This window comes from Saccharopolyspora sp. NPDC002578, from assembly GCF_053592695.1.
This window is the reverse complement of record NZ_JBSFWJ010000040.1, coordinates 1-56,749: the sequence shown is the minus strand read 5'-3', so window position 1 is coordinate 56,749 and position 56,749 is coordinate 1. Positions and strand designations below refer to the sequence as shown.

The 56,749-nt window shown below is 69.6% G+C and carries 62 protein-coding genes (1 of these 62 cut by a window edge); 57 read left to right on the top strand and 5 right to left on the bottom strand.

The window, feature by feature from the left end:
- From ACWD38_RS19400 to map, 38 genes are all read left to right on the top strand, one after another.
- Positions 1 to 1,668, top strand: the end of a protein-coding gene (locus ACWD38_RS19400) for an ADP-ribosylglycohydrolase family protein (RefSeq protein ID WP_450124604.1). Its footprint begins 1,893 nt before the window's first position; the window shows 1,668 of its 3,561 coding nt (coding positions 1,894-3,561); the start codon falls outside the window, past its left edge; the stop codon is at positions 1,666 to 1,668.
- A gap of 227 nt (positions 1,669 to 1,895) precedes the next feature.
- A complete protein-coding gene (locus ACWD38_RS19395) occupies positions 1,896 to 2,420 on the top strand; it encodes a YbaB/EbfC family nucleoid-associated protein (RefSeq protein ID WP_450124603.1) in 525 nt (174 codons plus the stop codon).
- 16 nt (positions 2,421 to 2,436) lie between these two features.
- The gene (locus tag ACWD38_RS19390; protein WP_184476309.1) at positions 2,437 to 2,745 is read left to right on the top strand and encodes a type VII secretion target; all 309 of its coding nucleotides are present in this window, start codon (positions 2,437 to 2,439) and stop codon (positions 2,743 to 2,745) included.
- On the top strand, positions 2,742 to 7,598 hold the full coding sequence (locus tag ACWD38_RS19385; protein ID WP_450124602.1) for a hypothetical protein: 4,857 nt from the start codon (positions 2,742 to 2,744) through the stop codon (positions 7,596 to 7,598). The genes ACWD38_RS19390 and ACWD38_RS19385 overlap by 4 nt, the downstream gene beginning before the upstream one ends.
- Positions 7,599 to 7,671: 73 nt before the next feature.
- Positions 7,672 to 9,042 carry an ADP-ribosylglycohydrolase family protein gene (locus tag ACWD38_RS19380; RefSeq protein WP_450124601.1) on the top strand — a complete coding sequence of 457 codons (1,371 nt, stop codon included), beginning with the start codon at positions 7,672 to 7,674 and terminating at the stop codon, positions 9,040 to 9,042.
- Between the two features lie 55 nt (positions 9,043 to 9,097).
- Positions 9,098 to 11,539, top strand: a complete 2,442-nt coding sequence (locus ACWD38_RS19375; RefSeq protein WP_450124600.1) for an ADP-ribosylglycohydrolase family protein — start codon at positions 9,098 to 9,100, stop codon at positions 11,537 to 11,539.
- 64 nt (positions 11,540 to 11,603) lie between these two features.
- Positions 11,604 to 13,247 (top strand): TNT domain-containing protein, encoded by a 1,644-nt coding sequence (locus ACWD38_RS19370; protein ID WP_450124599.1) that lies wholly within the window; start codon positions 11,604 to 11,606, stop codon positions 13,245 to 13,247.
- Positions 13,248 to 13,745: 498 nt separating this feature from the next.
- Entirely contained in the window at positions 13,746 to 14,120 is a 375-nt protein-coding gene (rpsL, locus tag ACWD38_RS19365) for a 30S ribosomal protein S12 (RefSeq protein WP_009948619.1), read from the top strand.
- Entirely contained in the window at positions 14,120 to 14,590 is a 471-nt protein-coding gene (gene rpsG / locus ACWD38_RS19360) for a 30S ribosomal protein S7 (protein ID WP_184476324.1), read from the top strand. Before rpsL ends, rpsG begins: the two co-directional genes overlap by 1 nt.
- A gap of 76 nt (positions 14,591 to 14,666) precedes the next feature.
- Entirely contained in the window at positions 14,667 to 16,769 is a 2,103-nt protein-coding gene (gene fusA / locus ACWD38_RS19355) for an elongation factor G (RefSeq protein WP_184476327.1), read from the top strand.
- Positions 16,770 to 16,929: 160 nt separating this feature from the next.
- Positions 16,930 to 18,123, top strand: a complete 1,194-nt coding sequence (gene tuf / locus ACWD38_RS19350; protein WP_184476330.1) for an elongation factor Tu — start codon at positions 16,930 to 16,932, stop codon at positions 18,121 to 18,123.
- A gap of 619 nt (positions 18,124 to 18,742) precedes the next feature.
- Positions 18,743 to 19,048 (top strand): 30S ribosomal protein S10, encoded by a 306-nt coding sequence (rpsJ, locus tag ACWD38_RS19345; protein ID WP_009948626.1) that lies wholly within the window; start codon positions 18,743 to 18,745, stop codon positions 19,046 to 19,048.
- Positions 19,049 to 19,111: 63 nt separating this feature from the next.
- Complete coding sequence (rplC, locus tag ACWD38_RS19340; RefSeq protein ID WP_184476333.1) at positions 19,112 to 19,762, top strand: 50S ribosomal protein L3; 651 nt, start codon at positions 19,112 to 19,114, stop codon at positions 19,760 to 19,762.
- Complete coding sequence (rplD, locus tag ACWD38_RS19335; protein ID WP_184476336.1) at positions 19,762 to 20,451, top strand: 50S ribosomal protein L4; 690 nt, start codon at positions 19,762 to 19,764, stop codon at positions 20,449 to 20,451. The genes rplC and rplD overlap by 1 nt, the downstream gene beginning before the upstream one ends.
- Positions 20,448 to 20,747, top strand: a complete 300-nt coding sequence (gene rplW, locus ACWD38_RS19330) for a 50S ribosomal protein L23 (RefSeq protein WP_184476339.1) — start codon at positions 20,448 to 20,450, stop codon at positions 20,745 to 20,747. Before rplD ends, rplW begins: the two co-directional genes overlap by 4 nt.
- Positions 20,748 to 20,779: 32 nt before the next feature.
- Positions 20,780 to 21,613 carry a 50S ribosomal protein L2 gene (gene rplB / locus ACWD38_RS19325; protein WP_184476342.1) on the top strand — a complete coding sequence of 278 codons (834 nt, stop codon included), beginning with the start codon at positions 20,780 to 20,782 and terminating at the stop codon, positions 21,611 to 21,613.
- An 18-nt stretch (positions 21,614 to 21,631) separates the two neighbouring features.
- Entirely contained in the window at positions 21,632 to 21,913 is a 282-nt protein-coding gene (gene rpsS, locus ACWD38_RS19320; protein WP_184476345.1) for a 30S ribosomal protein S19, read from the top strand.
- Positions 21,914 to 21,945: 32 nt separating this feature from the next.
- Positions 21,946 to 22,359, top strand: coding sequence for a 50S ribosomal protein L22 (gene rplV, locus ACWD38_RS19315; RefSeq protein WP_184476356.1), 414 nt, complete (start codon positions 21,946 to 21,948; stop codon positions 22,357 to 22,359).
- On the top strand, positions 22,359 to 23,270 hold the full coding sequence (gene rpsC / locus ACWD38_RS19310; RefSeq protein WP_184476359.1) for a 30S ribosomal protein S3: 912 nt from the start codon (positions 22,359 to 22,361) through the stop codon (positions 23,268 to 23,270). The genes rplV and rpsC overlap by 1 nt, the downstream gene beginning before the upstream one ends.
- 3 nt (positions 23,271 to 23,273) lie before the next feature.
- Positions 23,274 to 23,693, top strand: coding sequence for a 50S ribosomal protein L16 (gene rplP, locus ACWD38_RS19305; protein ID WP_184476363.1), 420 nt, complete (start codon positions 23,274 to 23,276; stop codon positions 23,691 to 23,693).
- Positions 23,693 to 23,935 carry a 50S ribosomal protein L29 gene (gene rpmC, locus ACWD38_RS19300; RefSeq protein ID WP_184476366.1) on the top strand — a complete coding sequence of 81 codons (243 nt, stop codon included), beginning with the start codon at positions 23,693 to 23,695 and terminating at the stop codon, positions 23,933 to 23,935. The genes rplP and rpmC overlap by 1 nt, the downstream gene beginning before the upstream one ends.
- Complete coding sequence (gene rpsQ, locus ACWD38_RS19295) at positions 23,932 to 24,213, top strand: 30S ribosomal protein S17 (protein WP_184476369.1); 282 nt, start codon at positions 23,932 to 23,934, stop codon at positions 24,211 to 24,213. Before rpmC ends, rpsQ begins: the two co-directional genes overlap by 4 nt.
- Positions 24,214 to 24,352: 139 nt before the next feature.
- Positions 24,353 to 24,721: a 50S ribosomal protein L14 gene (gene rplN / locus ACWD38_RS19290; protein WP_184476372.1), complete on the top strand. Its 369-nt coding sequence runs from the start codon at positions 24,353 to 24,355 to the stop codon at positions 24,719 to 24,721.
- Positions 24,721 to 25,035, top strand: a complete 315-nt coding sequence (gene rplX, locus ACWD38_RS19285; protein ID WP_184476375.1) for a 50S ribosomal protein L24 — start codon at positions 24,721 to 24,723, stop codon at positions 25,033 to 25,035. Before rplN ends, rplX begins: the two co-directional genes overlap by 1 nt.
- Positions 25,036 to 25,037: 2 nt before the next feature.
- Positions 25,038 to 25,601, top strand: coding sequence for a 50S ribosomal protein L5 (rplE, locus tag ACWD38_RS19280; protein WP_184476378.1), 564 nt, complete (start codon positions 25,038 to 25,040; stop codon positions 25,599 to 25,601).
- Between the two features lie 42 nt (positions 25,602 to 25,643).
- Positions 25,644 to 25,829: a type Z 30S ribosomal protein S14 gene (locus tag ACWD38_RS19275; protein WP_184476381.1), complete on the top strand. Its 186-nt coding sequence runs from the start codon at positions 25,644 to 25,646 to the stop codon at positions 25,827 to 25,829.
- A 216-nt stretch (positions 25,830 to 26,045) separates the two neighbouring features.
- Positions 26,046 to 26,444, top strand: coding sequence for a 30S ribosomal protein S8 (rpsH, locus tag ACWD38_RS19270; protein ID WP_184476384.1), 399 nt, complete (start codon positions 26,046 to 26,048; stop codon positions 26,442 to 26,444).
- Positions 26,445 to 26,456: 12 nt separating this feature from the next.
- Positions 26,457 to 26,996 (top strand): 50S ribosomal protein L6, encoded by a 540-nt coding sequence (rplF, locus tag ACWD38_RS19265; RefSeq protein ID WP_184476387.1) that lies wholly within the window; start codon positions 26,457 to 26,459, stop codon positions 26,994 to 26,996.
- Positions 26,997 to 26,998: 2 nt separating this feature from the next.
- Positions 26,999 to 27,403 carry a 50S ribosomal protein L18 gene (gene rplR / locus ACWD38_RS19260; protein WP_184476390.1) on the top strand — a complete coding sequence of 135 codons (405 nt, stop codon included), beginning with the start codon at positions 26,999 to 27,001 and terminating at the stop codon, positions 27,401 to 27,403.
- A gap of 42 nt (positions 27,404 to 27,445) precedes the next feature.
- A complete protein-coding gene (gene rpsE, locus ACWD38_RS19255; RefSeq protein ID WP_184476393.1) occupies positions 27,446 to 28,057 on the top strand; it encodes a 30S ribosomal protein S5 in 612 nt (203 codons plus the stop codon).
- Position 28,058: 1 nt separating this feature from the next.
- Entirely contained in the window at positions 28,059 to 28,241 is a 183-nt protein-coding gene (gene rpmD, locus ACWD38_RS19250; RefSeq protein ID WP_184476396.1) for a 50S ribosomal protein L30, read from the top strand.
- A gap of 2 nt (positions 28,242 to 28,243) precedes the next feature.
- Positions 28,244 to 28,693 (top strand): 50S ribosomal protein L15, encoded by a 450-nt coding sequence (gene rplO / locus ACWD38_RS19245; protein WP_184476399.1) that lies wholly within the window; start codon positions 28,244 to 28,246, stop codon positions 28,691 to 28,693.
- A gap of 615 nt (positions 28,694 to 29,308) precedes the next feature.
- Positions 29,309 to 29,806, top strand: a complete 498-nt coding sequence (locus tag ACWD38_RS19240) for a hypothetical protein (RefSeq protein WP_184476401.1) — start codon at positions 29,309 to 29,311, stop codon at positions 29,804 to 29,806.
- Positions 29,807 to 29,861: 55 nt separating this feature from the next.
- Positions 29,862 to 30,467, top strand: coding sequence for a hypothetical protein (locus tag ACWD38_RS19235; protein ID WP_184476403.1), 606 nt, complete (start codon positions 29,862 to 29,864; stop codon positions 30,465 to 30,467).
- Positions 30,468 to 30,606: 139 nt separating this feature from the next.
- The gene (locus ACWD38_RS19230) at positions 30,607 to 31,203 is read left to right on the top strand and encodes a hypothetical protein (RefSeq protein WP_184476405.1); all 597 of its coding nucleotides are present in this window, start codon (positions 30,607 to 30,609) and stop codon (positions 31,201 to 31,203) included.
- Positions 31,204 to 31,527: 324 nt separating this feature from the next.
- The gene (gene secY, locus ACWD38_RS19225) at positions 31,528 to 32,832 is read left to right on the top strand and encodes a preprotein translocase subunit SecY (RefSeq protein WP_184476407.1); all 1,305 of its coding nucleotides are present in this window, start codon (positions 31,528 to 31,530) and stop codon (positions 32,830 to 32,832) included.
- A 258-nt stretch (positions 32,833 to 33,090) separates the two neighbouring features.
- Positions 33,091 to 33,648, top strand: a complete 558-nt coding sequence (locus ACWD38_RS19220) for an adenylate kinase (RefSeq protein ID WP_184476409.1) — start codon at positions 33,091 to 33,093, stop codon at positions 33,646 to 33,648.
- Positions 33,649 to 33,687: 39 nt separating this feature from the next.
- Positions 33,688 to 34,479 (top strand): type I methionyl aminopeptidase, encoded by a 792-nt coding sequence (map, locus tag ACWD38_RS19215; protein WP_184476411.1) that lies wholly within the window; start codon positions 33,688 to 33,690, stop codon positions 34,477 to 34,479.
- 93 nt (positions 34,480 to 34,572) lie between these two features.
- Here map and ACWD38_RS19210 read toward each other — a convergent pair whose 3' ends face one another.
- Together ACWD38_RS19210 and ACWD38_RS19205 are read right to left on the bottom strand one after the other, a co-directional pair.
- Complete coding sequence (locus tag ACWD38_RS19210; RefSeq protein ID WP_184476413.1) at positions 34,573 to 35,178, bottom strand: methyltransferase domain-containing protein; 606 nt, start codon at positions 35,176 to 35,178, stop codon at positions 34,573 to 34,575.
- 313 nt (positions 35,179 to 35,491) lie between these two features.
- Positions 35,492 to 36,139, bottom strand: a complete 648-nt coding sequence (locus tag ACWD38_RS19205; RefSeq protein ID WP_343071163.1) for a class I SAM-dependent methyltransferase — start codon at positions 36,137 to 36,139, stop codon at positions 35,492 to 35,494.
- 657 nt (positions 36,140 to 36,796) lie between these two features.
- On the opposite strand from ACWD38_RS19205, the gene infA reads away from it, so the two are divergent.
- The 10 genes from infA (at position 36,797) to ACWD38_RS19155 (ending at position 44,644) form a co-directional block, all read left to right on the top strand.
- Positions 36,797 to 37,018, top strand: coding sequence for a translation initiation factor IF-1 (gene infA / locus ACWD38_RS19200; RefSeq protein WP_009948665.1), 222 nt, complete (start codon positions 36,797 to 36,799; stop codon positions 37,016 to 37,018).
- 52 nt (positions 37,019 to 37,070) lie between these two features.
- Entirely contained in the window at positions 37,071 to 37,184 is a 114-nt protein-coding gene (rpmJ, locus tag ACWD38_RS19195; RefSeq protein WP_184476415.1) for a 50S ribosomal protein L36, read from the top strand.
- Between the two features lie 173 nt (positions 37,185 to 37,357).
- Complete coding sequence (gene rpsM, locus ACWD38_RS19190; RefSeq protein ID WP_184476417.1) at positions 37,358 to 37,738, top strand: 30S ribosomal protein S13; 381 nt, start codon at positions 37,358 to 37,360, stop codon at positions 37,736 to 37,738.
- Between the two features lie 25 nt (positions 37,739 to 37,763).
- On the top strand, positions 37,764 to 38,168 hold the full coding sequence (rpsK, locus tag ACWD38_RS19185) for a 30S ribosomal protein S11 (RefSeq protein WP_184476418.1): 405 nt from the start codon (positions 37,764 to 37,766) through the stop codon (positions 38,166 to 38,168).
- A 23-nt stretch (positions 38,169 to 38,191) separates the two neighbouring features.
- Positions 38,192 to 38,797 carry a 30S ribosomal protein S4 gene (gene rpsD, locus ACWD38_RS19180; protein ID WP_184476420.1) on the top strand — a complete coding sequence of 202 codons (606 nt, stop codon included), beginning with the start codon at positions 38,192 to 38,194 and terminating at the stop codon, positions 38,795 to 38,797.
- 145 nt (positions 38,798 to 38,942) lie between these two features.
- The gene (locus ACWD38_RS19175) at positions 38,943 to 40,025 is read left to right on the top strand and encodes a DNA-directed RNA polymerase subunit alpha (protein ID WP_184476422.1); all 1,083 of its coding nucleotides are present in this window, start codon (positions 38,943 to 38,945) and stop codon (positions 40,023 to 40,025) included.
- Between the two features lie 51 nt (positions 40,026 to 40,076).
- On the top strand, positions 40,077 to 40,616 hold the full coding sequence (gene rplQ, locus ACWD38_RS19170; protein WP_184476424.1) for a 50S ribosomal protein L17: 540 nt from the start codon (positions 40,077 to 40,079) through the stop codon (positions 40,614 to 40,616).
- Between the two features lie 68 nt (positions 40,617 to 40,684).
- A complete protein-coding gene (gene truA, locus ACWD38_RS19165) occupies positions 40,685 to 41,515 on the top strand; it encodes a tRNA pseudouridine(38-40) synthase TruA (RefSeq protein ID WP_450124598.1) in 831 nt (276 codons plus the stop codon).
- Between the two features lie 675 nt (positions 41,516 to 42,190).
- On the top strand, positions 42,191 to 43,243 hold the full coding sequence (locus ACWD38_RS19160) for a C40 family peptidase (RefSeq protein ID WP_184477899.1): 1,053 nt from the start codon (positions 42,191 to 42,193) through the stop codon (positions 43,241 to 43,243).
- 144 nt (positions 43,244 to 43,387) lie between these two features.
- Entirely contained in the window at positions 43,388 to 44,644 is a 1,257-nt protein-coding gene (locus ACWD38_RS19155) for a basic secretory protein-like protein (protein ID WP_450124597.1), read from the top strand.
- Positions 44,645 to 44,802: 158 nt separating this feature from the next.
- Here ACWD38_RS19155 and ACWD38_RS19150 read toward each other — a convergent pair whose 3' ends face one another.
- Positions 44,803 to 46,605: an AMP-binding protein gene (locus tag ACWD38_RS19150; RefSeq protein ID WP_184477900.1), complete on the bottom strand. Its 1,803-nt coding sequence runs from the start codon at positions 46,603 to 46,605 to the stop codon at positions 44,803 to 44,805.
- 234 nt (positions 46,606 to 46,839) lie between these two features.
- Between ACWD38_RS19150 and ACWD38_RS19145 the strand changes: the two genes are divergently transcribed.
- From ACWD38_RS19145 to ACWD38_RS19125, 5 genes are all read left to right on the top strand, one after another.
- Complete coding sequence (locus tag ACWD38_RS19145; RefSeq protein WP_184477901.1) at positions 46,840 to 47,628, top strand: metallophosphoesterase; 789 nt, start codon at positions 46,840 to 46,842, stop codon at positions 47,626 to 47,628.
- 75 nt (positions 47,629 to 47,703) lie between these two features.
- A complete protein-coding gene (locus tag ACWD38_RS19140; RefSeq protein WP_184477902.1) occupies positions 47,704 to 48,144 on the top strand; it encodes an SRPBCC family protein in 441 nt (146 codons plus the stop codon).
- Positions 48,145 to 48,326: 182 nt separating this feature from the next.
- Complete coding sequence (locus ACWD38_RS19135; protein ID WP_450124596.1) at positions 48,327 to 49,562, top strand: ArsA family ATPase; 1,236 nt, start codon at positions 48,327 to 48,329, stop codon at positions 49,560 to 49,562.
- A gap of 30 nt (positions 49,563 to 49,592) precedes the next feature.
- Positions 49,593 to 50,132, top strand: a complete 540-nt coding sequence (locus ACWD38_RS19130; RefSeq protein WP_246456692.1) for a hypothetical protein — start codon at positions 49,593 to 49,595, stop codon at positions 50,130 to 50,132.
- A complete protein-coding gene (locus ACWD38_RS19125; RefSeq protein WP_184477904.1) occupies positions 50,126 to 51,088 on the top strand; it encodes an ROK family protein in 963 nt (320 codons plus the stop codon). The genes ACWD38_RS19130 and ACWD38_RS19125 overlap by 7 nt, the downstream gene beginning before the upstream one ends.
- Before the next feature lie 9 nt (positions 51,089 to 51,097).
- Here ACWD38_RS19125 and ACWD38_RS19120 read toward each other — a convergent pair whose 3' ends face one another.
- On the bottom strand, positions 51,098 to 51,541 hold the full coding sequence (locus ACWD38_RS19120) for a DUF308 domain-containing protein (RefSeq protein WP_184477905.1): 444 nt from the start codon (positions 51,539 to 51,541) through the stop codon (positions 51,098 to 51,100).
- A complete protein-coding gene (locus ACWD38_RS19115; protein WP_450124595.1) occupies positions 51,538 to 52,305 on the bottom strand; it encodes an alpha/beta hydrolase in 768 nt (255 codons plus the stop codon). Before ACWD38_RS19115 ends, ACWD38_RS19120 begins: the two co-directional genes overlap by 4 nt.
- A 176-nt stretch (positions 52,306 to 52,481) precedes the next feature.
- Between ACWD38_RS19115 and ACWD38_RS19110 the strand changes: the two genes are divergently transcribed.
- From ACWD38_RS19110 to ACWD38_RS19095, 4 genes are all read left to right on the top strand, one after another.
- Complete coding sequence (locus ACWD38_RS19110; RefSeq protein ID WP_450124594.1) at positions 52,482 to 53,249, top strand: lysophospholipid acyltransferase family protein; 768 nt, start codon at positions 52,482 to 52,484, stop codon at positions 53,247 to 53,249.
- A 110-nt stretch (positions 53,250 to 53,359) separates the two neighbouring features.
- A complete protein-coding gene (locus ACWD38_RS19105) occupies positions 53,360 to 53,860 on the top strand; it encodes a polyadenylate-specific 3'-exoribonuclease AS (RefSeq protein WP_184477908.1) in 501 nt (166 codons plus the stop codon).
- A 149-nt stretch (positions 53,861 to 54,009) separates the two neighbouring features.
- Complete coding sequence (locus ACWD38_RS19100) at positions 54,010 to 55,047, top strand: 6-phosphofructokinase (protein ID WP_184477909.1); 1,038 nt, start codon at positions 54,010 to 54,012, stop codon at positions 55,045 to 55,047.
- A 190-nt stretch (positions 55,048 to 55,237) separates the two neighbouring features.
- Positions 55,238 to 56,623, top strand: coding sequence for a class II 3-deoxy-7-phosphoheptulonate synthase (locus ACWD38_RS19095; protein ID WP_450124593.1), 1,386 nt, complete (start codon positions 55,238 to 55,240; stop codon positions 56,621 to 56,623).
- Positions 56,624 to 56,749: the final 126 nt, after the last annotated feature.

Below are 56,749 nucleotides of genomic sequence, written 5' to 3'. Positions count from 1 at the left end.
GCGGAACCGGACCAGCGCGGCGCGGACGTCGCACCGGAACCGCGGGAACAGCAGGTCCAGCCGCCGCAAGTGCCGGAACCGGAGGCGCCGCAGCCCACCGAGCAGGAAGCGCCGGTGCACCGCGCTGCCGAGCCGGAGGCGCCGGTGAGCGACGCGCGCGCCACCAAGGCCGCCTCCGGCGGGCACGCGAAGTCGGAGACGACCGACGAGGTCGCGCCGTCGCTGACCGAGCGGGTGCTCGGCTGCTTCCTCGGTGGCGCGCTCGGCGACGCGCTCGGGTCGGATCTGGAGTTCGTCACCGCCGAGCAGATCACCGAGAAGTTCGGCTCCGCGGGCCCGCAGGGCCTGCGGGAGGCCTACGGCGTGCAGGGCGCGATCACCGACGACACGCAGATGACGCTGTTCAGCGCCGAAGGGCTGATCCGCGGCGGCATCGCGCGGCGCACCCTCGGCAGCACCGACCCGCTGCCGGAGATCCAACTGGCGTACCAGCGCTGGCTGCACACCCAAGGCGTCGAGTGGGAGGCCGCCGCGGGAGCGTTCCGCGCGGTGTACCCGGAACCGGACGGTTGGCTGGTGGAGGTCCCCGGCCTGTTCGCCGCCCGCGCCCCCGGCAAGACCATCTTCCGGGCGCTGACGCGGTTCGGCGACGGGCAGGCCGCGGGGTCGCTCACCGAGCCCATCAACGATTCGAAGGGCTGCGGCGGCGTGATGCGTTCGGCGCCGATGGCGATGTACTCGCCGGATCCGCCGGTGGCGTTCGAACTGGCCGCGCGGGCCGCTGCGCTCACCCACAGCCACCCCTCCGGCTACTTGTCGGCGGGAGCGCTCGCGGTGATCGTGCAGCAGGCGCTGCTGGGCCAGACCCTCGACGACGGCGTGTGGCTGGCGCTGCAGGTGCTGGAGACCTGGGACGGCCACGAGGAGACGAGCGCGCTGCTCAAGCAGGCCGTGGAGCTGGCCGAACGGGGTGAGCCCGGTCCGCAGGACATCGCGGAGACGCTCGGCGGCGGCTGGGTCGGGGAGCAGGCCCTGGCCATCGCGGTGTGCGGTGCGCTCGCCGGCGGTGACGACGTGGCGAAGGCGCTGCGCATCGCGGTGCACCACGACGGCGACAGCGACTCCACCGGTGCGATCTGCGGCAACATCGTCGGCGCGCTGATCGGGGTCAGCGGGTTGCCGGTGAGCTGGCTCGCCGACCTGGAGCTGCGCGACGTCGTCGAGCAGATCGCGTTGGACTGCGTCGCCGAGTTCGGCGACTCGCTGGCCCACGACCCGGACGACCCGGAACCGCCCGCGAGCGAACGCCCGGCCGACGAGGAGTGGGACGAGCGCTACCCGATCCGGCGGCTGCCGGTGCAGGACGATCGGCGCGGCTTGAGCGAAGCGGCCGACGAGGGCGCCCCATGGGGCGGTGAGCAGCAGGACCGGAACGACCGGCGGGATTCCGGGGAGGACCGGCCCGACCCGGGTGATCCGCCGACGGCGCTGCTGCCCGCGGTCGGCTCGGTGGAGGACCCGGGAGTGCCGGAGCAGCCGTCGGAGGCCGACGCCGCGGCGCCGCGGGCGCAGGACACCGAACCGGAGCCGCTCGCGGCGTTCCCGGCGCCGAAACCGTCTCCGCGTCGCATCCACAGCCCGCAGCCCGCGTACGACGGCGAGAGCTGAGCCGTTCGTCCCGAGCCGCCCGCGGCGATCGCGTCGCGGGCGGGCACCGCACCCGGACTCCGGTGTGGACGGCGGCGCCCGGGGAGATCCGGGACACAGCGGCGAACGCGGTGATCCGCACCGCCGTCCGCGTCGGCGTTGGTACCGTTCCCGCCGCACGAGAAGATCGGTTGCGGTGCGTGGGCGTCGGCCACGGGTGGCGACCGCGAGCATTGCGGGAGACGGCGTTGCCCGAAGACATCAGCGCGACTGAGCGAATGGTCCGCGAGTGGCAGGAGCGGGCGACGGAGAAGGCCGAGAAGTTCGGCCGCATGCAGGCGCAGATCGAGCAGCTCTCCGTCACCGAGCGCTCGCGCGACGGTGCGGTCCAGGTGACCGTCGGGTCCAGCGGCATGCTCGAGGACCTGGTGCTCGCCGAGAACGCGGGCAACCGTCCGATGACCAAGCTCTCGGCGGAGATCATGCGGGTCGTGCAGCTCGCGCAGTCCCGGCTCCCCGAGCGGATGCGGCAGGCCGCGGCGGACACCGTCGGCGAGGACGACGAGGCCGTGCGGCACATGCTGGGCCAGGCGACCCGGTTCTTCCCGGAGGCGCCCGAGGAACCGGAGGAACCGCCGAAGCGGCCCGGTGTCCAGGAGATGCGCATCGGCACCGACGAGGACCGGCCGCAGCGTCCTGCGCGCAAGCCGAACCGTCGCGCGCCGGACGACTTCGACGACGACGACTTCAGCCGCGGCTCGTTCCTGCGCTGACCGGGGGAGAACCGACATGCCCGAGCAGATGAACGTCGTCATCGAGAGCCTGCGCGCGCACGCGTCCAAAGTGGACGGAGTAGCGGACGAGCTGGACGGCGCGGTGCGGACCTCCGAGCAGGTGTCGATGGACAACGACGCCTACGGAATCCTGTGCCGGCCGTTCGCGTGGATGGTCGACCAGGCCGAGCAGCAGGGGATCGACACGATCAAGGAAGCCGCGAAGGCCATCCGGGACACCGCGCAGGAGGTCCGCGCCGCGGCCGAGGACTACCAGTCCGCCGACGACGGCAACCGGGACGTGCTCGGCGGTATGCAGGCGTGACCAACCCGCTCAGCAACGCGCAGAACGCCGCCGACCCCGCCGAACCACCCGAGAGCATCAAGGGCATCGGCATCGCCGAGTCCTGGCACGACGTCACCAGCCTCAACGACGGTTCCAGCTGGATCGAGTCCGGCCTCGCCTACGGCGGCCTGGCGATGGAAGCGGTCAGCGTCGTCGTCGACCCCATCGGCACGCTGCTGTCCTACGGCCTGTCGTGGCTGATCGAGCACGTGCAGCCGTTGCAGGACGCCCTGGACTGGTTCGCGGGCGACCCCCAGGGCGTCGAGGCGTACGCGCAGCAGTGGCAGCAGGTCGCGGTCTCGATCAACACGGCGGCGACCGGGTACTCCGAGGCCGTCCGGGCCGACACCGCGCAGTGGACCGGTGCCGCGGGCGACGCCTACCGGCGGCACGCCGCGGAGAAGGGCGAGGCGCTGACCGGCGCGGGGAAGCTCGCGGAGACCATCGGCACGGTCGTCGAGGCGATGGGCATGGTCGTGTCGTTCGTGCGCGACTTCGTGCGGGACCTGATCGCCGACTGCATCTCCCGGCTCATCACCTACGCGCTGGAGGCGTGCGCGCCGCCGGTCGTCTCGCTGGCGTGGGTGGTGCCGCAGGCGGTGGCGTTCATCGCCAAGACCGTCACCAAGGTCTCCGACGTCGTGCAGAAGTTGCTGAAGACCATCAGCAACGTCTCGCCGAAGATGGCGAAGATGGTCGAGGCCTTCGGCGACATCATGCGGCTGCTCGGCAAGGGCGGGAAGCAGGCCGGCGAGAAGGCGGCCCAGGCCGGGCGGTTCGCCGCGAAGGCCGCCGACAAGCTCGACGTCTCCGGCAAGATCGCGGACAAGGCGGCGGAGAAGGCGTGGCGGAGGGTCGACGACGTCTTCGGCACCGACGTCGCCGGCAAGCACCAGGCCAAGTTCGGGCCGGACATGCCCGGCGGTTCCGGTGGTGGGGCAGGGGATTCCGGCGGCGATCTGTCGGCGCCGGGTGGTTCCGCGCCGGGCGCCCCGCCGCGGTCGACGGATTCGGACTTCTCGCCGGTTTCCGGTGGTGAGGCGGGGAGTTCCTCGCGCGCGGCGTCCGGTGGTGCTGACGTGTCCGGCTCGGCGCGGGCCGACGAGGGTGCCGCCGCGCATCCGGGGTCGCCGAGCGCCGGTGCGCCCGCGCAGGGCGGGCACGGTCCGGCGGGCGGCGGTGCGCACGGTCCGGCGGCGGGCGGCGGTGCCCCGGAGAGTTCGCCGCGAGCGGACGCTCCGGCGCCTGGCGGACACAGTGGACAGCCGTCGGCCGTCGGTGGTTCCGCGGCGGGCGACCCGGCCGGTGGTTCGCGGGCAGGTGACCCGACCTCCGGTGGTGGGCATGCGGCGGGCGGATCGCCGGGTTCGTCCGCGGAGGCACCGAGCCGTCCGGCCTCCACCACGGCCTCCGGAGTGGAGGCGCCCGCACGTCCCCAGCCGTCCGGGCCGGAGGCGCCGGCCGCGCCGAACACGCCGCGCCAGGACCCGCAGGCCGCACCCGGGGGTGGCGGCCCGGCCGCCGCAGGAGGCCCTGGCGGCGCGGCACCCCCCGCCGGGGGAGCACGCCCAGGCTCCGGTGGCTGGACCGGCACACCCGGCAGCCCCGGCGCCGCTCGTCAAGCGGGCGGGAACTCGGGACCGCGCGGCCCGGAGGCGCCGGGCAGGCCAGGCGCCGCTCATCAGAGCACCCCGCGCGGCCCTGACTTCCCGCGCGGCCCCGGCGGTGCGCCGCACGGCGGCTCGCGCCCGGACGCTCCGCCTCGGATGCGGCAGGACGGTCCTCCGCCACAGCCGCGTCCCGACGCCCTCCCACCCGGCAGCGGCCCGCGCGCCGCCGGTCCGCAACACCCGTTCCGCGCAGGCGAAGCACCGGTGCGCGGTCCGCACCCGGCTGCGGCCGCTCCCCGGGGGCCGCGCTCGGACGGCGCCCCTGCTCCCGGCGGACGCCCCGACATGCCACGCGTCGCGCATGCCGATTCCGGTGCACGCGCGCCGACTCCGCGGGGTGTCGGGAGCCCGCAGGTGCCGCACGGCGGTCCGGCACCTCGACCGAACGGCGCGGACGGGCCGCAGTGGGGATCGGTCCGACCCGAGCACTACGGCGGCGTCCGAGGCGCGGCGACCCCGGCGTGGGGACCCGGTCGGCCGCGCCTGGAGGCGCAATCCGCGCCGCTCGAACCGACGCGCGCCCCGCAACGACCACAACCGGCCGCACCCGAGCAGCCGAAGCACTCGACCAGCGAGTCGATGGCCGCCGAGGAGCCGATCCCCCACGAGAAGCGGTTCGACCACCGCTGGAACGTCGACGGGAGGCGCTTCCGCAGGCTCGACATCTCCGAGGACCTGCACGCGAAGCTCGGCACCGACGTCCAGCACATCCGCGCGACCACGGCCGGAATCTCGATGGTCCGGCACTCCGGACCGGTGTTCAACAAGGCGGAGTTCCAGCAGAAGCTGCCGCGACCGGCCGTGGACCCGAAGCGCTTCACGGTCGAAGTCCACGGCGGCCCGCACGGGGTGCGACTCGGCGGCACGGACCTGGACGCGAAGGAATTGGCCGAGGTCATCAAGGCCGCACCCGGTTACAAGCCGGGCGAACCGGTCCGCCTGCTGGCCTGCCGCACCGGCGCCGACACCGGCGACGGCACGCCGAACTTCGCGCAGGAACTCGCGAAGGAACTCGGCGTCGAGGTCGTCGCCCCGAAAACCGACGCCTGGGTCGACAACTTCGGCAACATCTACGCCAGCAACGACCGCGCGTCCTTCACCCCCGACGCGTCCGGTGCCCCGCAACCGCGCTTCGACGAACCCGGCCAGTGGACCGCCTTCCGCCCCGACGGCACCACGGCCGTCCACGACAGCCCCTACCCGCCGGGCCACGAACCGGAATGGGTCCGCTTCGGCGACCAAGCCGAAGCAGCGGAACGCCGCAGCATCTGGCCGTTCAGGAGGAAGAAGGACGACGAGCTCGATCCGCATGAGCAGTGGGCCAGGCGACATCAGCCACCGCCACCTGCGGCCCAGAAATCTCCGCAGCCCCATCAGTGGCCTGGTCAAGCGCCACCGCACTTGAACCGGCAGTTCCCACCGCAGCAGTTCCGTGCCCAGCCGGCACAACCGCGGCCGGGCGAGTACCCCACGCAGTTCGGCCAGGGGCACGGCACTCCGCCGAGTGCTCCGCGCTCGCCAGGGCAGGGCTTCCAGAACGGGCCTCCGCACGCTCCGGGCGGTGACGGCCGACACGGGGGACACGAGCAAGGCCCTTCGGCGCTTCCGTCAAGACCACCGTCGCACCCGCAGCACCGCGCGATGCAGCCACCGCCGCAAGCACCACCGGCGCCCCGTTCCCACCCGTCGTCCCGTCCTGCACCGCACGCCGCAGGACCTGGTGGGCAGGCGGCGCCGAGGCCACCGCAATCCGCTCCCCAACAGTGGTCACCGCTCGCACCGCATGCCCTTCCACGGGCTCAAGGGCCGTACCAGCCGGCGCCGCGGCCGCCGATGGCATCGAGCGCCCCGTCGCACGCGCCGCAGACAGGCCAGGGCGGGGCGTTCCCCGAACACGGACGGCCGCACACGTCCGGTGGGGACCGCCCACCGAGGCCGAACGTGACGTCCGGTCCGCAGGGGACGCCCCCGGCGCCGCACCGAAGCGCATTCCCGCAAGCAGGCTCCGCGAACGGTGCGCATCTTTCAGGCGGCGGTCCGCAGCATCGCTCATTCGATTCGACTCCGCGCCCGGGAAGTTCGCCTGAGGCCGCGACGACCGCCGATTTTCCGCCGCCGCGTCACGATGCTGGGGACGGAGAACCGGACGGTTCCTCACAGCTCGGTGGGGCCACGTCGGAAGAGAGCCACTTCTCGGGTTCCGAGGCGACGGCGGAGCAGGAATCCGCTCCCTACATCGGATTCGAACTCGACAAGTCCGAGCCGTCCATCGACCCGGCCCCTGATGTGCCGGAGCCGCCGTCCGGGAACTCGAAGATCGCGGACGCCCTCGGCGTCACACCGGACACGGACGAGGAGCTCGCTGCGCGAGCTCTGGCTCGGGAGGAGCGGGCACGAGAGATCGCGGAGGCTGAATTCGCGACGCCGACGGGTAGTGGAACGGCAGGGTTCATCGCCCGTGACCAGGATATTGATCGGTTCGGCGACATCCTGGAGCGCTACGGAGATGGCCGTCCTTATCGGAGGCTCGATTCTGAAGAGCTGGTCATGGCGCGCTTGAAGAATCCGGTCGCGTTGCGAGGTGTCACCGATGTCGAGCTGACGGCGATGCGCAGCTACACCATGGATGGTGCGAACAGTCCGACGGGTGGTTCTTGCTACCAGCTCAACGAACGTCTGCGCAATGGTGATCCTCCGGTGGAGGAGGGGCATCCGGACTACGAGAAGCTCCCGGGGCAGGAAGAATACCGACGAGTTCTCACCTCGGGGTTGAACAAGATGCGGGCCAACCTGATCGAATCCGGGGAAGTGTCGGCCGCGCCGGTGTCCTTGGGTCGGAACATCGGTGTTCCGCTGACGTCGCTCGATGATTTCGCCAAGCGCTATGCGCCCGGGAACGCGGTGACGGAGAACGCGTTCGTCAGTTGCAGCCCGGAGCGGAGCGACTTCCAGCCCAAGGGCTATCATCCGGAAACGCATGCCTTCGTCCAGTTCACGATCAAGACTCCCGATGGGGTCTCGGTCCAACATCTTTCCGGATTCGAGTTCGAGAGGGAGACGCTCGTGGTTGCAGGGCGGAATTTCCGCGTCACTCACTTCGCCGATGACGATTCGGGTCCTGAGCGCAGGATCGAGGTCGTGCTCGAGGCCATCGAAGAATGAGTCGTGGAGTGCGGATCGTGGCGGTGCGTCGAGATTTTCCCCGTGCTTTCTCTGGGATGCTGAGGAGCCGATGATGGCAGCGGACAGCAGTGCGGCGGGCCAGGGGCCCGCTATGCAGGTGGCGTTGAACGCCGATGAAGTCGAGTTCATCTCGGCGTGGCGAATGTATCGCGCGGGCGATGCGGCGTTGTCGCAGTCGGCCCGAGATTTCCTGGATCAGATTTCGAATCGGGCAGGAATCAGCGGTGGGGGCGACTCCTCGGCCGCGTCGGCCCCTCGTATTCGTGATCTTCCGGTTTACGACGCGGACGCCGCAGAGCGGATCAAGGCCGCTCTTCCTGGGGTCGTTCTCGGTGGCGCCGTGGGGGACTCGATCGGTGCGCCGGTCGAATTCGATGACCTTGCGATCATTCAGCAGAAGTGCGGTCCTGCTGGTGTTTCGGGGCCGCTTCCGGTGTTCGGGAAGCCGAGTGCGTTCACCGATGACACGCAGTTGCTCGCCTTCACGCTGGAAGCCCTCATCATCGGCCGATCCCAACTTCGGGCAGGGGGTTTTCGCACGCACTCGCACCCGCGCAACGCTCTCCAGATGTCCTACGCGCGTTGGCTGCACACACAAGGGTTGGAATGGCGTGCAACGTTGCCCGGCACCTTGCGCAAGGCGATTCCTGAGCCGGGCGGCTGGCTGGTCGGCCAAGAAGAACTCCGGGCGCAACGATCGCCGGATCGAGTCAGCCTGGACGCACTCGCCGCGTTCGCACGGGCGACCGACGACAACGCCGCTCAAGGGATCAGCAACTTCGACACCCCGCTGAACCAGGACAAGAGCCCAGGCGCCCTGCTCCGGGCCGCGCCGTGCTTCCTGTGGTCCGACGTGCCGGAACGGGTGTTCAACCTGGGCGCCAACGTCGGCGTGATCACCCACGGGCACCCGACCGGTTACCTGCCGTCCGGAACCTTCGCGACGGTGTGCGGCGGACTTGCGCAGGGAGCGTCGCTGCGGGCCGCGATCGACGGCGCGCTGGAGCAGCTCCGCCGGTGGGAAGGCAATGACGAGACGCGGTCGTCGTTGGAGCGAGCACTGGAACTGGCGGAGTCCGGGCGGATGGATGCGGATGCCCTCGAGGCTCGCATCGGTCCGGGCTGGCGCGCTGACGAGGCTCTGGCCATCGGCTTGGCCGCCGCCGTCGCGTCCCCCGACGACTTCCGGCGAGCGGTCGGTGTGGCGGTCAACCGGTCCGGGAACAGCACGACACCGGCCGCGGTGTGCGGTGCCGTGCTGGGGGCCTTGCACGGCGTTGCGATCGTTCCACCGGACTGGCTGTCGACCCTGGAATGGCGTGCAGGGTTCGAAGAACTGATCAGCGACTCGCTCGCTGAGTTCGCCGCGCCGGACGCCGCCGACGGGGCGGACTGGTCTGCGAAGTACCCGCGGCAACTCTGACTGTGCGACGAACGGACTGTGAAGGCTGACTATGGCGCGGTTCAGAACCCTTCGGGTGCCTCTGACCTGGGAGGAACAGCAGGCGATACGGGCATGGCGCGAGGTGTCGGCGGAGGGGAGCGCCAGCCGATTCCTCGCCGACGTCAAGCAGGTGGTGCCCCGCGTACCGGGACTGCCCCGGGAGCGGGTCAACAGCACGACGCTCAGTTCCGCGGAGCTGACGGCGTTGTCCGCGTGGCGTCGAACCCACTCCGACGTGCTGGCCCGGACGCCGCTGGATTCGCTCGCGGTCAGGGCGATCGAACGTGGTGGAGACTTCGTCGCCGGCGGCCCGGTCGAGTTCCGGGCGCCGTTCACCCCGGCCCACTCGACTCCATTCAACGGCGGCGAGAAGGAAGCCGCGCAGCTGGAGAGCCGCTGCATCGGTCTGCTCGTGGGCGCCATGGCCGCGGACCTGCCCGGTGACTCGTACCGGACCGCGCTCGCATTCGTGGCCGCTGAATCGGTGATCCGTTCGCACCTCGCGCTGCGTCGAGCCGGAGCGGCTCACCTGGTCCAGGAGTTCCACTTCGGGAAGCAGCGCCTGGACTGGTTGCTGGGGCAACGTCGCGCGCAGCGCCCGTCGGGGTGGTTGTGGCAGGACCCAGCGATGCTCGGCATCGTCGGCGGCCGGTTCCTCGCCGACGCCGATCGTGACCCGACGGCGTTGCTGGCCGCAGCCGCGCCGCTCGCGGTCCTCGGTGGCTCGGAAGAAGTCGTCGCGGCGCTTCAGGCGTGGACCGCGGACGCCGGAGTCCACCTCGCCGGAGCCGCGCTCGCGGCACTGCTCCGGCACCGGGTCTTCCACCCGACGTGGGGTGTGGCGTTGAGCGCAGTGCGCACGGAACTGCAGCCGTGGCCGGATCATGAGCCCGTTCTCGCCCTGCTCGGTTCGTCGATCGAGCTCGCGCGAACCGAGCCTGCGGGCGTCGCCGCTCGACAGGAGGTCATCAACGAGCACTTCGGCTCCGGCGCTGCGCATGCCGCCCTGGCCGCGGCCTTGTACGCGGTGGCGTCGAGCGCATCGTGGCAGGACGCTTTCGACGTGGCGTCCGGCTGGGAGCCGGACGGGCGAACTGCCGGGATGCTGTGCGGCTTCCTCAACGGGATGTGCGACGGCCCCACCGCGGTGCCCGGTGAGCGATTGCGGGACTCCCGGCTGCTCGGCGTCGCCACTCGGCTCGGCCGTGACCTCGCCGCCGAGTTCGGACGACTTCCTCGTGATGACGCGGAGTGGCACCGCGGCTACCCGAGCGGCCCGTGGACGACAGGCGCGTCGCCGGATGCTCCGCAGCGCACGACGGTCATCCGGGACGAGCATGACCGCCCTGCGAACCCCCGCCCGCAGTCCGCAGCACGCCCGGAGCCGCTCTCCCCGCGAGACCGCTTCATCGGGGCGCTGGTCGGCGGGGCGGTGGGGGATGCGCTCGGGTATGCGGTGGAGTTCCAGGACATCGGGACGATCCGGCGCGAGCACGGCGAGGGCGGGCTGGCCGGGCCGGTGCTGCGGGACGGCGTCGCGCGGGTCTCCGATGACACGCAGATGATGCTGTTCACGTTGGAAGGCCTGATCCGGGCGCACGTGGCGCGGCGGATGAAGCCGGTGGACAACGATCCGATCCCCGAGGTGCAGCACGCCTACCAGCGCTGGCTCCACACGCAGGGCCGTCCGTGGGCGCAGGCGGGCGGGCCTTACGCGCAGCACTTGCAGGTACCGGACGGGTGGTTGATCACCAACTCGGCGTTGTTCGCGCAGCGCGCGCCGGGCGGCACCTGTCTGGGGGCGTTGGAGAGCTTCGAGCGGACGCACCGGCACGCCACGCCGCAGCATCGGATCAATGATTCCAAGGGGTGCGGCGGGGTCATGCGCGCGGCACCGGTCGCGGTGTGGTCGAACGATCCGGCCGAGGTGTTCTGGGCCGCGGTCGGGACCGCCGCGCTCACCCACGGCCATCCCAGCGGTTTCCTGTCGGCGGGGGTGCACGCGGTGATCGTGCACCAGCTGATCCGCGAAGTGCCGTTGCCGGAGGCAGTACGGGTGGCTCGGGACCTGCTGGTGCGATGGCCACGGCACGAGGAGCAGTTGCGGGCCCTGGACGCGGCAGTCGAGCTGTCCGAGCGGGGGCCGGTCGCCCCGGAGGAGATCGAGGCGGCTCTCGGCCAGGGCTGGGTCGGTGAGGAGGCGCTCGCGATCGGGCTCTACGCCGTGCTCGCCACCGGCGGTGTGCGGGAGGCGCTGCTGCTGTCGGTGAACCACTCGGGGGACTCGGACTCGACGGGGATGGTGTGCGGCAACATCGCGGGGGCGCTGCACGGCATCCACGCCTTGCCGCCGGAGTGGCTGCAGGCCTTGGAACTGCGCGACGTCGTCGAGGCCCTCGCGCGGGACGCGCTCACCGAGTTCAGCCCGTCGGCGCCGACCGATGCGTCGTGGACGTGGCGGTACCCGGCATGGTGATCACGATCGTTCGGCGGCGGGCGTCCACCCGCGACGCCGCCGCGAACCACGAAGGGGAGAACAGGTGATTCTGGGGACGCCCATCGCCGGGACCTGCGTCCGGACCGGAGGTCGGCTGGTGCCGCTGCTGGAGTCGCGGGAGGGCTCGGCGGTGCTCGACGGCGTCGAGGCTCCGGTCCCGCACGAGCGGATCGACGCCGTCCTGGTGCGCCAGGGCGAGCCGCCCGAGCCTGGCCGTCCCTTCCCCTCCTCGGCGTCCCACGGTGCGCCGACGAAACCGGCCGCACGCCCGGACACGCGCGCCGAGGTGCGCGGGCTCGTTCCGCGGCTGGGACCGCCGGGGTGGCGGGAGGTCCACGTCGAGTGCGCGGCGCTCGGCACCCGCATCGAGGTCGTGGCGACCGTCGTCACCGACGACGGCAGGCACCCGTGGATCCCGCCGCAGGAGCTCGTCGACGCGCTGCAGCGCAGCCGCGCCGTCGAGTACCGGCCGGAGCAGGGGGCGTGGACCACGGCGCGCTGCACCGCCGTCGTCGGGGCGGAGCCGGAGTTCGAGACCGCTCACGCCGAGGTCCGGTGGGCGGACGGGGAGGACGATCCGCAGGCCGCCTTCGACGAGCTCCGCTACTTCCCGCGCGTCCAGGCGCCGGAGTGGCTGCTCGTGCAGGCGTGGCGGCACTTCGCGAACCACCGCGACGCCGCGGGAGCGCGCGGGCCGGTCCGGATGGCGCAGGTCTTCGACGGAACGGACGGCGACGGGCGCCCGCTGGCGCACCGGCCGGTGCTGCCGTGGCTGGAGAAGCAGCTGGTCCTCGACTACCTGCTGGGAGGTGAGGTCGTCCTGTCGGCCCGCAGCACCTCCGAGGACGAGATCGACCCGCGGCGCCCGCCGGCGGTGCCCAAGCAGTTCCACACCGACGGCACCTGGGCGTGGCCGCTGGCGACGGCCTACTACCTCGACGCCCACGACATCACGCCGCCGCGCGACTTCCTCGACCACATCCGCCGCAACGGCCACCGCTGCCCGGAGCGCGTCGCCGACCACGCCACCGAGCAGGCGAAGGCGCTGGTGCTGGGCGCTGACCCGGACGCCCTGGACGGCGAGCGCGCCGCGGACGCGATCGACGTGGCCCGGCGGTTCATCGCGAGGTTCGGCGTCAGCCGGCGCTTCTACAGCTTCACCGAACCCCTCGAAGGCGGCTGGAGCATGCTGCGCGAGCCGGACGGCTGGTGGTCGGTGTTCTGCCTCGACGAGGGGGAGGTGCGCAACGAGTCCCGCTTCGCGGAGGCCCACGGCGCCGCGGCGCACCTGATCGGAGCGGTGGCGCTGACCCGGACCTCGATGCTGCGGGAACTCGACGAGCCGCTCGCCGACTACGAGTGCCCGATCGAACCGCTCGGTCCGGACCTGCCGCTGTCGCACTACGACGACAGGTTCGTCGTGGTGCTGCCCGACGGCGCCGAGGTCGACCGGTTCGGGACGTCCGACGGCAACACCGTGTTCGTGCCCGGCACGGGGCTGCCGCACCGCTCGATGCCACCGGAGCGGGCGCCGGGGGAGTACCGCCGGTACCGGGTGCTCGGCGGCTACGAAGTGGTGACCGGAGTGATCCGACCGGACCACGGCCAGGTCGGCGGCGGTCAGGCCTACTTCCTGCCGCAGGCCGTCGGCGAGCTCGTCGCCGGTGGCTGGCTCGCGGAGCTCTGATGCGCGTGCGGCGGGTTCCGCGCTCCCCGAGCGGGCCTGCGGCTCTTGCTCGCAGGGGTAAACTCGGCGGGAACACCACACCACTAGCTCGGTCCGCGGCGGCTTCGGGGAAGATCGAGCAGGTCTTGGGGACCCCGTTTTGACCCCCTCAGAACGGGGCGGGTATCTTTGTTTATCGGACCCGAAAGCTATCGGGTCGGTCCGTATGCCCGTGCGTGAACAGGGGCCGCTCCGGTGGTCGTGATCGCGGACATGGGCCGTGCGGAACTCTCCTGACAACCATCGGGTTCGTTCCTGTCGGTGCGCTCCCGCAGGCACCACCAGCGCCGCAAGGCCGAGGAGCGGGCGACACGCCCGACCTCGTGGTGCGGGGGAGGCCTAAGTAAACAGTGCCTGCGAGGTGCTCGGCGCCAGGGCACGTGCCCGGACGCCGACGTTGCGAGCGCCGCCGGGCGAGAGCAACCACGAAGACGCGAACGCTCAAGAGAAAGCCGGTCCATGCCCACCATCCAGCAGCTGGTCCGTAAGGGCCGCCAGGACAAGGTCGCCAAGACCAAGACTGCGGCGCTCAAGGGGAGCCCGCAGCGGCGTGGCGTGTGCACCCGCGTGTACACCACCACCCCGAAGAAGCCCAACTCGGCACTGCGCAAGGTCGCTCGTGTCAAGCTCACCAGCGGCATCGAGGTCACGGCCTACATCCCGGGTGAGGGGCACAACCTCCAGGAGCACTCGATCGTGCTGGTTCGCGGCGGCCGTGTGAAGGACCTCCCCGGCGTGCGGTACAAGATCATCCGTGGGTCTGCCGACACGCAGGGTGTGAAGAACCGCAAGCAGGCTCGCAGCCGGTACGGCGCGAAGAAGGAGAAGAGCTGATGCCCCGCAAGGGTCCGGCCCCGAAGCGGCCGCTCAACGCCGATCCCGTGTACGCCTCGCCGCTGGTCACCCAGCTGGTGAACAAGGTCCTCGTCGACGGCAAGCGCTCGTTGGCCGAGAAGATCGTGTACGCGGCGCTCGAAGGTGCGCGGGAGAAGAACAGCACCGACCCGGTGGTCACGCTCAAGCGCGCGCTGGACAACGTGAAGCCGACCCTGGAGGTCCGCAGCCGCCGTGTCGGTGGCGCGACCTACCAGGTGCCGATCGAGGTCCGCGCCGGTCGCTCCACCACGCTGGCGCTGCGCTGGCTCGTGACCTACTCGCGGCAGCGCCGCGAGAAGACCATGGTCGAGCGCCTGATGAACGAACTGCTCGACGCCAGCAACGGCCTCGGCGCGAGCGTCAAGAAGCGCGAAGACACGCACAAGATGGCGGAGTCCAACAAGGCCTTCGCGCACTACCGCTGGTGACGTCGGGTCGGCTCCTGCCCGCCTCGGCACACCGATTCGACGGCTTGCATCTGCTGTAGGAACGGGGAAGAAACTCGTGGCACGCGACGTGCTGACGGACCTCACGAAGGTCCGCAACATCGGCATTATGGCCCACATCGACGCGGGCAAGACCACCACGACCGAGCGGATCCTGTACTACACCGGGATCAACCACAAGCTCGGCGAGACGCACGACGGCGCCTCGACGATGGACTGGATGGAAGAGGAGCAGAAGCGGGGTATCACGATCACCTCGGCTGCTACCACGACCTTCTGGGAAGACAACCAGATCAACATCATCGACACTCCGGGACACGTCGACTTCACGGTCGAGGTGGAGCGCTCGCTGCGCGTCCTGGATGGCGCCGTCGCGGTCTTCGACGGCAAGGAAGGTGTCGAGCCGCAGTCCGAGCAGGTCTGGCGGCAGGCGGACAAGTACGACGTCCCGCGCATCTGCTTCGTCAACAAGATGGACAAGCTCGGTGCGGACTTCTACTTCACCGTGAAGACCATCCGCGAGCGGCTCAACGCCACTCCGCTGGTGCTTCAGCTGCCCATCGGCACCGAGTCCGACTTCGAGGGCGTCGTCGACCTGGTCAGCATGAAGGCGCTGACCTGGCGTGGTGACGTGAAGAAGGGCGAGAGCTACGAGATCGAGCCGATCCCGGAAGACCTCGTCGAGAGCGCGAACTCGTACCGCGAGCAGCTGGTCGAGGCCGTCGCCGAGACCGACGAGGCTCTGATGGAGGCCTACTTCGGTGGCGAGGAACTCACCACCGAGCAGATCAAGGCCGGCATCCGGAAGCTGACCGTCGAGCGCACCGCGTTCCCGGTCCTGTGCGGCACCGCGTTCAAGAACAAGGGCGTGCAGCCCATGCTCGACGCGGTCGTCGACTTCCTGCCGTCGCCGCTGGACGTGCCGCCGGTGCAGGGTCTGATGCTCGACGGTGAGACCACCGCGGAGCGCAAGCCCAGCACCGAGGAGCCCTTCGCCGCGCTGGTGTCCAAGATCGCCGTGCACCCGTTCTACGGGAAGCTGACCTACATCCGGGTCTACTCGGGCAAGGTCACGCAGGGCACGCAGGTCATGAACTCCACGCGTGAGCGCAAGGAGCGCATCGGGAAGTTCTTCCAGATGCACTCCAACAAGGAGAACCCGGTCGACGAGGCCCAGGCGGGTCACATCTACGCCGTGGTCGGTCTCAAGGAGACCACCACCGGTGACACGCTGTGCGATCCGCAGAAGCCGATCGTGCTCGAGTCGATGACCTTCCCGGAGCCCGTCATCGACGTGGCCGTCGAGCCGAAGACGAAGGCCGACCAGGAGAAGCTCTCCACGGCGATCCAGAAGCTCGCCGAGGAGGACCCGACCTTCCGCGTTCACCACGACGAGGAGACCGGTCAGACGGTCCTCTCCGGCATGGGCGAGCTGCACCTGGAAGTCCTGGTCAACCGGATGAAGTCGGACTTCAGGGTCGAGGCGAACATCGGTAAGCCCCAGGTGGCCTACCGCGAGACGATTCGCAAGTCGGTCGAGAAGTACGAGTACACGCACAAGAAGCAGACCGGTGGTTCCGGGCAGTTCGCCCGCGTCATCATCGCGGTCGAGCCGATCGAGCAGACTGCCGACAGTGCGACGTACGAGTTCCAGAACAAGGTCACCGGTGGTCGCGTCCCGCGCGAGTACATCCCGTCGGTGGACCAGGGCGCGCAGGACGCCATGCAGTACGGCGTGCTGGCCGGCTACCCGCTGGTGGGCGTCAAGGTGACCTTGCTGGACGGCCAGTACCACGAGGTCGACTCCTCGGAGATGGCGTTCAAGGTCGCCGGTTCCATCGCCCTGAAGGAGGCCGCGCAGAAGGCCTCCCCGGCGATCCTCGAACCGGTGATGGCGGTCGAGGTGATCACGCCCGAGGACTACATGGGCGATGTCATCGGCGACCTCAACTCCCGCCGTGGCCAGATCCAGGCCATGGAGGAGCGCAGCGGTGCGCGTGTCGTCAAGGCGCAGGTGCCGCTGTCCGAGATGTTCGGGTATGTCGGCGACCTGCGTTCCAAGACGCAGGGCCGCGCGAACTACTCGATGGTGTTCGACTCCTACGCCGAGGTTCCCGCGAACGTGGCGAAGGAGATCATCGCGAAGGCTACGGGCGAGTAATTCCCTGTAGTTCGGCGGCGGCCGGCTCGGCCTCGTGATCGGGGCCGCGGCCGTCCGCCTCCAAACCCGACAGGACTCCGCCTGGCACTAAATCTTCGCGTAACGCGGGGACTGGCTAGTCGTACGGCGGAAAGAGAACTAAGTCCAGGAGGACAATCCAGTGGCTAAGGCGAAGTTCGAGAGGGACAAGCCGCACGTCAACATCGGGACCATCGGTCACGTTGACCACGGCAAGACCACGCTCACCGCGGCCATCACCAAGGTGCTGCACGAGAAGCACCCGGAGCTGAACCCCTTCACGCCGTTCGACGAGATCGACAAGGCGCCGGAGGAGAAGCAGCGCGGTATCACGATTCAGATCGCGCACGTCGAGTACCAGACCGAGAAGCGTCACTACGCGCACGTCGACGCCCCCGGTCACGCCGACTACGTGAAGAACATGATCACCGGTGCCGCCCAGATGGACGGGGCGATCCTGGTGGTGGCCGCCACCGACGGCCCGATGCCGCAGACGCGTGAGCACGTGCTGCTGGCTCGCCAGGTCGGTGTGCCCTACATCCTCGTCGCGCTGAACAAGGCCGACATGGTCGACGACGAGGAGATCATGGAGCTCGTGGAGATGGAGGTCCGCGAGCTGCTGTCCGGCGAGGAGTACGACGGCGACGGTGCTCCGGTCGTCCGCGTCTCCGCGCTGAAGGCGCTCGAGGGCGACCCCGAGTGGACCGACAAGGTCATGCAGCTGCTCGACGCGGTCGACGAGAACGTTCCGGACCCGGAGCGCGAGACCGACAAGCCCTTCCTGATGCCGGTCGAGGACTCTTTCTCGATCACCGGCCGCGGCACCGTGGTGACCGGTCGGATCGAGCGCGGCGTCATCAAGGTGAACGAAGAGGTCGAGCTCGTCGGCATCAAGGACACCGCGCTGAAGACCACGGTCACCGGCGTCGAGATGTTCCGCAAGCTGCTGGACGAGGGCCAGGCCGGTGACAACGTCGGTCTGCTCGTGCGCGGCATCAAGCGCGAGGACGTCGAGCGCGGCATGGTGGTCGTCAAGCCGAAGACCACGACCCCGCACACCGAGTTCGAGTGCCAGGTCTACATCCGGTCGAAGGAGGACGGTGGCCGTCACACCCCGTTCTTCAACAACTACCGGCCGCAGTTCTACTTCCGCACCACCGACGTGACCGGCGTCGTGACCCTCCCCGAGGGCACCGAGATGGTCATGCCGGGCGACAACGTCGAGATGTCGGTGCAGCTGATCCAGCCGATCGCGATGGAGGACGGCCTCCGCTTCGCGATCCGCGAGGGTGGTCGTACGGTCGGCGCGGGTCGCGTCACCAAGATCATCAAGTGATCCACCGCGAGGGCCTGCTCCTTCTCTGAAGGGGCAGGCCCTCGCTGGTTTCCGGGGTCCGCGCCGCGGTGCGAACTCCGAAAACCACCCCCCGATTCGGGCTGGCATACGGCGTGTGCCATCCTGTATGGGTTGCTCGTTCGGAGCGGCCGGTTTCCCAGGCGTTCATCGCCTAGTAGTGGAAGTCCCGGCCGCTCCGCCACGAGAAGCCCCGCGCCCTGGAGTTTCGGAGCAGGACCGGTTTCGGCCGGGCCTGGGCGCTGCGCCGGGAGTTCTCCCGCGTCGCCGTCCGGCAGGGTGCACAGCAAGAGGTGTACGGGTCTTCGGGAGTGCCCTTCGGGGAGCTCCGTGATCCATCCCAGCGGCGGAGTTCGATGGGACCGGTCTGTTCGCAGCGGGCGACACGCCCGACCGCGTGTACCGGGCACCAGCAACCTGAACAGGGGCGGACCGAGGGCTGAGTTCGACGGGCGGGAGAAATCCCGGTTCGAGAGCTCACCGGCCCAGGCCGCGACGGGCACCCGAAGCCCATGGGCGCAGCGCCGTCGTCAGCATCGAGCTGAAGACCGCCGCAGCGCCGACCACTGGCGGCACGAGACTAGAGGAACGGCAAGCCACTATGGCGGGACAGAAGATCCGCATCCGGCTCAAGGCCTACGACCACGAGGCGATCGACGCGTCCGCGCGCAAGATCGTTGAGACCGTGACGCGCACCGGCGCTCGGGTCGTCGGGCCGGTGCCGCTGCCGACGGAGAAGAACGTCTACTGCGTCATCCGCTCTCCGCACAAGTACAAGGACTCGCGGGAGCACTTCGAGATGCGGACGCACAAGCGGCTCATCGACATCCTCGAACCGACGCCGAAGACGGTGGACGCGTTGATGCGCATCGACCTTCCGGCCAGCGTCGACGTGAACATCCAGTAAGGGTCGGCCCATCGTGAGACGGCTCGTTCGCGGGCCGGCCGTAGTGCGGAGAGAACAAGACTGATGTCTGACAGGCAGATCAAGGGGATTCTGGGCACCAAGCTCGGCATGACCCAGGTCTTCGACGAGAACAACCGGGTCGTCCCGGTGACCGTCGTGCAGGCCGGGCCGAACGTGGTCACCCAGATCCGTACCCCCGACAAGGACGGCTATTCGGCCGTGCAGCTGGCGTTCGGCGCCATCGACCCCCGCAAGGTGAACAAGCCGCGCACCGGCCACTTCACCAAGGCCGGGGTCACCCCGCGCCGCCACCTCGTCGAGCTGCGCACGAATGACGCCGGTGAGTACGAAGTCGGCCAGGAGATCACCGCCGAGCTGTTCGAAGCCGGCACCGTGGTCGACGTGGTCGGCACCAGCAAGGGCAAGGGCTTCGCCGGCACGATCAAGCGGCACGGCTTCCACCGCCAGCCGATGAGCCACGGTGCTCAGGCCGTGCACCGGAAGCCGGGCTCGATCGGTGGCTGCGCCACCCCGGGTCGCGTCTTCAAGGGCATGAAGATGTCCGGCCGGATGGGCTCGGACCGCGTCACCACCCAGAACCTCAAGGTTCACCGGGTTGAGGGCGACTCCGGCCTGTTGCTGATCAAGGGCGCCGTTCCTGGCCCCAAGGGCGGCCTGGTTCTGGTCAAGAGCCCCGCGAAGGGTGGTGCGTGATGAGCGCGACGCTGGACGTCCGTACCCCGGACGGCTCCACCGACGGCAGTGTCGAGCTGCCCGCCGAGATCTTCGACGTGCAGGCCAACGTGGCCCTGATGCACCAGGTGGTGACGGCCCAGCTGGCCGCCGCTCGCCAGGGCACGCACTCCACGAAGACTCGCGGTCAGGTCTCCGGTGGCGGCAAGAAGCCGTACCGGCAGAAGGGCACCGGTAACGCCCGTCAGGGTTCGATCCGGGCTCCCCAGTTCACCGGTGGTGGCACGGTGCACGGCCCGCAGCCGCGGGACTACACCCAGCGCACCCCGAAGAAGATGAAGGCCGCCGCGTTGCGCGGTGCGCTGTCCGACCGCGCTCGCGCCGGCCAGCTGCACGTCGTGACGCACGTGGTCGGTGGCGAGTCGCCGTCGACCAAGGCCGCCAAGTCCGCGGTCCGCATCTGGACCGAGGCGAAGCGGGTGCTGGTGGTGCTGAACCGCTCGGAGGAGGCCAACTCCTGGCTGAGCCTGCGCAACCTCGAGCACGTGCACCTGATCGACCCGGGTCAGCTCAACACCTACGACGTGCTGGTCAACGACGACGTGGTGTTCAGCAAGGCCGCATTCGAGCGGTTCGTCGCCGGGCCCGTGCAGGGCCGCTCCGCCAAGGCAGCAGCCGTGGCAGCGAGCGCTGAGGAGGCACAGCAGTGATCCCCGACCCGCGAGACATCATCTTGGCGCCGGTCATCTCCGAGAAGAGCTACGCGCTCTTGGAGGAGGGCCAGTACACGTTCCTGGTTCGCCCCGGCACGAACAAGACCGAGATCAAGATCGCCGTTGAGAAGATCTTCGACGTCAAGGTCTCCAACGTGAACACGATCAACCGCAACGGCAAGCGCAAGCGCACCCGCACCGGGTACGGCAAGCGCAAGGACACCAAGCGGGCGATCGTGACGCTGTCCCCGGAGAGCAAGCCGATCGAGATCTTCGGCGGACCGGCCGCCTGACCGGCGCTGATTAGGACGAGGTTTCTACAGAGATGGGCATTCGCAAGCACAAGCCGACGACGCCGGGCCGTCGCGGCTCCAGCGTGTCCGACTTCGCCGAGATCACCCGGTCGGAGCCGGAGAAGTCGCTGGTGCGCCCGCTGCACGGTCGCGGCGGCCGCAACGCGCACGGCAAGATCACGACGCGGCACCAGGGCGGCGGCCACAAGCGGGCCTACCGCCTCATCGACTTCCGCCGCAATGACAAGGACGGTGTGCCGGCCAAGGTCGCGCACATCGAGTACGACCCCAACCGCAGTGCGCGCATCGCGCTGCTGCACTACCTGGACGGCGAGAAGCGCTACATCGTGGCGCCGAACGGCGTCCGGCAGGGTGACAAGGTCGAAAGCGGGCCGCGGGCCGACATCAAGCCCGGCAACAACCTCCCGCTGCGCAACATCCCGACCGGCACCGTGATCCACGCGATCGAGCTGCGCCCCGGTGGCGGAGCCAAGATCGCGCGGTCCGCCGGTGCCCGGGTCCAGCTGGTGGCCAAGGACGGCCCGTACGCCCAGCTGCGGATGCCTTCGGGCGAGATCCGCAACGTGGACGTGCGCTGCCGCGCCACGGTCGGCGAGGTCGGCAACTCCGAGCACTCGAACATCAGCTGGGGCAAGGCCGGCCGCATGCGGTGGAAGGGCAAGCGCCCGACCGTCCGCGGTGTCGTCATGAACCCGGTCGACCACCCGCACGGTGGCGGTGAGGGTAAGACCTCCGGTGGTCGCCACCCGGTCAACCCGAAGGGTCGTCCCGAGGGCCGCACCCGCCGCAACAAGCCCAGTGACAAGCTCATCGTCCGGCGCCGTCGCACCGGCAAGAAGCGCTGAGCAGGGAGGTAGTAGCACATGCCACGCAGCCTTAAGAAGGGCCCGTTCGTGGACGACCACCTGCTCAAGAAGGTGGACGCGCTCAACGAGTCGGGCAAGAAGACCGTGATCAAGACCTGGTCCCGCCGGTCCACGATCATCCCGGACATGCTGGGCCACACCTTCGCGGTGCACGACGGTCGCAAGCACATCCCGGTGTTCGTCACCGAGTCGATGGTCGGGCACAAGCTGGGCGAGTTCGCGCCGACGAGGACCTTCAAGGGCCACGTCAAGGATGACCGGAAGTCCCGCCGCCGCTGAGCGGGGGCGAACCAAGAGCAAGGGGTAGCAGGATGACAGCCCGTTCCGACGACACCGCGGCGGATGACAACCGCGCGGTGGCGCGGGCCCGCTTCGTCCGCGTGACGCCGATGAAGGCCCGTCGCGTGGTCGAGCTCATCAAGGGCCGTAACGCCAGCGAAGCCCTGGCAGTGCTCCAGTTCGCGCCGCAGGCCGCCAGCGGTCCGGTGTCGAAGGTGCTCGCCAGTGCCGTCGCCAACGCGCAGAACAACCAGTCGCTCGACCCCGACACCCTGTGGGTGCACCGGGCGTACGTGGACGAGGGACCGACGCTGAAGCGGTTCCAGCCCCGTGCCCAGGGCCGTGCGTACCGGATCCGCAAGCGGACCGCGCACATCACCATCGAGGTGGAGTCGCGGCCGAAGGCGGCCGGTAAGACGAAGAGCCAGAAGGGGAGTGCCCGGTAGTGGGTCAGAAGATCAACCCGCACGGCTTCCGACTCGGCATCACCACGGACTGGAAGTCCCGGTGGTACGCCGACAAGCAGTACGCGGAATACGTTGCGGAGGACGTCAAGATCCGCCGTCGGCTCTCTCGCGGTATGGAGCGCGCAGGGATCTCCAAAGTGGAGATCGAGCGCACCCGCGAGCGGGTCCGGGTGGACATTCACACCGCCCGGCCGGGCATCGTCATCGGCCGTCGTGGTGCCGAAGCGGACCGCATCCGCGGTTCGCTGGAGAAGCTGACCGGCAAGCAGGTCCAGCTCAACATCCTCGAAGTCAAGAACTCCGAGGCCGACGCGCAGCTCGTCGCGCAGGGCGTGGCCGAGCAGCTGTCCAACCGCGTGTCCTTCCGGCGCGCGATGCGCAAGGCCATCCAGTCGGCCATGCGCTCGCCGCAGGTCAAGGGCATCCGGGTGCAGTGCGGTGGCCGTCTGGGCGGGGCCGAGATGTCCCGCTCGGAGTTCTACCGCGAGGGTCGTGTCCCGCTGCACACGCTGCGCGCGGACATCGACTACGGCTTCTTCGAGGCCCGCACCACGTTCGGGCGCATCGGCGTCAAGGTGTGGATCTACAAGGGTGAGCTGGTCGGCGGCCTGAAGCAGAAGCAGCAGGAGTCCGAGGTGCGCGCGCCTCGCGGCGAGGGCGGCGGCGGACGTGGCGAGCGCGGCGACCGCGGTGGCCGTTCCGACCGCGGTGGCCGTCGTCGTTCCGGAGCTTCGGGCACCACCGGTGCCGGTGGCACCGAGGCCGGTCGCGCCGCAGCCAAGGGCGGTTCGGCGGAGAGCTCGGAGCAGGCGCAGACCGCGGGCGACGTGGCCGCTGCCAACGCTCCGGCCGTGGCCGAGCCGCAGGCCGATCAGAAGACGGAGGGCTGAGCAGTGCTGGTCCCACGCAGGGTGAAGTGGCGCAAGAGCCACGCACCGAAGCGCAGTGGCTTCGCCAAGGGCGGCACCCGCATCAACTTCGGCGAGTACGGCATCCAGGCGGTCGAGCACGGCTACGTGACCAACCGTCAGATCGAGTCGGCGCGTATCGCGATCACCCGGCACGTCAAGCGTGGTGGCAAGGTCTGGATCAACATCTTCCCGGACCGCCCGCTGACGAAGAAGCCGGCCGAGACCCGTCAGGGTTCCGGTAAGGGCTCGCCCGAGTCCTGGGTCGCGAACGTCAAGCCGGGCCGCGTCATGTTCGAGCTGAACTTCCCGAACAAGAAGACGGCCGTCGAAGCGCTGACCCGCGCGGCGCACAAGCTGCCGATGAAGTGCAAGATCGTGTCCCGCGAGGGTGGTGACTTCTGATGGCGGCTGGTGTCACCGCTGGTGAGCTCCGGGAGCTGGGCGACGAGGAACTGGTGGCCAAGGTCCGGGAGTCGAAGGAAGAGCTGTTCAACCTTCGCTTCCAGATGGCGACCGGGCAGTTGGAGAACAACCGCCGGTTGCGCGTGGTCCGCAGGGACATCGCCCGGATCTACACCATCATGCGCGAGCGCGAGCTCGGCCTGACGGTGTCCCCTGACGCGACCGAGGAGGGCGCGGCATGAGCAGCCAGGCAGAGGAACAGAGCGTGGCGCGGAACTACCGCAAGACCCGCGAGGGATACGTCGTGTCCGACAAGATGGACAAGACGATCGTGGTGTCGCTGGAGGACCGCAAGAAGCACGCTCTCTACAGCAAGGTCATGCGCCAGACCACCAAGGTCAAGGCGCACGACGAGGCCAACACGGCCGGTGTCGGCGACCGCGTGCTCCTGATGGAGACCCGGCCGCTGTCCGCGACGAAGCGCTGGCGCCTCGTCGAGGTCGTGGAGAAGGCCAAGTAGGACATCGAAAGCGGGCCGGGCGCCGGTATGTCGGCGTCCGGCCCGCTGCCGGTGATGACCGCGCGCGTCAAGTCGGAAATTTGGCGCGCCAGAGTGTGTCCGCGCGCAGGGTGCGGGCACTTAGGGTCAGGAGTCAGACGTGATCCAGCAGGAGTCGCGACTGCGTGTCGCCGACAACACTGGGGCCAAGGAGATCCTCACGATCCGGGTCCTCGGTGGTTCTGGTCGGCGTTACGCGGGTATCGGTGACGTCATCGTCGCCACCGTCAAGGAAGCAATTCCGGGTGCCGGCGTGAAGAAGGGCGATGTGGTCAAGGCCGTCATCGTCCGGCAGAAGAAGGAAAAGCGCCGCGCGGATGGTTCCTACATCCGGTTCGACGAGAACGCCGCGGTGCTGCTCAAGACCGACGGTGGTCCCCGTGGGACCCGCATCTTCGGCCCGGTCGGGCGCGAGCTGCGCGACAAGAAGTACATGAAGATCATTTCGCTCGCGCCGGAGGTGCTGTGATGAAGATCAAGAAGGGCGACACCGTCGTCGTGATCTCCGGCAAGGACAAGGGCGCTCGCGGCAAGGTCATCGAGGCCTACCCGCAGCGTGAGCGGGTCCTGGTCGAAGGCGTGAACCGGATCAAGAAGCACACCAAGGTCTCCCGGACCGAGCGTGGTGCGCAGTCCGGCGGAATCGTCACCCAGGAGGCGCCGATTCACGTGAGCAACGTGATGGTGGTCGACTCCGACGGCACTCCCACGCGTGTGGGCTACCGGTTCGGCGAGGACGGCAAGAAGGTTCGCGTGTCCCGCCGCAACGGGAAGGACATCTGATCATGACCACCACGGAGAAGATCGTCCCCCGGCTCAAGACCCGGTACCGCGACGAGATCCGCAAGGCCCTGCACGAGGAGTTCGAGTACTCGAACGCCATGCTGGTCCCCGGCGTGGTCAAGGTCGTCGTCAACATGGGTGTCGGTGACGCGGCGCGGGACAGCAAGCTCATCGAAGGCGCGGTCCGCGACCTGACCACGATCACCGGTCAGCGCCCCGAGATCCGCCGGGCCCGCAAGTCCATCGCTCAGTTCAAGCTGCGCGAAGGCATGCCGATCGGTGCGCGCGTCACGCTGCGCGGCGACCGCATGTGGGAGTTCGTCGACCGCCTGGTCACGATCGCGCTGCCGCGCATCCGTGACTTCCGCGGCCTGTCGCCGAAGCAGTTCGACGGCAACGGCAACTACACCTTCGGGCTCAACGAGCAGTCGATGTTCCACGAGATCGACCCCGACTCGATCGACCGTCCCCGCGGTATGGACATCACAGTGGTGACCACGGCCACCACCAATGAGGAAGGCCGGCGGCTGCTGCGCCACCTGGGCTTCCCGTTCAAGGAGCAGTGATGTCGGGTATCGCAGGGCGTCGAAACAAGGAGAACTGAGCCGATGGCCAAGAAGGCGCTGATCAACAAGGCCGCGCGCAAGCCGAAGTTCAAGGTGCGCGGCTACACCCGCTGCCAGCGCTGCGGGCGTCCGCGGTCGGTGTTCCGCAAGTTCGGCCTGTGCCGCGTGTGCTTCCGCGAGATGGCGCACGCCGGCGAGCTGCCGGGCGTGAGCAAGTCTTCCTGGTGAGTGCCCGCCCGCTGGGCGATACCCGGTCACGGGTACGCTCGGCGGGCACCACCAGGGCTTTTACCCGCTTCGGCGGGTGGCGCGCGTGCGTGCCGCTGACATGAGCCTGCCCGTCCGGCAGGCATCCGACTTCGCCTAGGCCAGGATCCAGACCTCCCGCTGTGCGGGACGCGTCCGGGCCCGTCGGAACCGGGTGAGAAAGGTGGACCAGGTCACATGACGATGACCGACCCCATCGCAGACATGCTGACGCGTCTGCGGAATGGAAGTTCGGCGTATCACGACGAGGTCGTGATGCCGCATTCGAAGCTCAAGGCGAACATCGCCGAAATCCTCAAGCGCGAGGGTTACGTGACGGGTTCCCGTGCCGAGCAGGGCGAGAAGGGCCAGAACCTGGTCGTCGAGCTCAAGTACGGCCCGAACCGGGAACGCAGCATCGCCGGCCTGCGGCGGGTCTCCAAGCCCGGTCTGCGGGTCTACGCGAAGTCCACGAACCTGCCGAAGGTTCTCGGCGGCCTGGGCATCGCGATCATTTCCACGTCCGGTGGTCTGGTGACCGACCGGCAGGCCATCAAGCAGGGCGTGGGCGGGGAAGTCCTCGCCTACGTTTGGTAAGGGAGGAGGAGCATGTCGCGTATCGGGAAGCTTCCGATCACCGTGCCCTCCGGTGTCGAGGTCACCATCGACGGGCAGGCGGTGACGGTCAAGGGCCCCAAGGGCACCTTGGAGCAGAACATCGCCGAGCCGATCACCGTTGAGAAGGACGAAGACGGGTCGGTCCTGGTCAAGCGGCCGGACGACGAGCGCGAGAGCCGCTCGCTGCACGGTCTGTCGCGCAGCCTGGTCAACAACATGGTGCTCGGCGTCAGCAAGGGCTACCAGAAGGACCTGGAAATCCACGGCGTGGGTTACCGGGTGCTGCTCAAGGGCGCGAACCTCGAGTTCTCCTTGGGCTACAGCCACCCCATCGTGATCGAGCCCCCGAAGGGCATCGAGTTCGCGACCGAGGGTGCGACCAAGCTGTCGGTCAAGGGCATCGACAAGCAGTTGGTCGGCGAGATCGCCGCGAGGATCCGCAAGCTGCGCCGTCCCGACCCGTACAAGGGCAAGGGCGTGCGTTACGCCGGCGAAGCCATCCGCCGCAAGGTCGGAAAGACGGGTAAGTGACCATGAGCGAGACAACCACTGCTACGAAGCGCAAGCCCGTGGGCAAGGACATCTCGACCGTGCGTCGGATCGCCCGCGCGAACCGCCACTTCCGGCTCCGGAAGAAGATCAGCGGCACGCCGGCGCGTCCGCGCCTGGTCGTGACCCGGTCCACGCGGCACATCGTCGCGCAGGTCATCGACGACGTCGCGGGTCACACGCTGGCGTCGGCCTCCAGCATGGAAGCCGACCTGCGCACCCTCGAGGGCGACAAGAAGGCCAAGGCGACCAAGGTCGGCGAGCTCGTCGCCGCCCGTGCCAAGGACGCCGGTGTCGAGAAGGTCGTGTTCGACCGGGGTGGCAACGCCTACCACGGCCGGGTCGCGGCGCTGGCCGACGCCGCCCGTGACGGCGGCCTGGAGTTCTGACATGCGTACGACTGAGATGACAACGATCGAGAGGGACGCCTGATGCCTGGACGCACTCGGCGTGACGGCGGTTCGGAGTCCGGCGGCAAAGACCGCCGGGACCGCCGCGACGGTGGCCGTGGCGGGGCGGCCCAAGAGAAGAGCATGCAGTTCGAGCGTGTCGTGACGATCAACCGCGTCGCGAAGGTCGTCAAGGGCGGCCGGCGGTTCAGCTTCACCGCGCTCGTGGTCGTCGGTGACACCGACGGCATGGTCGGTGTCGGTTACGGCAAGGCCAAGGAAGTGCCCGCGGCGATCGCCAAGGGCGTGGAGGAGGCGAAGAAGAACTTCTTCCGCGTCCCCCGCCTCGGCGGCACGATCACGCACCCGGTCCAGGGTGAGGACGCCGCCGGCGTCGTCATGCTGCGTCCGGCCAGCGCCGGTACCGGTGTCATCGCCGGCGGCCCGGTGCGCGCGGTGCTGGAAGGCGCCGGCGTGCACGACGTGCTGAGCAAGTCGCTGGGCAGCGACAACCCGATCAACATCGTGCACGCCACGGTGGCGGCGCTCAAGAGCCTGCAGCGTCCGGAGGAGGTCGCGGCCCGCCGCGGTCTGCCGCTGGAAGACGTGGCTCCCGCGTTCATGCTGCGTGCGCGTGCCGGTCAGGGGGCGTGACGTGGCACAGCTGAAGATCACCCAGACCCGTGGTCTGGTGGGCACGAAGAGCAACCAGCGCGACAGCATGCGCACCCTCGGCCTGCGCAAGATCCGCCAGACCGTGGTTCGCCCTGATGACGCGAACACGCGTGGCCTGGTCAAGGCCGTGCACCACCTGGTGACGGTTGAGGAGGTGGACTGAGCATGGTCATCAAGATTCACGACCTGCGCCCCGCGCCGGGTTCGAACCGGGACAAGATCCGGGTCGGCCGCGGTGAGGGCTCCAAGGGCAAGACCGCGGGCCGCGGTACCAAGGGCACCAAGGCTCGCAAGACCGTCTCCCCGCGCTTCGAAGGCGGGCAGATGCCGATCCAGATGCGGCTCCCGAAGCTTCGCGGCTTCAAGAACCGCAACCGGGTGGAGTACCAAGGCGTGAACCTCGGCCGCCTGGCCGCTGCGTTCCCGAACGGTGGCACCGTCGGCATCGACGAGCTGATCTCGGCCGGACTCGCCAACAAGGGCGAGCTGGTCAAGGTTCTCGGTGGTGGTGAGCTGGAGGGCGTCAAGCTGGACGTCACCGCGCACGCCTTCACCGGCAGCGCGCAGGAGAAGATCACTGCCGCGGGCGGTTCGGCTACCAAGCTGGAGAGCTGAACGCTCCGGTGATTCCGGTCGAAAGGGCCGGTCGACCTTCGGGTCGGCCGGCCCTTTCGCATGTCCGGGTCGTGTTAGCGGTGCTTGCGTGGTTTCCCGGGAAAGCTCGCCGCCGCCCGGTCGAGGCGTGCTGGGCGACATCCGGGCATCGGCACTGGACAACGCCTCGGCTCGAAGTTGATTCCCGGCTTTCGCCGTTATCGCTGATAACGCGTTTTCCGGCCGATTTTCCGGTTCTCGTCCGGCGTTTTTCGATTCGGCTCAGGTATATGTGAACGCTGAGTTCTGCTGCGGTGAACCGGAACTGATCTGAATCGGCGCGCGCCGGGTGGCTGCTCGGCAGGTGCTCGTGGCCGATCGGACGCGCCTTGCTCCGCGAAGGGCCTTGGTGACCTGGTGTTCCGTTCCGGTCGCCGGTGGCGCGTGAGGTCGGCCGGGGTGCGGTGGAGCAGTGGGGCTGAGCCGTCCGGGCGCAGCGAAAAGTGTGAGCAATCGCCGCCGTTCCGCCGAATGGAAGCGCTCCCATTCGCAGGTACTGGCCATTCCGATGCGCGTTTAAGTTGTTCGGACCAGTGCTCCCGAGCACTCCTTCGGAATCAATTATGAGGAGCAGGTATGCGGCGTCGAACGCTACGAGCCGGACTGCCGATCGCGGCGATGTCCCTGCTGGCGGCCACCGTTCCCGGAATCGCCGGTGCCGCGGCGGCCGAGGCGAGCCCGGCGCGGCACTGCGCCTTCGACGCGGGCACCGGCCAGCAGCGCTGCTTCGACACCCTCGCCGAGGCCACCGGCAGCGCCCGGTCGGAGGTGGCGAGCACGCGGGACGGCGAGGTCGTGCAGGGGACCTTGTTCGACGAGGAGAACTACGGCGGGGACAGCTTCACGATCTACGGCGCCGGGCTGTGCGAGAAGGACGGCAAGGTCGAGTACCAGATCGACCTGCCGGACGACTGGAAGGACCGGGTCACCTCGGTGCAGCCGTGGGCGAACTGCTGGATCTGGCTGTACCCGGAGCCGAACCTCGGCGGCGACCGCGACGGGCCGTTCAAGGAGAACACCGCCTACGTCGGTGACCTGATCAACGACCGCACCCAGTCCGTCGGACTCAGCTGAGCGGTCGCCGAGCGCGGCACCGAACCGGCGCCGCCCAACATCGAGGAGAGCCCTCATGTCCCCACGTCGATCCAGCGCGGTCCTCGTCTCGGCGTTCTCGCTGGCAGCGATGGCCTTCGCGCCGTCGGCCGCCGCCGCGGACGAGCCGACGGTCCGCGAACTCATGGAGAAGTGCGACAACGGCACCGACAGCTGCGTGTTCCACCCGGAAGGCCAGCCGGAGTACTACACCGATGAGGCGCACACCGTCGGTGACCCGGTCTACAACTGCACCGACGGGATCCAGCGCTCCTCGGTGGAGTGGTCGGACACGACCTCGCAGAGCAACAGCGTCGGCATGTCGATGACCACGGAGGCCGGGTTCGGCAAGGTCTTCTCCATCGCCTACGAGCAGAGCTACGAGCACACCTGGGAGGAGTCGCACACCGAATCCCAGACGACGAACGTGGACACCGAGCCGAACCAGGTGGGTTCGGTCGAGCGCGCGGCGCAGATGCAGAAGGTGAAGGGCACCTACGAGCTGCACTTCGAGGACAAGTTCTACGACCACTACATCTGGTACGTGCCGATGGAGGTCACGGGCCCGGCGCCGGACCCGACCAGCGCGGTCAGCCAGCACGTGCGGGACATGACGGAGGAAGAGATCTCCCAGTGCCCGTGACGAGCCCAGTGCCCGTGATGAGCCCAGTGCCCGTGATGAGCCCGGTGCCCGTGATGAGCCCGGTGCTCTGGAAGTGCTCCCCGTCCTTGAACGCCTCGGCGGCGCCGTCCGGGTCCGCCGCCGAAAGAGAGGTCCACCGATGATCCACCGCATCGCCACCGCCGCCGCCACGGCCGCCGTGGCAGGACTGCTGGTCGTCCCGCCCGCCTCCGCGGCCGACGAACCCACCGCGCGCGAACTGCTGGAGAAGTGCGACAACGGCACCGACAGCTGCGTGTTCCACCCGGAGGGGGAGCCGGAGTACTTCCAGAACACCTCCGAGCTCGTCGGCAGCCCCACGTTCAACTGCACCGAGCTGCCGCAGCGGATGGGGGTGTCCTGGTCGGACACCACCTCCGAGAGCAACAGCCTCGGGCTGTCGATGTCGACCTCGTTCGGCGAGGTGTTCAAGGTGACCTTCAAGGCCAGCTACGGCCACGAGTGGAAGGAATCCCACACCGAGACCCAGACGACGAACATCGACGTCAATCCCGGTGACGCCGGGCGGGTCTTCCACGGGCCGAAGATGCAGAAGGTCAAGGGCACCTACGAGCTGCACTTCGAGGACAAGTTCTACGACCACTACATCTGGTACGTGCCGATGGAGGTCACCGGCCCCGCCGATTCCCAGGAGAGCACGATCACCCAGGACACCAGCCCGATGACCGACGAGGAGAAGTCGGCCAACTGCGGCTGATCCGCGGATCCGCGGGGCCTTCCGGCGCACTGCCGGGAGGCCCCGCGGCGGGTCGTGCGCAGGTCGGACCGGTCGGTGGACCGGGAGGGCCGCGCCGGCCGCGCTCCCGTCGGCGAACCCTCTTCCCGGTGCTGTGACCGGGAGGGTGCGGCGGATCACCGCCGACTGACGGAGCGTATTCGGCGACCTGCTAGAGTCGCCCAGGCAGCACCGTGCCGAGCACGGTGCTGTGGATTTTCCAGCCGTGCCGGCCCCGCGTACGAGGATTTGGGAAGCCGGCCATCGTTCGGCCGGTAACCCCGGCTTGCGCACCAGGAGGTTCGCGTGCTCGGCGCCTTCCGCTCGGCTCTGGCGACGCCGGACCTGCGCCGCAAGATCCTGTTCACACTGGGCATGGTCGTGCTGTACCGGCTCGGCGCCACGATTCCCTCTCCGGGGGTTTCGTACCCGAACGTCCAGCAGTGCTATCAGGAACTGCAGGGCAGTCAGAGTGTCTTCTCGCTGTTGAACCTGTTCAGCGGTGGCGCGCTGTTGCAGCTGTCGGTGTTGTCGCTGGGCATCATGCCCTACATCACCGCGAGCATCATCATCCAGCTGCTCCAGGTGGTCATTCCTCGCTTCGAGCAGTTGAAGAAGGAAGGGCAGTCCGGCCAGGCGAAGCTGACGCAGTACACCCGCTACCTGGCGATCGCGCTCGCGGTGCTGCAGGCGACGGGCATCGTCGCGCTCGCCGAGCGCGGCCAGCTGTTCCCCGACTGCTCCGCGGACGTCATCCCGGACAGCTCGGTGCTGAACCTCATCACCATCGTGGTCGTGATGACGGCGGGCGCCGCGCTGCTGATGTGGATGGGTGAGCTGATCACCGAGCGCGGTGTCGGCAACGGCATGTCGCTGCTCATCTTCACCTCGATCGCGGCCCGGATCCCCGCTGAGGGCGGCAAGATCCTGCAGACGCACGGCGGCCTGGTGTTCACCGTGGTCTGCCTGTTCGCGGTGGCGATCATCGCCACGGTGGTCTTCATCGAGCAGGCGCAGCGCCGGATCCCGGTGCAGTACGCGAAGCGCATGATCGGTCGCCGGATGTACGGCGGGACGTCGACGTACCTGCCGCTGAAGGTGAACCAGGCCGGTGTCATCCCGGTGATCTTCGGTTCCTCGCTGCTGTACCTGCCGCAGCTGCTCGGGCAGCTCGCGGGCAACCAGGACTCCTGGTGGGCGCGGTTCATCCAGACCTACATCGTCGACCCGTCCAGCTGGGTGCACATCCTGCTGTACATGGCGATGATCATCTTCTTCGCCTACTTCTACGTCTCCATCACGTTCAACCCGGAGGAACGGGCTGACGAGATGAAGAAGTTCGGCGGCTTCATCCCCGGCATCAGGCCTGGTCGGCCGACCGCCGAGTACCTGAGCTTCGTGCTGTCCCGCATCACGCTGCCCGGCTCGTTGTACCTGGGCATCATCGCGATCCTGCCGAACTTCTTCCTGGGCCTGACGGGCCAGGGCGGGAACCAGAACTTCCCGTTCGGCGGCACGGCGGTGTTGATCATGGTCAACGTCGGCTTGGACACCGTGAAGCAGATCGAGAGCCAACTCACGCAGCGGAACTACGAGGGTTTCCTCCGGTAAACTCCCCGAGTACGGATGGCGGACTCATTGTTTCGCATCGCGGAAGCTCATCGGCGTTCCGCATAGCGCGTGCATTATGGTGTTCGTCCGTGGCGACGTTCGGCGTGGCCCTGGCCTGGGCTGATACCAGGGCGGCCCGCCGAGCGTCGATCCCGCCGGGCAACGCGCGCGGCGATCAGCATCCGCACTCCACGGGGTGAGTGCGGAGCGCTCGACGAAGGTGGCTGCAGACCACCGCAATGATTCGGAGGCAGACCCTTGGTGCGATTGGTTCTCGTCGGCCCGCCTGGTGCGGGCAAGGGCACCCAAGCGGCCGTGCTGGGCGAACGGCTCGCCGTTCCGCACATCTCCACCGGCGACCTGTTCCGCGCGAACATCGGGAATTCCACGCCACTCGGGCAGAAGGCCAAGTCCTACATGGACGCGGGCGAACTGGTTCCCGACGAGGTCACCAACGAGATGGTTCGCGAGCGGCTGGCGGAGCCGGACGCGCAGGACGGGTTCCTGCTCGACGGATTCCCGCGGACGACGCCGCAGGCCGACGTGCTCGGCGAAATCCTGGCCGACAACGGCATGGAGCTCACCGCCGTCGTCCAGTTCGACGTGCCCGAGGAAGAGCTCGTGCGCCGCATGCTCGACCGCGGCCGGTCGGACGACACCGAGGACGTGATCCGGCGCAGGCTCGCCGTCTACCACTCGGAGACCGAACCGCTGCTGGACTACTACCGGGCCAAGGTCGTCAAGATCGACGCACTCGGCTCGGTCGAGGACATCACCGACCGCGCGCTCGACGCGTTGGGCCAGAAGAAGGCCTGACGGGCGCGCACCAGACCTGAGGAACGGACGGGAACACGGGTGTTTCGGCGAGGCAAGGGCATCGAGCTCAAATCGGTCGGCGAGATCGAGGCGATGCGGGCGGCGGGGCTGGTCGTGGCCAGCGCGCTCGCCGCGGTCTCCGCGAAGGCCGAACCCGGTGTCAGCACCGGTGAGCTCGACGAGGTCGCCGAGCAGGTGATCCGGGACGCCGGTGCCGTCCCGTCCTTCCAGGGCTACCACGGCTTCCCGGCGTCGATCTGCGCGTCGGTGAACGAGAAGGTCGTGCACGGCATCCCGTCGAAGTCCGAGGTGCTCGCCGACGGCGACCTGCTGTCGGTGGACTGCGGGGCCATCCTCGAAGGCTGGCACGGGGACTCCGCCGTCACCCTGTCGATCGGCGCGGTCAGCGAGCGCGACCAGGCGCTGTCCGACGCGACGCGCCAGGCCATGTGGGCCGGGTTGCAGCGGGCGCAGGCCGGAGCGCACCTGACCGACATCTCGCACGCCGTGCAGACCGCGGCGCAGGCGGCGGGCAAGTCCGACGGCATCGACTACGGGATCATCGCCGAGTACGGCGGCCACGGCATCGGCACCGAGATGCACATGGAGCCGTTCCTGCCGAACCTCGGCAAGCCCGGTCGCGGCCCGAAGCTGCGGGTCGGCATGGCGTTGGCGGTCGAGCCGATGCTGACGCTCGGCTCGGTGGACACCGTGGAACTGGACGACGAGTGGACCGTGGTCACCTTCGACGGTTCCCGCGCGGCGCACTGGGAGCACACCGTCGCGATCACCGAAGACGGGCCCTGGGTCCTCACCGCTCCGGAGCAGTGAGCCGAGCCCCTAGCCCGGCGTGAGAACACCTCTGACGCGAATGCCTCATCCGGCGGCGAGAGCCGTCCGGATGAGGCATTCGTCGTGCGGGGGTCAGTGCCGCGGGCGGCGGCAGACGTACACGCGGGCGGGCGGGACGTTGCGCCACACCGTGCTGCGCGGCAGCACTTCCTCGAAGGTCTCCCGCAGGATCTCGGTGAAGGCGATCGTGTTCGCCCGCCACAACGTCGTCACGTAGGTGACCGTGGTGAACACGCCTTCCTTCGTCAGCACCTTCGAGACCTCGCGCAGCAAGGCGCGTTGCTGGTCGGCGGGCAGCAGCGTCCACGGGATGCTGCTGATGACCGCGTCCACCTGGGTGCGGTTCGCCGCGGCGAGCAGTTCGACGAGGTGCCGGGCATCGCCTTCGATGACCTCCAGCCAGGGCTTCGTGGAGTTGAGGTACCGCACCAGCTCCGGGTCGATCTCCACGGCCAAGTGGTCGGAGCCGTCGGGCAGCCGTTCGCGCAACGCCCCGCTGAGCGCACCGGTGCCCGGCCCGAGTTCGAGCACCGTCGGCGTGCCGCTGGCCGGGACGACCTCCGCGACCGCTCTCGCGACGTGCTCGGAGGTGGGGAGCACGGCACCCACGGTGCCGGGCTGCCGGACGGCGCGCGTGACGAAGGTGCGGTACTCGCGCAGCTTGGCTTGCTTGCTCACTCGGCGCTCCAGGATCGGAAGAGAGGTCCTGGAGAACCGTAACGGCCCGCCCCCGGAATCCGGCGGTCCCGGATGCCGTGAGCGGGAAATCGCCCGGATCTGCCCCAAAGGGCACGGAGATCCTTTTCGGGGCATTTCCGGATCGTCGTTCTGGCGATGGCCGCGTCGCTGACCAGTGCTCGGGCGAGAGCACCGAAGGTTCTCGGTGCTCTGCTCACGAGGTCCGCTATCGGGGTCGCGGCCGCTCGAAGAATTGATCTCGAAGCGAAAAGCGCTCCGATCCCGCCGCAGCACAAGATCGAACGGCGTTTCGTCAGTGCAACGGGCGCCGGCAGATGTAATGCAGGATCGGCGGGAAGTTGCGCCACGTCGTGTGCGTGAGCACCTCGTCGAACGTGGTGGCCAGGCGGGTGCGGAACCGCTTGCCGCCGGGGTTGTGCTCCGCGGGCAGGTAGGTGAGCGCGGTGAACGCGCCGTGCGGGGCGAGCACCTTGGTGACCTCGCCGAGGACGCGGTCCTGTTCGTCGTCGGGGAGCAGCGACCACGGGATGCTGCTGATCACCGCGTCCACCCGGTCGACGCCCCGCTCGGCCAGCAGCGGGACCAGGTCACCGGCGTCGCCGTGCACGAGCTCCATCCACGGCGCGTGCGCCCGCAGGTGCTCCACCATCTCGTCGACGAGCTCGATGCCGATGTGCCGGGCCCCCGCGGGCAGCCGCTCGTGGATGCCGCCGCTGAGCGAGCCGGTGCCGGGGCCGAGCTCCAGCACGACGGGCGTGCCGGTGGTGGGCACCACCTGCGCGACGGTCGCCGCGACGGCGGCCGAGGTGGGGGTGGCCGCACCGACCTCCCGCGGATTGCGCACGGCACTGGTGAGGAACGTGCGGTATTCGGCGAGCCTGCCCACCGGTCCGGGCGACGGCTTCCGGGCGGCGGATGTGTGGTCCTGTTGCGCGGTCACTGCTCTCCTCGAAGCGCGGATCAGCGGTCGGAACGGGTGGCTGCGTTGGCGCCGGAACCGGAGCTGCTCGCGGGTTCCTCGGACGGAGCGCTGGGCGAATCCGAGTCGCCGGGGCTTTCCGCAACCGCGCCGGTCGACATCATCGTCGCGCCGACGGGTGAGATCGAACGTAGACAGCCCGCGAGCGGTGCCGCAACCACCCGAGTGGGGGGTGCGGTGGAGGTCTGCTCACACTCGCTCCCGCCCGTTCACCCACCGTCGATGCGCGCGCACCCACCGCGTTGACGCGCCCGCTCCGCGTGAGGGGCCCGGCGCCGGGGTGGATCGCGCGCGAGCGCCGAATCCGGACCGGCCCGCCGACCAGGGACGTTGTCCAGCCCCCGGATGAAGCCCGAATCGGCCTGCGCGTACAGTGGAGCAACGGCGCACTCATCGCGCCGGTTCGTCGTGCCTTGTGCTCGCAGGGGGCATTCCGGGGAGTTCGTCATCGGACTCATCGGCCGGGCCGTCCCACGGGCGTCTCGCGGTTCACCGCACACTCAGGGCAGTTCGGGCCGACCGGAGCGCGTCCGTCGCCGGTCCTGGAGGGAAGTCTCCGGGTCGGGTGGCCGAAGGCGCAAGCCTTACCAACCGTCACCGTCACGAAACGCGGAGGACATGGGCAAAAAAGACGGGGCCATTGAGGTCGAGGGTCGCGTGATCGAGCCGCTCCCCAACGCGATGTTCCGCGTCGAGTTGGAGAACGGGCACAAGGTCCTCGCGCACATCAGTGGCAAGATGCGTCAGCACTACATCCGCATCCTGCCCGAGGACCGGGTCGTCGTGGAGCTCTCGCCCTACGACCTTTCCCGTGGGCGCATCGTCTACCGCTACAAGTGACCTCCACGGTGTCCGGGAGACCGGGCACGCGTCCGAGCAGGAGAGCACGACCGTGAAGGTCCAACCTAGTGTGAAGAAGATCTGCGACAAGTGCCAGATCATCCGTCGTCATGGGCGGGTCCTGGTCATTTGCGACAACCAGCGCCACAAGCAGCGCCAGGGCTGATCGCGTCCGTCGCGGACATGTAGCCGTACTGACAATCCAAGGGAACTCCCCTCGCCTGCCGGCTCGTGAGTGAGCCGGTCCACCTCCGGTTCCAGGCCGGGGCTTCACGCCGGATGCGGTGTGGAGGCGGCAGGGGTTGCAGACCTGGAACGACACGAAGGAGACCTGCCTACATGGCAAGGATCACCGGTGTCGACCTCCCGCGTGACAAGCGCATGGAGGTCGCGCTGACCTACATCTTCGGGATCGGCCGCAGCCGCTCCCAGGAGATCCTGACGGCGACGGACATCTCGTTCGACGCGCGCGCGAAGGATCTCGACGATGACCAGCTCGCGAAGCTCCGCGAGTACATCGAGAACAATTTTCGGGTCGAGGGTGACCTGCGCCGCGAGGTCGCGGCCGACATCCGCCGGAAGATCGAGATCGGTTGCTACGAGGGGACGCGGCACCGCCGCCACCTCCCGTTGAACGGGCAGCGGACGAAGACCAACGCCCGTACCCGCAAGGGACCGAAGAAGACGGTCGCCGGCAAGAAGAAGGCCGGGAAGAAGTAAGCGTCGCTAGGAGACCACAACAGCTATGCCACCCAAGTCTCGCGCTGGCGCCGTCAAGAAGGTGCGGCGCAAGGAAAAGAAGAATGTTGCGCACGGACAAGCGCACATCAAGAGCACCTTCAACAACACCATCGTCTCGATCACGGACCCGACCGGTGCGGTGATCAGCTGGGCCTCCGCGGGCCACGTCGGGTTCAAGGGCTCTCGCAAGTCCACCCCGTACGCCGCGCAGATGGCCGCTGAGAACGCCGCCCGCAAGGCCGCCGAGCACGGCATGAAGAAGGTCGACGTCTTCGTGAAGGGTCCGGGTTCGGGCCGCGAGACGGCGATCCGCTCGCTGCAGGCCGCCGGCCTCGAGGTCGGCACGATCCAGGACGTGACCCCGCAGCCGCACAACGGCTGCCGGCCGCCCAAGCGGCGCCGGGTCTGATCGCGGGAAAGGAGTAGAAGAAGATGGCACGTTACACCGGTCCCGCGACCCGCAAGTCCCGCCGTCTCAAGGTTGACCTCATCGGTGGGGACCAGGCGTTCGAGCGTCGTCCGTACCCGCCGGGGCAGCACGGGCGCGCGCGCATCAAGGAAACCGAGTACCTGCTGCAGCTCCAGGAGAAGCAGAAGGCTCGTTTCACCTACGGCATCCTCGAGCGGCAGTTCCGCTCCTACTACGAGGAAGCCAACCGCCGCACCGGGCGTACCGGCGAGAACCTCCTGCAGCTGCTGGAGTCCCGCCTGGACAACGTGATCTACCGGTCCGGTCTGGCCCGCACCCGCCGGATGGCGCGGCAGCTGGTCAGCCACGGCCACTTCGTGGTCAACGGCACCAAGGTGAACGTTCCGAGCTTCCAGGTCTCGAAGTTCGACATCATCGACGTGAAGCCGAAGTCGGTGAACACCACGCCGTTCATCATCGCCAAGGAGACCTTGGGCGAGCGGCCGGTGCCGGCATGGCTGCAGGTCGTGCCGTCGAACCTCCGCATCCTGGTGCACCAGCTCCCGGAGCGCGCGCAGATCGACACCCCGGTCACCGAGCAGCTCATCGTCGAGTACTACTCGAAGTGATGCTTCCCGCCGGCGGCCCTCACCGGTCGCCGGCGGTGGCCGTCCGGGCGGCGGAGCCGGATTCCGTCGTCCGCTCGCGGTTCGCCGCGAGCTGCTATCGGATCGACGTCAAATAGCGGGCGTCGTGAGGTAAAGGAAACTCAACATGCTCATCTCCCAGCGACCCTCACTGGCCGAAGAGGCCGTGACCGAGACCCGCTCCCGGTTCGTCATCGAACCGCTGGAGCCCGGCTTCGGCTACACCCTCGGCAACTCGCTGCGCCGGACCTTGCTGTCCTCCATTCCCGGCGCGGCCGTCACCAGCCTGCGCATTGACGGTGTGCTGCACGAGTTCACCACCATTCCGGGCGTGAAGGAGGACGTCACCGACGTCATCCTGAACCTCAAGGAGCTCGTCACGAGCTCCGAGGAGGACGAGCCGGTCACGATGTACCTGCGCAAGCAGGGCCCCGGTGAGGTCACCGCGGCCGACATCGTGCCGCCGGCCGGGGTCACCGTGCACAACCCGGATCTGCACATCGCCACGCTCAACGGCAAGGGAAAGCTGGAGATCGAGCTCGTCGTCGAGCGCGGTCGCGGCTACGTCCCGGCGGTGCAGAACAAGCAGACCGGTGCGGAGATCGGTCGCATCCCGGTGGACTCGATCTACTCGCCGGTGCTGAAGGTGACCTACAAGGTCGAGGCCACCCGTGTTGAGCAGCGCACCGACTTCGACAAGCTGATCCTGGACGTCGAGACCAAGCCGTCGATCACGCCGCGCGACGCGGTCGCGTCGGCCGGTCGGACCCTGGTCGAGCTGTTCGGGCTGGCGCGCGAGCTCAACGTGGACGCCGAGGGCATCGAGATCGGACCGTCGCCCGCCGAGGCCGACACCATCGCGGCCTACGCGATGCCGATCGAGGACCTGGACCTGACGGTGCGCTCCTACAACTGCCTCAAGCGGGAGGGCATTCACACCGTCGGCGAACTGGTGTCGCGCAGCGAGGCGGACCTGCTGGACATCCGCAACTTCGGTGCGAAGTCCATCGACGAGGTCAAGCTGAAGCTGGTGGGTCTGGGACTGGCCCTGAAGGACAGCCCGCCCGGGTTCGACCCGTCGGCCGCGGCCGCCGAGTACGCCTCGGAGGGCTGGTCGGCGGACGACGACACCCCGCTGGGCTCCTTGTCGGTGGCCGAGGACAACGGCTACGACGACGGTCAGGACTACGCGGAGACAGAGCAGCTGTAGCTGTGATGCGCGGGAAGGGCCACCCGATCCGCGCCTTGAGAGGAGCAAGCGATGCCCACCCCCACCAAGGGAGCGCGTCTCGGCGGGTCGCCGTCGCACGAGCGGTTGATGCTGGCCAACCTGGCCACGTCGCTGTTCGAGCACGGGAAGATCACGACGACCGAGGCGAAGGCGAAGCGGCTGCGGCCGCTCGCCGAGCGCCTGATCACCAAAGCGAAAAAGGGCGACCTGCACAACCGTCGCGAGGTCATGAAGACCATCCGCGACAAGGACGTCGTGCACAAGCTGTTCGCCGAGATCGGTCCGCACTTCGCGGAGCGTCCGGGCGGCTACACCCGGATCATCAAGGCGATGCCGCGTCGCGGTGACAGCGCCAAGATGGCCGTGATCGCCCTGGTGACGGAGAAGACCGTCACCTCCGAGGCGGAAGCCGCCCGCGGCACCAAGTTCGCGAAGGACGCCGAGCCGGCCGCCGAGGCGACCCCGGCCGCGGACGAGTCCGCCGCGGTCGAGACCGAGGCCGTCGAGGCCAAGGCCGACGACGCCGCTGAGGCCAAGGCCGAGGAGGCCGAGAAGAAGGACGAGTCCTGATTCCGGTTTCTGACGCGTCGAACGAGCCCGTCGCTCCTTCCGGGGAGGGCGGGCTCGTTCGTCTTCGCTTGGACGTGTCCTACGACGGCACGGACTTCGCCGGTTGGGCGAAGCAGCCCGGGCAGCGCACGGTGCAAGGCCTCCTGGAGGACGCGCTGTCGAAGCAGCCGCCGGGCCGGGAGATGTCGCGATCCGTCGTGGTGGCGGGCCGCACGGACGCGGGCGTGCACGCCGACGGCCAAGTCGTGCACGTGGACGCCAAACCGTTCCGCTCCGCCGCCGAGGCGCGGTTTCCCGTTGACGCACAAGGGATTCCGCTCCTCGACCGGCTCGCGCACCGGTGGAACCGCATCCTGCCCGGCGACGTGCGGGTGCGCTCGGTCGTGCTGGCGCCCGACGGCTTCAACGCCCGCTTCTCCGCGCTGCGGCGGCACTACCGGTACCAGGTCTCGGACGCGCCGTGGGGCGTCGATCCGTCGCGGCGGCGGAACACCCTGGCGTGGAACCGCACCGTGGACGTCGACGCGCTGAACGCCGCCTCGCGGGATCTGTTGGGACTGCGGGATTTCGCCGCGTTCTGCAAGCCCCGCGACGGCGCGACGACCGTGCGCGAGCTGCAGCGCTTCGAGTGGGAACGGGTCGCCGAGCACCTGATCGTGGCCCGGGTGAGCGCGGACGCGTTCTGCCATTCGATGGTGCGGAGCCTGGTGGGCGTGCTGCTGCTGGTCGGCGACGGCCGCCAAGGCCGCGGTTGGCCCGCGGAACTGGCGGACTCCGCGGAACGCACCAGTGCGGTCGCGCCCGCGCACGGGTTGACGTTGGTGGGCGTCGACTACCCGGACACCGCGGAACTCGCGGCTCGTGCTGCCCTGACTCGCGCGGTGCGCTCGCTTCGGTGATTCCCGGCCGGTCGTTTTGCTCGGGTGGTCGGGTGGCGGAACCTCAGGTGTCTTCTCGCTGCGGGATCTTTTTCCCGAGTGGCTCCGCCACGAGGGAAAAAGATCCCGCAGCGAGAGACCGACTCAGAACCCGCGGCGGTGCCGGTGGGCATGGTGGTCGCTGCTCAGCGGCTTCGCCGCTGACAGGACGATGGTCGTGAATGCGGGGCGCTCGGCGCCGAGCGCTCACGGCGGACTCGGCTTCGGTTCGTCGTCGGGGCGCTGCGCAGGGGCTTGGCGGGTCGGGTAGTGGTGGATCTCATACGGAGATCATCCGGGGTGCTGGGCCGGGGCGGGGCGTGGTGGTGGTTTCGGGGAGGCGCTGGTCAGGAGACCGCGAGGCCGATCACGCTCCGCTCATGAAGATAATCCCATTGTGCTATTGCGGGGTGTTCAGAAGAATTACCCCCCCACTTCTGGACGTCACGCTTCACCTTTCGTAGCCTTACCGCGTCTTCGCGGCGATCAGCGACCCACTCCGGGTCCTCCGCGAAGCGCCGCCGAATCGGCTAGTCGGGGAGCCGAACCGGGAACCTGCCCCCGTGGGGTGTGCGGGCGCGAAGCCGCGCCCGGAGTCCGGGTCGCCCTGGACCACCACCTCCGCGTACTCGGTAGGCGGTCGACAACGAAGGAGCTATGCGCGACGTGGCGTCGCATCGATTGAAGCGCACGATGCGCGGAGCGCTGGCGGCCTCGGCGGTCCTCGCCGCCGTTGGCATGACCTCCGCGCCGGCGATCGCAGACCCCAACCTCCCCGACAACGCCTCGGACGCGGCCAAGCAGGTGCGGGAACTCTCGCACCAGGCCGAAGCCGTCACCGAGGAGTACAAGAAGGCCGAGGACGACCACGCGGCCAAGAAGGCGGAACTCGACCGGTCCACCGCCGAAGCGGACCAGGCCGAGCAGGTCGCCAACCAGGCCAGGGCCGAGGAAGAACGCTTCCGCGGCCAGGTCGACCAGCTCACCACCGCCTCCTACCAGGGCGCACGGCTGAACAAGCTGTCCGCGCTGCTGGTCAGCGAATCCCCGAACGACTTCCTGGACCGCGCTTCGGCGCTGGACGTGCTGGCCAAGGACAACAACGACGCGATCAAGCAGTTGTCCGCGGCGGTGCACCAGGCGGAGGACGCGACCAAGCGCGCGCAGGACGCCCGCAACCGCGCCGCTCAGGCCGAAGCCGACGCCGCCCGCATCCAGGGCGAGATCGGCAAGAAGAAGGCCGACATGGACGCCCAGGTCGCCAAGGTCAAGGAGCGCTACGCCGAGCTCAGCTCGGAGGACCAGGACTCCCTGACCGGTGGCGGCGAGACCGACTACCAGTCGCCCGGCGGCTCTGGTTCCGCCGCCGAGGCGGTCACCGCGGCGCTGAGCAAGCAGGGCTCGTCCTACGTCTACGGCGCCAAGGGCCCGAGCACCTTCGACTGCTCCGGCCTGATGCAGTGGGCCTACAAGCAGGCCGGCGTGAGCATCGGCGGCTCGACGAAGTCGCAGGTCACCGAGGGCAAGAAGATCTCGGCGAGCCAGCTCCAGCCGGGCGACCTGATCTTCTACTACAGCCCGGTCAGCCACGTGTCCATGTACGTGGGCAACGGCAAGGCCGTGCACGCCCCGACCGAGGGCGACGTGGTGAAGGTCGCCGACTACGACAGCATCGCGGACGTCTCCTCGATGCGGCGCATCGTCGGCTGACGTTCTGCCGAGCCCGCCTCGGCGGGTCTTGATTCGCACGGCGAGGGCCGTCGTCCCACCGGGACGGCGGCCCTCTCCGCGTGTGGGTGACCGGCGGGTGCTCGCGACGGGCCGCGGCCCGCCGCCCGACCTACGATCCGGCTCGTGCCTGGGGTCTCGAGGGGGTGGCCTGCGGCGGTCGCCGCCGCGGCCGCCTTGGCCGTGGGCGCGTTCGTCCCGTTCCCGGCCCAGGCGCCGACCGCACCCGTTTCCGGGCTTCAGAACGCCTCCGTGGCGACGCTGGAGCACGAATGGGAGTCCGTGCTGCGGGAGCGCGCCCGCGCGATTCTCACGAGGAATGAGGCGGCGTTCGCGGCGTCGCTCGATCCGGCGGCTCCGCCCGACTTCCAGCACCGCCAGCGCGAGCTGTTCCACAACCTGGCCGAGGTGCCGCTGGCCGAGTGGGACTACGACGTCCGCCCCGCCTCCGGTGCCTCCGCGAGCTCGGCGAACCCCGACGTGGTGCTGCGCTACGCGCTGGCCGGGGTGGACGCGGTGCCCACGGAACGCCCGGCGGGGTTCACCTTCACCCGGCGCGACGGGCGCTGGCTGCTCAGCGACGACGAGCGCGCCCGCGGCCAGGCGTGGCGGGGGCCGTGGGACTTCGGGCCGTGCCGGGTGCGGGCCACCCCGCACGGAATGATCATCGGGCACGACGGCTCCGAGGAGCTCGCGGACCGCCTGGCGGGCGAGCTCGACTCGGCGGTGGCCGCCGTGACCGACGTGTGGGGACCGGACTGGCGGCGCCAGGTGGGCGTGCTGCTGCCCCGTTCCCAGGAAGAGCTGCGGGAGTTGGTGGGCGCCGAGTTCGCGGTGGACGGCATCGCGGCCGTCGCCGTCGCCGACGAGGTGAACATCGCCGATCGGCGCGTCGAGGGACCGCGGGTCGTGTTCAACACCGCCACCGCGGACCGGCTCTCGGACACCTCGCTGCGGGTGGTGCTGCGCCACGAGATGACGCACGTGGCGGCGCGGGCGGACACCGCCGACGGCGCGCCGATGTGGTTGCTGGAGGGGTTCGCGGACTACGTGGGCTACCGCGACAGCGGACTGCCGCCGGAGCGCATCGCGCCGGACCTGGCGCGCCAGGTCCGCTCCGGTGCCGCGCCCGACGGCCCGCCAGGAGACCGGGACTTCCACACCTCCGGCGCGGGCTTGGACGCGGCCTACCAGCAGTCGTGGTCGCTGGTGGAGCACCTGGTGCGGCGGGTGGGGGAGCCGAAGACCGTGGAGCTGTACCGCCGCATCGCCTCGGTGGGCGCACCGTCCGAAGTGGACCCGGCGCTGCGCGAGCTCGCGGGCCTGTCCGCCGCCGAACTGGTCGAGTCCTGGCGCGCCGAACTCCACGACCGCTTCGGCTGAGCGGACCTCGGACGCGCGGAAGCCCGCGGCGATCGACTCACCGCGGGCTTCCGCAACGGCACCGGCCGAGAACTCGGCAGAGCCTGATCGTTGATCCGGTCGGTGGCGGAACCGCTGAGGTTCCGCCACCCGGACACCTGTGCAGGTCCGGAACCGGCTCAGGTGTAGATGGCCTCGATGTCCTGGGCGTGGTTCTCCGCGACCTTGTTGCGCTTGAGCTTCATGCTCGGGGTCATCTCGCCGGTGGCCTCGGTGAAGTCCTTCGCCAGGATGCGGAACTTCTTGATCGCCTCGGCGCGGGACACCGCCTTGTTGGCCTCGTCGATGGCCGACTGCACGTCGGCGTGCACCTCGGGGTCGTCGACGAGCTCGGTCAGCGGCGTGTCGGCGGAGCGGTTGTGGTTGTTCAACCAGGCAGGCAGGAACTCCGGGTCGAGGGTGACCAGCGCGCCGATGAACGGCTTCTTGTCGCCGACGACCATGCACTGGCTGATCAGCGGGTGCGCCCGCAGGTGGTCCTCCAGCACGGCCGGGGCGACGTTCTTGCCGCCCGCCGTCACGATGATCTCCTTCTTGCGGCCGGTGATCCGCAGGTAGCCCTCGTCGTCGAGGGAACCGAGGTCGCCGGTGTGGAACCAGCCGTCCTGCAGCGATTCCTTCGTGGCGGTCTCGTTGTTCCAGTACCGGCGGAACACCACGTCGCCCTTGATGAGCACTTCGCCGTCCTCGGCGACCCGGATGCTGGTGCCGGGGATCGGCCGGCCCACGGTCCCGATCTTGAAGCCCTCTTCGACGTTGACGGCCGCGGCGGCGGTGGTCTCGGTGAGCCCGTAGCCCTCCAGCACCGGCACGCCGACCCCGCGGTAGAAGTGCGCGAGCCGGTCGCCCAGCGGCGCCCCGCCGGAGACCGCGCCCAGGCAGCGCCCGCCCAGGGCGCCGCGCAGCTTGCCGTAGACGAGCTTGTCGAACACGAAGTGCTTGGCGCGCAGGCCCAGCCCGGGGCCGCCCGCGTCGAGCGCCTGGCTGTAGGCCACGGCGGTCTCCTCGGCGGCGTCGAAGATCCGGCCCTTGCCGTCGCCGTGGGCCTTCTGCTTCGCGGTGTTGTAGACCTTCTCGAACACCCGCGGCACGGCGAGGATCAGCGTCGGGCGGAACGAGCCGAGGTCGCTGACGAGGTCCTTCACGTCGCCGGTGTGCCCGAGCGTGGTGCGCGAGTAGACGCAGGCGGTGGCGATGGCGCGGGCCAGCACGTGCGCCATCGGCAGGAACATCAGCATCGAGTTGCCCTGCCGCAGCAGCTGCGGGAACACGCTCACGTCGCCGCGGACCTCGGCCAGCAGGTTGCGGTGGCTGAGCTCGCAACCCTTGGGGCGGCCGGTGGTGCCCGAGGTGTAGATGAGCGTGGCGAGCTCGTCGGCGCGGACTTCGCGGCGGCGCTCGTGGGCGGTCTGGTCGCTCACGTCGGCGCCGAGCGCGGTCAGCTCGTCGACGGCCGCGGTGGCTCCGCCGTCGGCGTCGATCTGCCAGACGTGCGCGACTTCGGGGAGCCGCTCGGCGACGGTGCCGACTTCGGCGCGGTGGGCCGAGGTCTCCACGAACGCGGCGCGCGCCCCGGAGTCGCCGAGGATCCACTCGACCTGGTCGGCCGCGGACGTCTCGTAGATCGGCACCGTGACGCAACCGGCGGCCCAGATGGCGAAGTCGAGCAGCGTCCACTCGTAGCGGGTCCGCGACATCAAGCCGATCCGGTCGCCGTGCTGCAGCCCGGCGGCGATGATCCCCTTGGACACGGCCAGGACCTGCGCGGCGAAGTCGGCGGCCGTGACATCGACCCAGGTGCCGTCGATCCGGCGCCGGAAGCTCACGGTGCCACCGAAACGTTCCGCGTTGGCCCACACCATGTCGGTGAGGTTCTCGTCTTCGGCCACGGCCTCAGTGGCAGGGACGCTGAACTCTCGCACCTTGAAACCTCCGATGGAACATGAAATGTGCGCACAACCTAACGCTGATAGTTACTGAGCGGTAGTCCCGAGTTCTTAATACGAAACTGGTTCGACTCGTTTCGGGCCGCCCGCCCGCAGCCTGCCACGCCGGGTCCAGCGGCGCACCGGTGCCCGGCGGACTCGTTTCCGCCGGTGGCGAGGATCATGGCAGGCTGTCGCACAGGTCGGCGGAACTGCGGTGAGGAGTAGATCGTGCGCGTGCACGTGGTGTCCGATGTTCATGGCAACGCCGAAGCCCTGAAACGAGCCGGTGACGGCGCCGACGCGCTGCTCGTGCTCGGCGACCTGATCGACTTCGTCGACTACCACGAGCACGGCCGCGGCATCCTGGGCGCGGTTTTCGGGGCCGAGAAGGTCGCGCACTTCGCCGAACTCCGGCGCAACCACCGCGGCGCCGAGATCGGCGCCTACGCCCGCTCGCTGTGGGCGTCGCTGGACGACCCGAAGCAGGTCGTGCGAGACGCCGTCCGCGAGCAGTACGCCGCGCTGTTCGCCGCGATGAGCGCGCCGACCTACGCGATCGCGGGCAACGTTGACGAGCCCGCGCTGTGGCCCGAGTTCGCCCGCGACGGCGTGCGCTTCGTCGACGGCGAGAGCGTGGAGATCGGCGGGCTGCGGTTCGGCTTCGTCGGCGGCACCGTGCTGTCGCCGGGCGGAGTGCTGCGCAAGGACGCCGCATGGGTGCCGTACCTGCGGCCGGAGGACGAGTACGACGGAGCCGTCGCCGCCCTCGACCCGGTGGACGTGCTCTGCTCGCACCTGCCGCCCGCGGTCCCGGAACTCGTCTACGACGTCATCGCCCGCCGCCCCGAGCACGGGTCGCGCGCGCTGCTGGAGCGCATCCACCGGGATCGGCCCCGGTGGTCGCTGTTCGGGCACGTGCACCAGCCGCTGGCGCAGCGGGTCCGCGTCGGCCGCACCGAATGCGTCAACGTCGGGCACTTCAAGCGCACCGAACGCCCTTACGTGCTGCAGTGGTGACCCGCCGCGGCGCGAGCGGTGGCACTCGCCCGCCGGTCGCGTCGGGGGTCGCCGCCGCCCTGTAATCTGCGCGGCATGGTCGATCAGTCCACGCACTCCATCGTGATCCAGGCAACCCCGGCCGAGATCATGGCGGTGATCTCGGACTTCGCCAGCTATCCGGAATGGGCGGAGGCGGTCAAGGAGACCGAGGTCCTCTCGACGACCGGCTCCGGCCAGGCCGAGAAGGTGCGGTTCGTGCTCGACGCGGGAGTCGTCAAGGACACCTACGTCAACGTCTACGAGTGGGCCGAGGACGGGCTCTCGGTGAGCTGGACGCTGTCCGAAGGGCAGGTGCAGAAGGCGCAGCAGGGCAGCTACCGGCTCAGCCCGCAGGGCGGCGAGACCGAGGTGACCTACAGCCTGGCGGTGGACCTGGCGATCCCGATGATCGGCATGTTCAAGCGCAAGGCCGAAAAAATGATCATGAACACCGCGCTCAAGGAGCTCAAGCGCCGGGTCGAACCCGGTACCTGAGCGCCCGCCCGGCCGCTCGTCCCGCTGCCGGTCGACGCGGCCGTGCGCTGCGGCGGGAGCGGAGATCCAGTAGTACAGAGGCAGACCGGATACCCGATCCGGGCGCGGGGTCGTTCGACCCCGCCTCCGCCCGGCCGTGATCAGCCCCGATCAACGCAGCCCCGATCCCCCAGAGACCGCCCTTGCGCATCCTCTTGTTCACCGGAAAAGGCGGCGTCGGCAAGACGACCCTCGCCGCCGCGACCGCCGCGCGCTCGGCGGAACGCGGGCAGAAGGTGCTGGTCGTCTCCACCGACCCGGCGCACTCCCTCGGCGACGCCTTCGGCGCCGCGCTGACCGGCGAGCCCCGCGAAGTCGAACTCCACGACGACGCGGCGGGCTCCGCTCGCCTCGCCCGGCTGCACGCCGCGGAGGTGCAGACCCGCGGGTTGCTCGACGAGGCGTGGACCGAGCTGCGCGAGCACCTGCGCACGATGCTGCTCGGCGCGGGCATCAGCGAGCTCGACGCCGAGGAGCTCACCGTGCTGCCCGGCGTCGAGGACCTGCTGGCGCTGGCCGAAGTGCACCGGCTCGCCGACAGCGGCCTGTGGGACACCGTGATCGTCGACTGCGGCCCCACCGCCGAGACCCTGCGGCTGCTGGCGCTGCCCGAATCGCTGTCCGGCTACCTGGAGCGGCTGTTCCCCACGCACCGGCGCATGGTCCGCGGACTGCTCGCGGGTGTCGCGGGCAGCGAGAACGTGGACCGCTGGGACTCGGTGGCCGACGCGCTGGGGCGGCTCGCGGACCGGTTGCAGGCGTTGCGGGACATGCTGCTGTCCGCCGACACCTCCGTCCGGCTGGTGCTCACCCCGGAGGCGGTGGTGGCGGCCGAGACCAGGCGCACCCTGACCGCGCTGGCCCTGCAGCAGATCCGGGTGGACGGGCTGGTGGTCAACCGGCTGGTGCCGCATCCGGGTTCGGCGCGCGGCGAGGCGGCGACCTGGTTGCGCACGCGGCGCAAGGAGCAGGACGACGTGATCGCCGGGGTGCGGGCCGCCACGGAACTGCCGTTGCGCACCGTGCTGCACCGCGCGGCGGAACCGGTCGGTGCTGCCGCGCTGCTGGAACTCGGCGATGAGCTGCACGCCGACGACGAGCCGCCGCGGGCCGCCGCGAGCGCGCCCGCCATGGAGCTCGGTGGCGGTGGGCGGGCGCTGGATTCCGAGTACACGTTGCGGTTGGCGTTGCCGCTGCACGACGACGCCGACGTGGACCTGGCCCGGATCGGCGACGAACTCGCGATCACCGTCGACGGCAGGCGCCGGCTGATCGCCCTGCCCGCGGTCCTGCGCCGCTGCACCGTGGTGGGGGCGGTGGCGGGTGATGACGGTCTGGTCGTGTCGTTCCGGCCGGACCCCGAGCAGTGGATGCGATGAAGTCCCCGACCAGTGGATGTGGTGGACCAGATGCGTGGTGAACATCCCGATCCCGCAGGGACGGGTGCGGCTACCGCCGAGGGCGCGCCGGGCGCGGGCGCCGGGCGGGACCGGGTGACCGAGGAGTTCCGCCTGCTGCTCGACGCGGCGGCGTGGCGTGCCGAGGAGTACCTGCGCGGCGCCGGCGGGGCCGAGCACGCCGAGCACGCCGCCGACGACGCGGACGGAACCGGCCAGGGCTCGGACCGGCGACGATCGGAATCGGCGAGCTCGTGCGGCTGGTGCCCGATCTGCGCGGTCGTGGCGTTGCTGCGCGGTGAGCGCCCCGAGCCGACCTCCCGGTTGACCGAGCAGCTCGCCGGACTGGTCGAGCTGCTGCGGGAATCCCTCGCCGAACACGGCCGCGCGCCCGCCGAACCGGCGCCGCCGACCGCTCCCGGCGACTCCGGCGACGCCGAGCCGCCGGCGCCGAAGGTGCAGCGGATCGACGTGCGCCGGGTCCGCGGCCGGGCCGCCGCGCACGTCCCCGCAGCGGGACGGACCGCCGCGACCGGGGAGTCCGAGTGCTGACGGTCGGCGTCGACGTCGGCGGCACCAGCCTGCGCGCCAGCGTCGTCGACCCGCAGGGCACCGTGCTGGAAACGCTGCGGGTCCCCTCCGCGGGCACCGGACCCGAGCTCGACTCGGCGATCGCCGACACCGTGCTGTGCCTGGCCGACCGGTACCCGGTGGCGGGCGTCGGGCTCGCCGTGGCCGGGTTCGTCAGCGAGGACCGGCGGGTCGTGCGGTTCGCCCCGCACCTGCCGTGGCGGCACGTGGCGGTCGCCGACAACATCGCCGCCCGCGTCGAGCTGCCGGTCGTCCTGGAGCACGACGCGAACGCCGCGGCCATCGCCGAGCAGCGCTTCGGCGCCGCCGCGGGCGCGAAGGTCGCCGCCCTCATCGCGCTCGGCACCGGCATCGGCGGCGCGCTGGTGCTCGACGGCGACGTGTTCCGCGGTGCCCACGGCGTCGCCCCCGAACTCGGGCACCTGCGCCTCGTCCCCGGCGGCCGGGCCTGCCCCTGCGGGAAGCGGGGGTGCTGGGAGCGCTACTGCAGCGGGACGGCGCTGGCCACCACCGCGCTGGAGATGCTCGCGGAGGACTCGTCGTCCCCGCTGGCGGCGGAGGCCGCCAAGGACCCGGGCGAGATCACCGGGGAACGCGTGGCGCAGGCCGCCGAGCAGGGCGATCCGGTGGCGGCCCGCGCGGTCGGCGAACTCGCCCGCTGGTTCGGCGAAGGATTGGCGCTGGTCGCGGACGTCTACGACCCGGAGGTCGTGGTCCTCGCCGGCGGTGTCTCCGGTTCGGCGCACCTGTTCCTGCCGGAGGCCCGCAGGCACTACGCCGCGGCGGTCACCGGTGCCGGGCACCGCCCGCTCGCCCAGGTCCGAGTGGCCAAGCGTGGCGACGAAGCGGGGATCGTCGGAGCGGCCACCCTCGCCCGCGAGCACATCGCGAGCACGGCGCGCACCTCCACCCGCTGACCGCTCGGCTCAGAGCTGGGCGCCGTCGTCGTCCGGGGGCGTCTTGCGCATGCGGAACAGGAGCCAGCCGATCCCGCCGCTCACCGCGACCAGGCCGATCGGCAGCGCCGCCGTGGGGCCCAGCCCCAGCAGGCCCGGCACCAGCAGCAAGGTCATCCCGATCACGACCAGGGTGATCCCGCCGATGGTCGTCACCGTCGGCCGTGGCATCGGCGGCGGCTCCGGCGGCTCGTAGTGGCCCTCGTCGGGGACGTCCGCGGGCGGCGTCCAATCCCGCGGCGCCGACTCGGCGACCTCCGGTTCGGCGGCCCGTTGCGGCTCCTCTGAGCTGGTGCGCGTCGACTCCTCGGGCCAGCGCGCCATCGGCTCGTCCCGTTCCAGGCCGGCGACGATCTCGGCGAAGGCGGCGTCGATGTCCTCAGGGCCATCGGCGTTCTCATGACGCGTGCTCATGCTGGTTCCTCGACGCGCTCGCGGTGGATCCGGTGGACGAACTCGACGCTACCGGCGAACACCGACGGCGCGTCGTGGTCGAGGGTCGCCACGTGGAAGCTGTCCCGCAGCACGACTTCGGTGACGTCGCCGCTTCGGATGCCGTCCAGCACGATCCGGGAGTTCGCGGGTTCGACGACGTGATCGGTCGCCGAGCGCATCAGCAGCACCGGCTGCCGCACCCGGCCGAGGTCCGCGCGCACCAGCCGCCACAACCGCTGCAGGCTCGCCGCCGCGCGCAGCGGAGTCCGGTCGTAGCCGACTTCGACGGCGCCGGGCTTGGCGATGTCGCCGGCCACCCCGGCGATGGACGGCACCACGCGGGACAGCGCGGGCAGCAGGAACGCGTCCCGGCGCAGCGTCGTCACCGACGGGTTCACCAGCACGATCCCGGACAGCTCCGGGTGGTTCTGGGCGAGCCGCAGCGTCAGCGTGCCGCCCATCGAGAGCCCGAACGCGAACACCGAGCGGCACCGCCCGTTCAGCTCCGCGAGTTCCCGATCGACGGCGGCGTACCAGTCGTTCCAGCCGGTGCGGTTGAGGTCCCGCCAGTCCGTGCCGTGGCCGGGAAGCCGCGGGCAGCGCACCGTGATCCCGTCGGCGGCGAGGTGCTCGCCCCAGCCCCGCATGCTCTGCGGCGTTCCGGTGAACCCGTGGCACAGCAGCACACCGATGTCCTCGGACCCGTCGTGCACGAACGGTTCGGCGCCGGGAAGAACGGGCACCGCAGCCTCCCTACCGCAATCAGTCCGCCGCTACTGGTTCATCGTCGCACGCGAGGGGCCTCCGCGGGGCGATCTCCAGGTGCCTGATCCATCTCAACCGGGGTCGCATTGTGCGCGGTGACCGGGCTCCGTAACCTTGAACGAGGCATTCCGGGTGTTCAGAAAGGCAGCGGCGCGTGCTGTACTGGGTGATGAAGCGCATTGTGCTCGGTCCGCTCATGAGGCTGTTCTGCCGTCCACGGGTGGAGGGCGTCGAGCACGTGCCGGAGTCCGGCGCGGCGATCCTGGTCAGCAACCACGTCGCGGTCGCCGACTCGTTCTTCATGCCGCTGATGATGCCGAGGCGGGTGACGTTCCTGGCCAAGCGCGAGTACTTCACCGGCACCGGGATCAAGGGCAAGCTGCAGAAGTACTTCTTCTCCGGCGTCGGCCAGGTCCCGATCGACCGCTCCAGCGGTGCCGCCGCGCAGGCAGCCCTGGACACCGGGGTGCGGCTGCTGCAGGAGGGCAAACTGCTCGGCGTCTACCCCGAGGGCACCCGTTCGCCCGACGGCCGGCTCTACAAGGGCAAGACCGGGGTGGCGCGGATGGCGCTGGAAGCCGACGTGCAGGTGATCCCGATCGCGATGTTCGGCACCGACAAGGTCAACCCCATCGGTTCGAAGATGTGGTACCCGCACAAGGTCACCGTGAAGGTGGGCGAGCCGCTGGACTTCTCCCGCTACGAGGGCCTGGCGGGCGACCGGTTCGTGGAGCGCTCGATCACCGACGAGATCATGTACGCGCTGATGGAGCTCTCCGGCCAGGAGTACGTGGACGTCTACGCCTCGAAGGCCAAGGACGACCTCGCGGCCGAGGGCAAGCACGTCGCGGGCTGGACCGTGCAGGGCCGCTCCGAGAAGCCCGGCGGCGCCGACCGGGTTCCCCGCTCCCAAGCGGGCTGAGCGGGCGCGGCGCGCGGCAGCGCGAACCGGCCCGCACTAGCGACGGCCGTCGGCGGCCCGCGCCAGAGGGTCGGCCCCTGCCGGGTGAACGGCCTCTTTACGCTGGAACCGTGCGGTTCTTTTACGACTGTGAATTCATCGAGGACGGTCAGACCATCGACCTGGTGTCGATCGGGGTGGTGGACGAGACGGGGCGGGAGTTCTACGCCGTGTCCACCGAGTTCGACGAGTCCCGGGCCGGGCAGTGGGTGCGCAGGAACGTGCTGCCGCAGCTGCCACCGCCCGCGGACAAGTCCTGGCGTTCCCGCAGCCGGATCCGGGACGACCTCTACGAGTTCCTGACCGCACGCGATCAGGACATCGAGCTGTGGGCCTGGCTGGCTTCCTACGACCACGTGGCGCTGGCGCAGTTGTGGGGCGCGATGCCCGCGCTGCCGCCGCGGATCCCGAAGTTCACCCGGGACCTGCGGCAGCGCTGGGAGGACGTCGGCAAGCCGCGGCTGCCCTCCGCGCCGGCCAACGCCCACGACGCGCTCGCCGACGCTCGCCACAACCTCACCCGGTGGAAGATCATCGAAGAGGTGCAGCGCAAGCGCGGTTTCCCCGTGTGATCGCGCGCTGACCAGGTGTTCCGGTCGACCGGGTGGGCGTGCTGCCCGGTTCGTCCCCCGGACGGAGTACTTGCTGCACCGATACAGGCCGTGACAGGCTCGCCACGAGATCCAGATCACTGTGGAGCGGATCAAGGGAGGCGGCGACGATGCCGGCTGGAACGCGTATCGGTGTGTTGACCGGTGGCGGCGACTGTCCAGGGCTGAACGCGGTGCTGCGCGCGGTGACGCGCAAGGGCATCGCGGTGCACGGGCACGAGATCGTCGGTTTTCGCAGCGGTTGGCAAGGACCGCTGGAGGGCAACACCATGCCGCTCGGGCTGGACGCGGTGGAGGACATCCTCGCCCGCGGCGGCACGATCCTCGGCTCGTCGCGCACCAACCCGTACAAGGAGACCGACGGGGTCGAGCGGATCAAGCGGACCCTCGCCGAGCACGAGGTGGACGCGCTGATCGCGATCGGCGGCGAGGACACCCTCGGCGTCGCCGAGCGGCTCACCCAGGACGGCGTTCCGGTGGTGGGCGTGCCGAAGACGATCGACAACGACCTCGACGCCACGGACTACACCTTCGGCTTCGACACCGCGGTGCACATCGCCACCGAGGCCATCGACCGGCTGCGCACCACCGCCGAGTCGCACCACCGCGCGCTGGTCGTGGAGGTGATGGGCCGCCACGCCGGGTGGATCGCGCTGCACGCCGGGCTGGCCGGGGGAGCGAACGTGATCCTCGGGCCGGAGAAGCGGTTCAGCGTCGACCAGGTCTGCGACTGGGTGCAGCAGCGCTTCGAGCGGCAGTACGCGCCGATCATCGTCGTCGCCGAGGGCGCCATCCCGCAGGACGGCGAAGAGGTGCTGCAGACCGGGGAGACCGACGCGTTCGGGCACGTCCGGCTCGGCGGCGTCGGCACCTGGCTGGCCGACGAGCTGTCCCGGCGCACCGGCAAGGAATCCCGCGCCGTGGTCCTCGGCCACACCCAGCGCGGCGGTACGCCCACCGCCTACGACCGGGTGCTCGCCACCCGGTTCGGACTGCACGCCGTGGACGCGGTGAGCGAGGGCGCGTTCGGCAAGATGGTCGCGTTGCGCGGCACCGACATCGTGCGCGTCCCGCTGGCCGAGGCGACGGCGAAGCTCAAGACCGTCCCGCTGTCGCGCTACGCGGAAGCCGAAGTCCTGTTCGGCTGACCGCTGGACCAGGACCGACGACGCCGCCCCGCCGGGGGTCCACCGGAGGGGCGGCGTTCCCGTTCGCGCGGTCCGGGCGAGCCGCCGGGGGCGGTTGAGCGGGTGAATCGATTCGTCCTGCGGGTGACCGACGTGCGTTCCGTCTCTCCCGCGTGAAAATCACTGGCCAATACGGCCTATCCTGGCAAATGTGAATTGGACCGTCGATGTTCCGGTTGATGAGCTGCCGGAACTTCCTCCGCTGCCCCCTGAGATGCGCGCCCTCCTGGACGAGGCGCTGACGCTGCCCGCCGCACAGCAGCCCGAGTGGCCCGAGGAACAGGTTTCCAAGGTCCGCAAGGTGCTGGAGAGCGTGCCGCCGGTGACCGTCCCCTCCGAGGTCGACCGGCTGCGCGGCCAGCTCGCCGCCGTCGCTCGCGGTGAGGCGTTTCTGCTGCAAGGCGGAGACTGCGCGGAGACCTTCGCGGACAACACCGAGCCGCACATCCGCGGCAACATCCGCACCCTGCTGCAGATGGCGGTCGTGCTCACCTACGGCGCGAGCATGCCGGTGGTGAAGCTCGGCAGGCTCGCCGGGCAGTACGCCAAGCCGCGGTCCAGCTCGACCGACGCGCTCGGCCTGCCCAGCTACCGCGGCGACATGGTCAACTCGCTGATCGCCACCGAAGAGGCCCGCAAGCACGACCCGTCGCGGCTGATCCGGGCCTACGCCAACGCGAGCGCCGCGATGAACCTGTCCCGCGCGATGACCAGCGGTGGCATGGCGGCGCTGACGAAGGTGCACGACTGGAACAAGGACTTCGTGCTCAACTCGCCCGCCGGGGAGCGCTACGAGTCGGTGGCCGCGGAGATCGACCGCGGCCTGCGGTTCATGGCGGCCTGCGGGGTGGACGACTCCAGCCTGCACGCGGTCGACCTGTACGCGAGCCACGAGGCGCTGGTCCTGGACTACGAGCGGGCCATGCTGCGGCTGGACAACTCGCAGGGCTCGCCGCGGCTGTTCGACCTGTCCGGGCACTTCCTCTGGATCGGGGACCGCACCCGCCAGCTCGACCACGCGCACATCGCGTTCGCCGAGCAGATCGCGAACCCGATCGGCCTGAAGATCGGGCCGACGACCACGCCGGAGATGGCCGTGGAGTACGTGGAGCGGCTCGACCCGAACCGCGAACCCGGCAGGCTCACGCTGATCAGCCGGATGGGCAACGGCAAGGTGCGAGACCTGCTGCCGCCGATCGTGGAGAAGGTCACCGCCGCCGGGCACCAGGTGGTGTGGCAGTGCGATCCGATGCACGGCAACACCCACGAGGCCAGCACCGGCTACAAGACCCGGCACTTCGACCGCGTCGTCGACGAGGTGCAGGGCTTCTTCGAGGTGCACCACCGGCTCGGGACCCACCCCGGTGGCATCCACATCGAGCTGACCGGTGAGGACGTCACGGAGTGCCTCGGCGGCGCTCAGGACATCTCCGACACCGACCTCGCGGGCCGTTACGAGACGGCCTGCGACCCGCGGCTGAACACGCAGCAGTCCCTGGAACTCGCCTTCCTCGTCGCGGAGATGCTGCGTACTTGAGGTTGGTTCTCGGTATTCGGCCTGCTTAGCGGGTCGGGTGGCGGAACCTCAGCTGCTTCCTCGCTGCGGGATCTTTTTCCCGAGTGGCTCCGCCACGAGGGAAAAAGCTGTCCTCGCGAGGAAGCA

Coding starts and splice junctions, on each gene's coding strand:
- rplQ (WP_184476424.1), top strand. CDS start 40,077: ATGCCCACCCCCACCAAGGGAGCGCGTCTCGGCGGGTCGCCGTCGCAC.
- rpsQ (WP_184476369.1), top strand. CDS start 23,932: ATGAGCAGCCAGGCAGAGGAACAGAGCGTGGCGCGGAACTACCGCAAG.
- rplO (WP_184476399.1), top strand. CDS start 28,244: ATGGTCATCAAGATTCACGACCTGCGCCCCGCGCCGGGTTCGAACCGG.
- rpsL (WP_009948619.1), top strand. CDS start 13,746: ATGCCCACCATCCAGCAGCTGGTCCGTAAGGGCCGCCAGGACAAGGTC.
- rpsS (WP_184476345.1), top strand. CDS start 21,632: ATGCCACGCAGCCTTAAGAAGGGCCCGTTCGTGGACGACCACCTGCTC.
- infA (WP_009948665.1), top strand. CDS start 36,797: ATGGGCAAAAAAGACGGGGCCATTGAGGTCGAGGGTCGCGTGATCGAG.
- rplD (WP_184476336.1), top strand. CDS start 19,762: ATGAGCGCGACGCTGGACGTCCGTACCCCGGACGGCTCCACCGACGGC.
- rplF (WP_184476387.1), top strand. CDS start 26,457: ATGTCGCGTATCGGGAAGCTTCCGATCACCGTGCCCTCCGGTGTCGAG.
- rpsH (WP_184476384.1), top strand. CDS start 26,046: ATGACGATGACCGACCCCATCGCAGACATGCTGACGCGTCTGCGGAAT.
- ACWD38_RS19235 (WP_184476403.1), top strand. CDS start 29,862: ATGTCCCCACGTCGATCCAGCGCGGTCCTCGTCTCGGCGTTCTCGCTG.
- ACWD38_RS19160 (WP_184477899.1), top strand. CDS start 42,191: ATGCGCGACGTGGCGTCGCATCGATTGAAGCGCACGATGCGCGGAGCG.
- rpsD (WP_184476420.1), top strand. CDS start 38,192: ATGGCACGTTACACCGGTCCCGCGACCCGCAAGTCCCGCCGTCTCAAG.
- ACWD38_RS19140 (WP_184477902.1), top strand. CDS start 47,704: ATGGTCGATCAGTCCACGCACTCCATCGTGATCCAGGCAACCCCGGCC.
- ACWD38_RS19100 (WP_184477909.1), top strand. CDS start 54,010: ATGCCGGCTGGAACGCGTATCGGTGTGTTGACCGGTGGCGGCGACTGT.
- rpsJ (WP_009948626.1), top strand. CDS start 18,743: ATGGCGGGACAGAAGATCCGCATCCGGCTCAAGGCCTACGACCACGAG.
- rplE (WP_184476378.1), top strand. CDS start 25,038: ATGACCACCACGGAGAAGATCGTCCCCCGGCTCAAGACCCGGTACCGC.
- rpmC (WP_184476366.1), top strand. CDS start 23,693: ATGGCGGCTGGTGTCACCGCTGGTGAGCTCCGGGAGCTGGGCGACGAG.
- rpsE (WP_184476393.1), top strand. CDS start 27,446: ATGCCTGGACGCACTCGGCGTGACGGCGGTTCGGAGTCCGGCGGCAAA.
- rplR (WP_184476390.1), top strand. CDS start 26,999: ATGAGCGAGACAACCACTGCTACGAAGCGCAAGCCCGTGGGCAAGGAC.
- ACWD38_RS19390 (WP_184476309.1), top strand. CDS start 2,437: ATGCCCGAGCAGATGAACGTCGTCATCGAGAGCCTGCGCGCGCACGCG.
- ACWD38_RS19130 (WP_246456692.1), top strand. CDS start 49,593: ATGCGTGGTGAACATCCCGATCCCGCAGGGACGGGTGCGGCTACCGCC.
- rplX (WP_184476375.1), top strand. CDS start 24,721: ATGAAGATCAAGAAGGGCGACACCGTCGTCGTGATCTCCGGCAAGGAC.
- rpsG (WP_184476324.1), top strand. CDS start 14,120: ATGCCCCGCAAGGGTCCGGCCCCGAAGCGGCCGCTCAACGCCGATCCC.
- ACWD38_RS19240 (WP_184476401.1), top strand. CDS start 29,309: ATGCGGCGTCGAACGCTACGAGCCGGACTGCCGATCGCGGCGATGTCC.
- rplV (WP_184476356.1), top strand. CDS start 21,946: ATGACAGCCCGTTCCGACGACACCGCGGCGGATGACAACCGCGCGGTG.
- ACWD38_RS19120 (WP_184477905.1), bottom strand. CDS start 51,541: ATGAGCACGCGTCATGAGAACGCCGATGGCCCTGAGGACATCGACGCC.
- rplC (WP_184476333.1), top strand. CDS start 19,112: ATGTCTGACAGGCAGATCAAGGGGATTCTGGGCACCAAGCTCGGCATG.
- ACWD38_RS19380 (WP_450124601.1), top strand. CDS start 7,672: ATGGCAGCGGACAGCAGTGCGGCGGGCCAGGGGCCCGCTATGCAGGTG.
- rplB (WP_184476342.1), top strand. CDS start 20,780: ATGGGCATTCGCAAGCACAAGCCGACGACGCCGGGCCGTCGCGGCTCC.
- rpsM (WP_184476417.1), top strand. CDS start 37,358: ATGGCAAGGATCACCGGTGTCGACCTCCCGCGTGACAAGCGCATGGAG.
- ACWD38_RS19230 (WP_184476405.1), top strand. CDS start 30,607: ATGATCCACCGCATCGCCACCGCCGCCGCCACGGCCGCCGTGGCAGGA.
- ACWD38_RS19275 (WP_184476381.1), top strand. CDS start 25,644: ATGGCCAAGAAGGCGCTGATCAACAAGGCCGCGCGCAAGCCGAAGTTC.
- rpsK (WP_184476418.1), top strand. CDS start 37,764: ATGCCACCCAAGTCTCGCGCTGGCGCCGTCAAGAAGGTGCGGCGCAAG.
- ACWD38_RS19175 (WP_184476422.1), top strand. CDS start 38,943: ATGCTCATCTCCCAGCGACCCTCACTGGCCGAAGAGGCCGTGACCGAG.